The organism is Streptomyces sp. NPDC048600 (assembly GCF_055587025.1).
The window spans coordinates 56,248-113,918 of record NZ_JBVJGZ010000017.1; the positions used below are offsets into that span (position 1 = coordinate 56,248).

At 71.5% G+C, this 57,671-nt stretch carries 43 protein-coding genes, 1 tRNA gene and 1 riboswitch (2 of these 45 only partly in view); of the genes, 18 read left to right on the plus strand and 26 right to left on the minus strand.

Features of this window, described 5'->3' with window-relative positions; all coding sequences use genetic code 11:
• Together ACZ6SQ_RS22885 and ACZ6SQ_RS22890 are read right to left on the minus strand one after the other, a co-directional pair.
• Positions 1-599: the 5' portion of a Bax inhibitor-1/YccA family protein gene (locus ACZ6SQ_RS22885; RefSeq protein WP_469564954.1), read on the minus strand. It extends 280 nt beyond the left edge of the window; only the first 599 of its 879 coding nucleotides appear in the window; the start codon lies at positions 597-599; its stop codon lies beyond the left edge, outside the window.
• Between the two features lie 420 nt (positions 600-1,019).
• Positions 1,020-1,102, minus strand: a tRNA-Leu gene (locus tag ACZ6SQ_RS22890).
• 511 nt (positions 1,103-1,613) lie between these two features.
• Between ACZ6SQ_RS22890 and ACZ6SQ_RS22895 the strand changes: the two genes are divergently transcribed.
• Both ACZ6SQ_RS22895 and ACZ6SQ_RS22900 read left to right on the plus strand, forming a co-directional pair.
• Entirely contained in the window at positions 1,614-2,384 is a 771-nt protein-coding gene (locus tag ACZ6SQ_RS22895; RefSeq protein WP_469564957.1) for an ABC transporter ATP-binding protein, read from the plus strand.
• Positions 2,384-4,921 (plus strand): ABC transporter permease, encoded by a 2,538-nt coding sequence (locus ACZ6SQ_RS22900; protein ID WP_469564959.1) that lies wholly within the window; start codon positions 2,384-2,386, stop codon positions 4,919-4,921. Before ACZ6SQ_RS22895 ends, ACZ6SQ_RS22900 begins: the two co-directional genes overlap by 1 nt.
• A gap of 62 nt (positions 4,922-4,983) precedes the next feature.
• Here ACZ6SQ_RS22900 and ACZ6SQ_RS22905 read toward each other — a convergent pair whose 3' ends face one another.
• The 15 genes from ACZ6SQ_RS22905 to ACZ6SQ_RS22975 form a co-directional block, all read right to left on the minus strand.
• The gene (locus tag ACZ6SQ_RS22905) at positions 4,984-6,279 is read right to left on the minus strand and encodes a class I SAM-dependent methyltransferase (protein WP_469564961.1); all 1,296 of its coding nucleotides are present in this window, start codon (positions 6,277-6,279) and stop codon (positions 4,984-4,986) included.
• A 160-nt stretch (positions 6,280-6,439) separates the two neighbouring features.
• The gene (locus ACZ6SQ_RS22910) at positions 6,440-7,519 is read right to left on the minus strand and encodes an FG-GAP and VCBS repeat-containing protein (protein WP_469564963.1); all 1,080 of its coding nucleotides are present in this window, start codon (positions 7,517-7,519) and stop codon (positions 6,440-6,442) included.
• Between the two features lie 167 nt (positions 7,520-7,686).
• Entirely contained in the window at positions 7,687-9,075 is a 1,389-nt protein-coding gene (locus ACZ6SQ_RS22915) for an NAD(P)/FAD-dependent oxidoreductase (RefSeq protein WP_469564966.1), read from the minus strand.
• Positions 9,076-9,522: 447 nt separating this feature from the next.
• Entirely contained in the window at positions 9,523-10,464 is a 942-nt protein-coding gene (locus ACZ6SQ_RS22920) for a Ppx/GppA phosphatase family protein (RefSeq protein ID WP_389331059.1), read from the minus strand.
• On the minus strand, positions 10,461-11,063 hold the full coding sequence (locus ACZ6SQ_RS22925; RefSeq protein WP_469564969.1) for a DUF501 domain-containing protein: 603 nt from the start codon (positions 11,061-11,063) through the stop codon (positions 10,461-10,463). Before ACZ6SQ_RS22925 ends, ACZ6SQ_RS22920 begins: the two co-directional genes overlap by 4 nt.
• Positions 11,064-11,187: 124 nt before the next feature.
• Positions 11,188-11,664 carry an FtsB family cell division protein gene (locus tag ACZ6SQ_RS22930; protein ID WP_389331065.1) on the minus strand — a complete coding sequence of 159 codons (477 nt, stop codon included), beginning with the start codon at positions 11,662-11,664 and terminating at the stop codon, positions 11,188-11,190.
• Positions 11,665-11,795: 131 nt separating this feature from the next.
• Positions 11,796-13,082, minus strand: coding sequence for a phosphopyruvate hydratase (eno, locus tag ACZ6SQ_RS22935; RefSeq protein WP_386379163.1), 1,287 nt, complete (start codon positions 13,080-13,082; stop codon positions 11,796-11,798).
• A 760-nt stretch (positions 13,083-13,842) separates the two neighbouring features.
• Positions 13,843-14,556, minus strand: coding sequence for a transglycosylase family protein (locus ACZ6SQ_RS22940; RefSeq protein WP_469564971.1), 714 nt, complete (start codon positions 14,554-14,556; stop codon positions 13,843-13,845).
• 3 nt (positions 14,557-14,559) lie between these two features.
• A riboswitch (cyclic di-AMP (ydaO/yuaA leader) is annotated at positions 14,560-14,738 on the minus strand.
• 184 nt (positions 14,739-14,922) lie between these two features.
• Positions 14,923-15,945: a LysM peptidoglycan-binding domain-containing protein gene (locus ACZ6SQ_RS22945; protein ID WP_469564973.1), complete on the minus strand. Its 1,023-nt coding sequence runs from the start codon at positions 15,943-15,945 to the stop codon at positions 14,923-14,925.
• Between the two features lie 200 nt (positions 15,946-16,145).
• The gene (locus tag ACZ6SQ_RS22950; protein WP_469564975.1) at positions 16,146-17,492 is read right to left on the minus strand and encodes a cytochrome P450 family protein; all 1,347 of its coding nucleotides are present in this window, start codon (positions 17,490-17,492) and stop codon (positions 16,146-16,148) included.
• A gap of 93 nt (positions 17,493-17,585) precedes the next feature.
• Positions 17,586-18,653 carry a nucleoside triphosphate pyrophosphohydrolase gene (locus ACZ6SQ_RS22955; protein ID WP_469564977.1) on the minus strand — a complete coding sequence of 356 codons (1,068 nt, stop codon included), beginning with the start codon at positions 18,651-18,653 and terminating at the stop codon, positions 17,586-17,588.
• A gap of 216 nt (positions 18,654-18,869) precedes the next feature.
• Positions 18,870-19,514 carry a SurA N-terminal domain-containing protein gene (locus tag ACZ6SQ_RS22960; protein ID WP_469564978.1) on the minus strand — a complete coding sequence of 215 codons (645 nt, stop codon included), beginning with the start codon at positions 19,512-19,514 and terminating at the stop codon, positions 18,870-18,872.
• A gap of 206 nt (positions 19,515-19,720) precedes the next feature.
• Positions 19,721-21,205, minus strand: a complete 1,485-nt coding sequence (locus ACZ6SQ_RS22965; RefSeq protein ID WP_469565163.1) for a protein kinase domain-containing protein — start codon at positions 21,203-21,205, stop codon at positions 19,721-19,723.
• A 38-nt stretch (positions 21,206-21,243) separates the two neighbouring features.
• Entirely contained in the window at positions 21,244-21,927 is a 684-nt protein-coding gene (locus ACZ6SQ_RS22970; protein ID WP_469564980.1) for a hypothetical protein, read from the minus strand.
• A gap of 250 nt (positions 21,928-22,177) precedes the next feature.
• Positions 22,178-24,454: an HsdM family class I SAM-dependent methyltransferase gene (locus ACZ6SQ_RS22975; protein WP_469565165.1), complete on the minus strand. Its 2,277-nt coding sequence runs from the start codon at positions 24,452-24,454 to the stop codon at positions 22,178-22,180.
• Between the two features lie 220 nt (positions 24,455-24,674).
• On the opposite strand from ACZ6SQ_RS22975, the gene ACZ6SQ_RS22980 reads away from it, so the two are divergent.
• Both ACZ6SQ_RS22980 and ACZ6SQ_RS22985 read left to right on the plus strand, forming a co-directional pair.
• Positions 24,675-25,358 (plus strand): hypothetical protein, encoded by a 684-nt coding sequence (locus ACZ6SQ_RS22980; protein ID WP_469564982.1) that lies wholly within the window; start codon positions 24,675-24,677, stop codon positions 25,356-25,358.
• Positions 25,359-25,520: 162 nt separating this feature from the next.
• Positions 25,521-26,330 (plus strand): hypothetical protein, encoded by an 810-nt coding sequence (locus ACZ6SQ_RS22985; RefSeq protein ID WP_469564984.1) that lies wholly within the window; start codon positions 25,521-25,523, stop codon positions 26,328-26,330.
• 151 nt (positions 26,331-26,481) lie between these two features.
• Here the strand turns inward: ACZ6SQ_RS22985 and ACZ6SQ_RS22990 are convergent, their stop codons facing one another.
• The gene (locus ACZ6SQ_RS22990; protein ID WP_469564986.1) at positions 26,482-27,246 is read right to left on the minus strand and encodes an HNH endonuclease family protein; all 765 of its coding nucleotides are present in this window, start codon (positions 27,244-27,246) and stop codon (positions 26,482-26,484) included.
• A gap of 139 nt (positions 27,247-27,385) precedes the next feature.
• Between ACZ6SQ_RS22990 and ACZ6SQ_RS22995 the strand changes: the two genes are divergently transcribed.
• Entirely contained in the window at positions 27,386-27,583 is a 198-nt protein-coding gene (locus tag ACZ6SQ_RS22995) for an antitoxin (protein ID WP_469564989.1), read from the plus strand.
• A 332-nt stretch (positions 27,584-27,915) separates the two neighbouring features.
• Here ACZ6SQ_RS22995 and mfd read toward each other — a convergent pair whose 3' ends face one another.
• From mfd to ACZ6SQ_RS23010, 3 genes are all read right to left on the minus strand, one after another.
• The gene (gene mfd, locus ACZ6SQ_RS23000) at positions 27,916-31,449 is read right to left on the minus strand and encodes a transcription-repair coupling factor (protein WP_469564991.1); all 3,534 of its coding nucleotides are present in this window, start codon (positions 31,447-31,449) and stop codon (positions 27,916-27,918) included.
• Between the two features lie 432 nt (positions 31,450-31,881).
• Positions 31,882-34,461 (minus strand): ABC transporter permease, encoded by a 2,580-nt coding sequence (locus tag ACZ6SQ_RS23005; RefSeq protein ID WP_469564993.1) that lies wholly within the window; start codon positions 34,459-34,461, stop codon positions 31,882-31,884.
• Complete coding sequence (locus ACZ6SQ_RS23010) at positions 34,458-35,246, minus strand: ABC transporter ATP-binding protein (protein WP_469564995.1); 789 nt, start codon at positions 35,244-35,246, stop codon at positions 34,458-34,460. Before ACZ6SQ_RS23010 ends, ACZ6SQ_RS23005 begins: the two co-directional genes overlap by 4 nt.
• 439 nt (positions 35,247-35,685) lie before the next feature.
• Between ACZ6SQ_RS23010 and ACZ6SQ_RS23015 the strand changes: the two genes are divergently transcribed.
• The 3 genes from ACZ6SQ_RS23015 to ACZ6SQ_RS23025 all read left to right on the plus strand — a co-directional run bounded on the left by ACZ6SQ_RS23015 (position 35,686) and on the right by ACZ6SQ_RS23025 (position 39,656).
• Positions 35,686-37,254 (plus strand): MFS transporter, encoded by a 1,569-nt coding sequence (locus ACZ6SQ_RS23015; RefSeq protein WP_469564998.1) that lies wholly within the window; start codon positions 35,686-35,688, stop codon positions 37,252-37,254.
• Between the two features lie 159 nt (positions 37,255-37,413).
• Positions 37,414-38,052 carry a DUF485 domain-containing protein gene (locus tag ACZ6SQ_RS23020; protein ID WP_469565000.1) on the plus strand — a complete coding sequence of 213 codons (639 nt, stop codon included), beginning with the start codon at positions 37,414-37,416 and terminating at the stop codon, positions 38,050-38,052.
• Positions 38,049-39,656, plus strand: a complete 1,608-nt coding sequence (locus ACZ6SQ_RS23025) for a sodium/solute symporter (RefSeq protein WP_469565002.1) — start codon at positions 38,049-38,051, stop codon at positions 39,654-39,656. The genes ACZ6SQ_RS23020 and ACZ6SQ_RS23025 overlap by 4 nt, the downstream gene beginning before the upstream one ends.
• 35 nt (positions 39,657-39,691) lie before the next feature.
• Here the strand turns inward: ACZ6SQ_RS23025 and ACZ6SQ_RS23030 are convergent, their stop codons facing one another.
• The 3 genes from ACZ6SQ_RS23030 to ACZ6SQ_RS23040 form a co-directional block, all read right to left on the minus strand.
• On the minus strand, positions 39,692-40,582 hold the full coding sequence (locus ACZ6SQ_RS23030; RefSeq protein ID WP_469565004.1) for a cellulose-binding protein: 891 nt from the start codon (positions 40,580-40,582) through the stop codon (positions 39,692-39,694).
• A 262-nt stretch (positions 40,583-40,844) separates the two neighbouring features.
• Positions 40,845-43,703, minus strand: coding sequence for an SUKH-4 family immunity protein (locus ACZ6SQ_RS23035; protein WP_469565006.1), 2,859 nt, complete (start codon positions 43,701-43,703; stop codon positions 40,845-40,847).
• Positions 43,704-43,711: 8 nt separating this feature from the next.
• Positions 43,712-44,704, minus strand: coding sequence for an SMI1/KNR4 family protein (locus tag ACZ6SQ_RS23040; RefSeq protein WP_469565008.1), 993 nt, complete (start codon positions 44,702-44,704; stop codon positions 43,712-43,714).
• Positions 44,705-45,013: 309 nt separating this feature from the next.
• Here ACZ6SQ_RS23040 and ACZ6SQ_RS23045 point away from each other — a divergent pair, with 309 nt between their 5' ends.
• On the plus strand, positions 45,014-45,538 hold the full coding sequence (locus ACZ6SQ_RS23045) for a YwqJ-related putative deaminase (RefSeq protein WP_469565010.1): 525 nt from the start codon (positions 45,014-45,016) through the stop codon (positions 45,536-45,538).
• Between the two features lie 48 nt (positions 45,539-45,586).
• A complete protein-coding gene (locus tag ACZ6SQ_RS23050) occupies positions 45,587-46,081 on the plus strand; it encodes an SUKH-3 domain-containing protein (protein WP_469565012.1) in 495 nt (164 codons plus the stop codon).
• A gap of 17 nt (positions 46,082-46,098) precedes the next feature.
• On the opposite strand, the gene ACZ6SQ_RS23055 is transcribed toward ACZ6SQ_RS23050, so the two are convergent.
• On the minus strand, positions 46,099-47,379 hold the full coding sequence (locus ACZ6SQ_RS23055; RefSeq protein WP_469565015.1) for a sensor histidine kinase: 1,281 nt from the start codon (positions 47,377-47,379) through the stop codon (positions 46,099-46,101).
• A 167-nt stretch (positions 47,380-47,546) separates the two neighbouring features.
• Between ACZ6SQ_RS23055 and ACZ6SQ_RS23060 the strand changes: the two genes are divergently transcribed.
• From ACZ6SQ_RS23060 to ACZ6SQ_RS23085, 6 genes are all read left to right on the plus strand, one after another.
• A complete protein-coding gene (locus ACZ6SQ_RS23060) occupies positions 47,547-48,404 on the plus strand; it encodes a hypothetical protein (RefSeq protein WP_469565017.1) in 858 nt (285 codons plus the stop codon).
• A gap of 214 nt (positions 48,405-48,618) precedes the next feature.
• Entirely contained in the window at positions 48,619-50,064 is a 1,446-nt protein-coding gene (glmU, locus tag ACZ6SQ_RS23065) for a bifunctional UDP-N-acetylglucosamine diphosphorylase/glucosamine-1-phosphate N-acetyltransferase GlmU (protein ID WP_469565019.1), read from the plus strand.
• A gap of 134 nt (positions 50,065-50,198) precedes the next feature.
• Positions 50,199-51,179, plus strand: coding sequence for a ribose-phosphate diphosphokinase (locus ACZ6SQ_RS23070; protein ID WP_389331145.1), 981 nt, complete (start codon positions 50,199-50,201; stop codon positions 51,177-51,179).
• Positions 51,180-51,376: 197 nt separating this feature from the next.
• Positions 51,377-51,979 carry a 50S ribosomal protein L25/general stress protein Ctc gene (locus ACZ6SQ_RS23075; RefSeq protein ID WP_469565022.1) on the plus strand — a complete coding sequence of 201 codons (603 nt, stop codon included), beginning with the start codon at positions 51,377-51,379 and terminating at the stop codon, positions 51,977-51,979.
• Between the two features lie 87 nt (positions 51,980-52,066).
• The gene (gene pth, locus ACZ6SQ_RS23080) at positions 52,067-52,669 is read left to right on the plus strand and encodes an aminoacyl-tRNA hydrolase (protein WP_469565025.1); all 603 of its coding nucleotides are present in this window, start codon (positions 52,067-52,069) and stop codon (positions 52,667-52,669) included.
• A gap of 54 nt (positions 52,670-52,723) precedes the next feature.
• Entirely contained in the window at positions 52,724-53,230 is a 507-nt protein-coding gene (locus tag ACZ6SQ_RS23085; RefSeq protein WP_469565027.1) for a hypothetical protein, read from the plus strand.
• Between the two features lie 74 nt (positions 53,231-53,304).
• On the opposite strand, the gene ppc is transcribed toward ACZ6SQ_RS23085, so the two are convergent.
• On the minus strand, positions 53,305-56,046 hold the full coding sequence (gene ppc / locus ACZ6SQ_RS23090; protein WP_469565029.1) for a phosphoenolpyruvate carboxylase: 2,742 nt from the start codon (positions 56,044-56,046) through the stop codon (positions 53,305-53,307).
• Between the two features lie 297 nt (positions 56,047-56,343).
• Between ppc and ACZ6SQ_RS23095 the strand changes: the two genes are divergently transcribed.
• Positions 56,344-57,351: an acyl-CoA desaturase gene (locus ACZ6SQ_RS23095; protein ID WP_469565031.1), complete on the plus strand. Its 1,008-nt coding sequence runs from the start codon at positions 56,344-56,346 to the stop codon at positions 57,349-57,351.
• Positions 57,348-57,671, plus strand: the 5' end (the start) of a protein-coding gene (locus tag ACZ6SQ_RS23100; RefSeq protein ID WP_469565033.1) for a TetR family transcriptional regulator. Its footprint extends 351 nt past the window's final position; 324 of the gene's 675 nt are visible here — the first part of the coding sequence; the start codon lies at positions 57,348-57,350; its stop codon lies beyond the right edge, outside the window. The genes ACZ6SQ_RS23095 and ACZ6SQ_RS23100 overlap by 4 nt, the downstream gene beginning before the upstream one ends.

Here is a 57,671-nt window from a genome sequence, read left to right on the forward strand (position 1 = left end):
AAGGCCATGGCGATCGCCATGCCGATGCGGGCGTAGCGCGCGGTGACGCGGACCCAGCCGGCCTTGTAGACGATGAGCGTCGCGGCCGAGACGGCCATGGTGCCGAGCACCGCCTGGAAGGGCGCGCCGGACCAGCGGCTGTTGAACATCTCGCTGATCACGCCGAGGAAGACACCCTCGAAGGCGGCGTACGCCAGGATCAGCGCGGGCGAGGCCTTGCGCTTGAAGGACTGCACCATCGCCAGCACGAACGCGATGAGCGCGGCGCCGATGGCGAGGCCGTAGCTGGTCGACGACACCGGCAGCAGGACCCACGCGAGGACGGCGCCGAGCGTGACGGTGCCGAGCGTGAGTCCGGTGCGCATGACGACGTCGTCCATCGTCATACGGCCGGTGGTGGCCGGGGCCTGCGGCGGGGTGCCGTACTGAAGGTCCTGCTGCGCGTAAGGGTTCTGCGCGTAGGGGTTGCCGCCCGCCGGCTGAGCGTACGGGTTGCCCTGCGTACCGACAGCCCCGGCCTGCGGCGCGGTGTTGAAGCCCGCGTAGCCGTTGTCGCGGCTGAACCCCCGTCGCGAGAAGACCGGGTTGCTGCTCCTCATTTCACTCCTCCATGGCCGCACTGCGCGGCCTTGGCTCAAGAGTAATGGAAAGGCAAAGGGAAGACCCTAGTGCTTGGGAAGGATCTTTCCCCTGCCATGCTGCGCAACACGCTACGCGGCCCGGTGATTCCCGCCACTGCCGGGGCGTGCTCATGACGAACCCGGTACACATCCGGAACCGGCCGGAGACCGTCTCCCCGGCCGCGGGGAGGAGCACCCGCGGCGGCCCGACGACCGCCCCCGCCGCGAGGACGGGACGCCTCCCGCCGTCAGGACGGGACACCTCTCCTCCGCGCCGGCGGGACGCCCCCGGCCCGGGAGTGGATCGCACCCCCGACCCCGGAGTGGGCGCCCCCGGCCCCGGAGTGTTCGAGGCGATAGAATGAAGGTTCGTTCACGGGGGCGGATCAACATCGGAGGTGCCCGGAACCGGACTCGAACCGGTACGCCCGCGAGGGGCAGCGAGGTTTAAGCTCGCCGTGTCTGCATTCCACCATCCGGGCAGGCCATTGGGCTCCGCTTCGAGGTTCGAGCCTATCGGGACGCGTCCCCCGAACAGCGGGCGTACGGCCCGATGTTGTCTTATTTTATTGATGTCTGAGGGAGCATCAGACCACGGTACGGGCCATCCGCACTTGCCAATAGCCTTGCGTGCGGCAGGGTGCCGTGCATGCGGAATGACGGAATTTCACCGTCTCGACCGGTGGGGCCCGTGAGGTCCGGACCGTCACTCCGTCGGGACCCCGTCAGAACCCCGTCGGGACTCCCTCCGGACTCCGTTCACCCTCCGGCCGTTCTCCACCGAACCTCGAGTGGATCTCGAGCCGGTTCCGCGACCGCCTCCACGGCGGCTCTCGAGTAGGGGTCGACCGTCATCCCCAGGTATGACGGCCGGACGCCCGGTGCGACCGCAGACTGCCCCGGGAACCGGAACAGCGGCTGACTACACGCGCTCCCCGCGCCGAGACGATGGACACGTCCCTCGACATCCCGTCCCGACAGGAGCGCCTCCCCGTGACCACGACCCCTCTCGCCGACCGCGCCACCGCGGTGGCCGCACGTGCCACGGAGCTGTCGAAGATCTACGGACAGGGCGAGACCCAGGTGGTCGCCCTGGACCAGGTCTCCGTCGAGTTCCACCAGGCCCAGTTCACCGCGATCATGGGCCCCTCCGGCTCCGGCAAGTCCACGCTGATGCACTGCGTGGCCGGCCTCGACAGCTTCTCCTCCGGCTCGGTGCGCGTCGGCGACACCGAACTGGGTTCCCTGAAGGACAAGCAGCTCACCAAACTGCGCCGGGACAAGATCGGCTTCATCTTCCAGGCGTTCAACCTGCTGCCCACGCTGACCGCCCTGGAGAACATCACGCTCCCCATGGACATCGCGGGCCGCAAGCCGGACAAGCAGTGGCTGGACACCGTCATCGAGATGGTCGGCCTGTCCGGACGGCTCGGCCACCGGCCCTCGCAGCTCTCCGGCGGCCAGCAGCAGCGGGTCGCGGTCGCCCGCGCGCTCGCCTCCCGGCCCGACATCGTCTTCGGCGACGAGCCCACCGGAAACCTCGACTCCCGCTCCGGCGCCGAGGTGCTCGGCTTCCTGCGCAACTCCGTGCGCGAGCTGGGCCAGACGGTCGTGATGGTCACCCACGACCCGGTCGCCGCCGGGTACGCCGACCGCGTCGTCTTCCTCGCCGACGGCCGCATCGTGGACGAGATGTACGACCCGAGCGCCGACACGGTCCTCGACTTCATGAAGCAGTTCGACGCGAAGGGCCGTACCTCCTGATGTTCCGCACCGCCCTGCGCAACGTCCTCGCGCACAAGGCCCGGCTCCTGATGACCGTGCTCGCCGTGATGCTCGGCGTCGCCTTCGTCTCCGGGACCCTCGTCTTCACCAACACCCTCTCCAACGCCCTCCAGAACAGCTCCGCCAAGGGGTACGACCAGGTCGACGTGGCCGTCGCGCCCGAGCACCGGGCGGCCTCCGGCGACCGGGTCGGCGAGACGCCCCGGCTGACGCAGGACCTGCTGCGGGCCAGTGCCGAGGTCCCCGGCGCCGCCTCCGCCACCGGTGTGGTCACCGGCTTCACCGCCATCGCCGACAAGGACGGCAAGCTCGTCGGCGGCGGCTTCCAGTCCCAGGGCAGCAACTACTGGGACGCCTCCGGCAGGCCCGACGCGCGCTACCCGCTGACCGAGGGCCGCGCCCCGCACGGCGCCGGCGAGGTGCTGCTCGACTCCCGCACGGCCGACCGCGCCGGCTACCGGGTCGGCGACACCGTACGGCTCTCCGTCGACGGGCCCGTGCTCACGCCGAAGGTCACCGGCGTCTTCACCACCGACGACGGCAACGTCGCCGCGGGCGGCAGCCTCGCCCTGTTCGACACGGCCACCGCCCAGCGGCTGTTCGGCAAGCCCGGCACCTACGACCAGATCGAGGTGAAGGCCGCCGCCGGCACCTCCCAGGCCGCGCTGAAGTCCGCCCTCGACAAGGCCCTGCCGAAGGACCTCGTGGAGACCACGACCGCGCGGCAGCTCGCCGACGAGCAGGCGGAGATGATCTCCGCCTCGATGAGCGGGCTGAAGCAGGGCCTGCTGGTCTTCGCCGGGATCGCCCTGTTCGTCGGCACGTTCATCATCGCCAACACCTTCACCATGCTGGTCGCCCAGCGCACCAAGGAACTGGCGCTGATGCGCGCGGTCGGCGCCTCGCGGCGGCAGGTCACGCGGTCGGTGCTGATCGAGGCGTTCGTGGTCGGCGCGGTCGCCGGCGTGACCGGACTGTTCGCGGGCGTCGGGATCGGCGCCGGGCTGCGCGCGCTGATGGGCACCCTCGGCGCGACCGTCCCCGACGGCCCGCTGGTCGTCTCCTCCGGCACGGTCGCCACCGCCCTCGCGGTCGGTGTCGTGATCACCATGCTGGCCGCGTGGCTGCCCGGCCGCCGGGCCGCGAAGATCCCGCCGGTGGCGGCGATGAGCAGCGTGCACGCCAAGGCGACCGCCAAGTCGCTGGTGCTGCGCAACATCCTCGGCGCGCTGTTCTCCGCGGCCGGTGTGGCGGTCGTACTGACCGCGACGACGATGGACGGCTCCGACGGCCAGGCGCCCATGGGTCTCGGCGCGGTGCTGCTGATCATCGGCGTGTTCATCCTGACGCCGCTGCTGTCGCGCCCGCTGATCGCGGCCGCCGCCCCGCTGCTGAGGGTGTTCGGTGTCTCCGGAAAGCTGGCCCGGCAGAACTCGGTGCGCAACCCGCGCCGTACGGCCGCCACGGCGTCGGCGCTGATGATCGGCCTGACCCTGATCACCGGCATGACCGTGATGGCGGGCAGCCTGCAGAAGTCGATCGACAAGATGGCCTCGTCCTCCCTGAAGGCCGACTACGTCGTCACCATGGCCAACGGCAACGACATGGCCCCCGACGTCGAGGAGCGGCTGAGGAAGGTCGAGGGCGTCAGCGCCACCAGCCCGATGCGCAACTCCCCCTCCCGGATCGACGGGGAGACGGAGTTCCTGACCGGCGTCACCGGCTCCGCCATCGGCTCGCTCACCGACCTCCCCATCGAAAGCGGCTCCTTCACGGTCGCCGGGGCGAAGGCGGTGGTGGACGACGAGACCGCGAAGTCGCACGGCTGGCGGGCCGGTTCGGCCTTCACCGTGGCCTACGAGGACGGCGCCCGGCAGCGGCTGACGGTGGCCGGCGTCTACCGGGGCAACGACATGATCAGCGGCATCCTGGTGGACAACGCCGCGCTCGCCCCGCACCAGGACGAGCCCCGTGACATGACGGTCATGGTGAAGACGTCCCAGGGCACCTCGGATGCCGTCAAGGACCGCCTGGAGAAGGCCCTCGGCGCCAACCCGGCGATCCTCGTCCAGGACAAGCAGGACATCTCCAACGAGATCGCGAAGATGTTCACGCTGATCCTCAACATGGTCTACGGCCTGCTGGCCATGGCCGTGATCGTCGCGGTCCTCGGCGTCATCAACACCCTGGCGATGTCCGTGTTCGAGCGCTCCCAGGAGATCGGCATGCTCCGCGCGATCGGCCTGGACCGCCGCGCCGTGAAGCGGATGGTCCGGCTGGAGTCGCTGGTGATCTCCCTGTTCGGCGGCGTGCTCGGCATCGGTCTGGGCGTGTTCTTCGGCTGGGCCGCGGGTGAGCTGCTGGGCACCCGGATGGCGACGTACGAACTGGTCCTGCCCTGGAGCCGGATGGGTCTGTTCCTTTTGCTGGCCGGGGTGGTCGGGGTGCTGGCCGCGCTGTGGCCGGCCCGCCGCGCGGCCCGTCTGAACATGCTGACGGCCATCAAGTCCGAGTAGCCGCGGCGGCCGTGAGGAAGGGGACCCGTTCCGTGGAGCGGGTCCCCTTCGGTGTGCGGAGGTCAGTGCCAGGTGCGGGGGCGCAGGGGCAGGCCGGAGTCGCCGGGGGCGGCGGTGCGTACCGCGAGCACCTGGTTGACACCGATGCGGTTGTGCTCGAAGGCGAGTGCGCAGGCGGCCATGTAGAGGTGCCAGACCCGGGCGCGGCCGGGCCCTGCCAGGCGCGCCGCCCGGTCCCGGCCGGCCTCCAGGTTGGTCACCCAGCGGCGCAGGGTGAGGGCGTAGTGCTCGCGCAGCGACTCCACGTCGCGGACCTCGAACCCGGCCCGTTCCAGCTGGGTGACGGTGACGCCGACGGGCTGGAGCTCGCCGTCGGGGAAGACGTAGGCGTCGATGAAGGCGTCGACGTGGTAGGCGGTCTCGTCGCCCTGCGGGCGGCGGGCGATCTGGTGGTTGAGCAGGCGTCCGCCGGGCTTGAGGAGGGCGTGCAGCTCCTGGGCGTACTCCAGGTACTGCTGGGCGCCGACGTGCTCGGCCATGCCGATGGAGGAGATCGCGTCGTAGGGTCCGTCGGCGACGTCCCGGTAGTCCTGCACCCGGATCTCGACGCGGTCGGTGAGGCCCTCGTCGGCGACGCGTTTTCGGGCGTAGGCGGCCTGTTCCTGGGACAGGGTGATCCCGACGACGCTCACACCGTGCTCCCGGGCGGCGTGGATCGCCATCGAGCCCCAGCCGCAGCCGACGTCGAGCAGCCGCTGACCGGGGCTCAGACCGAGCTTGCGGCTGACGAGTTCGAGCTTGTCGCGCTGCGCGTCCTCCAGGGTGGCCCCTTCTTCGGCGGCCCGCCAGTACGCGCAGGAGTACACCATCGAGGGGCCGAGGACGAGCTCGTAGAAGTCGTTGCCGACGTCGTAGTGGTGGCTGATGGCGCGGCGGTCGGTGCGGCGGGTGTGCAGATGGCCGGGGCGGCGCACCTCCTCGCGCGGCGGGGCGGGCGGCAGCCCGGGCCCGCCGAGCCGGAACAGCCCGGCGACGGCCGACCGTACGCCGGGGTCGCGCAGGGCCTCCAGGGCGCCGCGGGTGTTCTCCCCGCGCTCCCAGACGAGGCCGGCCACCAGGTCGAGGACGGCGTAGAAGTCGCCCTCGACCTCCAGGTCGCCGGCCACCCAGGCGCGGGCCAGGCCGAGTTCGCCGGGCTTCCACAGCAGCCGGCGCAGCGCGCGGCGGTTGCGGACCACCAGCACCGGCGTGTCCGGCGGGCCCGCCTGCGAACCGTCCCAGGCGCGGATACGGACCGGGAGGGGGACTCCCAGCACCTGTTCGAGAAGGCTCTGAAGCCGCGGCGCGGCGTCGGCCATGGCGCACACCTCCGATCGGGGCGTCCCCGGCTCGGCGGAGGGGTGAGGCGGGGAGCGCGGTCCCGGAATGTCTGACACCACGTAAACACCTGCGCCCCCGGCCCGCAGTCCCCCACGCGCGTCACATCCGGGCAAATCCTCCGCAGGGAGGCCCCTTCCGCTACTGCGGGAACGTCGCCGCCACGGGAAGCTCCCGCGCGCCGGTGCCCGAGACGCCCTGGGCGCCCGCCTTCAGCAGCACGCTCGTCGGGGCGTCGGCCGGCGCCACGAACAGGTCGGCGTCGCCGTCACGGTCGATGTCGCGCAGGCGCACGTGGAACCCGAACCGCTCGTAGGCGGTGAGGTTGCCCGGCACACCCGCGGTGGCCCGGCTGATCCACTGCGAGCCGACGCCGGTCAGGCCCTGCCGGCCGCCGCGCAGGATGTGCAGTCCGCCGGCCTGCCTGGCCGAGCCGATCTTCTCCTCGGGCACCGACACGGCGAGGTCCGGGTAGCCGTCGCGGTTGGTGTCGCCCGCGGAGAGGTCGTTGCCGAAGCCCTCGTGCGCCGCGGCGGCCGTGGCCACGCCTGCGGTGGACTGGCCGAGGCGGTACTTGGTGCCGGGGCCGGTGGCGGTGCCGCGGACGACGATCACCGAGCCCGCGCCGTTGGCGAAGGGAGTGTCGGAGACGGCGAGATCGCCGTAGCCGTTCTTGTCGAAGTCGGCGATGACGCCGGTCGGGTCGTAGTCGGGGAGCGTGCCGTTGATCGCGGTGACCTTGCCGCGCTTGATGGTGGAGCCGCCGGCGAGGAACCAGGCGTCCTGGGTCATCTTGTCGTTGCGGTAGCCCTGGCCGAGGACGTACAGGTCGGTGGCCTTGTCCTTGTTGACCCGTCCGGCGACGAGCCCGGTGGGCTCCAGGGTCACCCTGATGTCCGGGCGGTGCTTGGTGACGGGGCCGCTGGTGCCGGTGGTGGAGAAGCCGCCGCGGTAGACGGAGATGGTGTCGACGCCGTCCGCGACGGCCAGGTCGGGCTTGCCGTCGCCGTTGAAGTCGCCGGTCTCCAGCTCGTTGCCGAACCCGTAGTGGCTGACGGCGGTGGCCTTCAGGCGGGTGGCCTTCGTGCCGAGGCCGGAGCGCGCGCCCCACATGATGGTGACCGCGCCCGCGGCGACCTTGGTGCCGACCTTCTCGGAGCGGTCGGCGACGGCCGCCACGAGGGCGGCGCGGAGCGGGCGGGGGGCGGTGCGCGTGAGCATGTGTCTCCTGCTGGCTGGGCGGCCGCAGGATGATCGACTGCGGCGCAACACCAGGAAGACACCCGGCCGGGCGCGAGGGTTGTACGCTCTCGCCGCCCTGTGCCCCGGCATGCCGAAGGGCCTCCCGCACCACGGATGGCGGGAGGCCCTTCAGGACGACCGTGAGGTCAGGAGGCCTTGGCCTTCTCCTCGGTCTTCGGAGCGACGGCGGCCGGGGCCGGAGCCGGCTTGGCGGCCTCGTAGAACTCCTCGCGGGGAGTCTCCAGGGCGCCGAGGGAGACGACCTCGCGCTTGAGGAACATGGCGAGCGTCCAGTCCGCGAAGACCCGGATCTTGCGGTTGAAGGTCGGCATGGCCATACCGTGGTAACCGCGGTGCATGTACCAGGCGAGACGGCCCTTGAGCTTGATCTTCATCTTGCCCATGACGATCATCGCGACGCCCTTGTGCAGGCCGAGACCGGCGACCGCACCCTTGTTCGCGTGCTCGTAGTCCTTCTGCGGGAAGCCCCGCATACCGGAGATCACGTTGTCGCCGAGGACCTTGGCCTGGCGCAGCGCGTGCTGGGCGTTCGGCGGGCACCAGGCGTTCTCGTTGCCGGCCTTGCGGCCGACGAGGTCCGGGACCTGGGCGTTGTCGCCGGCGGCCCAGATGTAATCGGTGCCCTGGACCTGGAGGGTCGTCCCGGTGTCGACGTGGCCGCGGGGGCCGAGCGGCAGACCGAAGCGGGCGAGGGCCGGGTTGGGCTTGACGCCGGCGGTCCACACGATGGTGTTGGAGTCGACCTCCAGCCCGTTCTTCAGCACCACGTGGCCGTCGACGCAGGAGTCCATCGAGGTGGAGAGGTAGATCTCCACACCGCGGCTCTCCAGGTGCTCCTTGCCGTACTGGCCGAGCTTGGGACCGACCTCGGGAAGGATCTTGTCGGCGGCGTCGACGAGGATGAAGCGCATGTCCTCGCGGGAGACGCTGGTGTAGTACTTGGCCGCGTCGCGGGCCATGTCCTCGACCTCACCGATGGTCTCCGCGCCGGCGAAGCCGCCGCCGACGAAGACGAAGGTGAGCGCCTTGCGGCGGATCTCCTCGTCGGTGGTGGAGTCGGCCTTGTCGAGCTGCTCCAGCACGTGGTTGCGCAGGCCGATGGCCTCCTCGATGCCCTTCATACCGATGCCCTGCTCGGCGAGGCCGGGGATCGGGAAGGTGCGGGAGACCGCGCCGAGGGCGATCACCAGGTAGTCGAAGGGCAGCTCGTACGCCTCGCCGACCAGCGGGGCGATCGAGGCGACCTTGCGGTCCTGGTCGATGCTGGTGACCCGGCCGGTGAGGACCTCCGCCTTGGGCAGCACGCGTCGCAGCGGGACGACGACGTGGCGCGGGGAGATGCTGCCGGCGGCGGTTTCGGGGAGGAAGGGCTGGTAGGTCATGTACGACCGGGGGTCGACGACCGTGACGGTCGCCTCTCCGTAGCGCATCTTCTTCAGGATGCGCCGAGCGGCGTACAGGCCTACGTACCCACCGCCTACTACGAGGATCCTGGGACGCTCCGTGGTGCTCATGCCATCGAGTATCCACCCGCCCCTGGACCGTCGCTCGTGCGCCCCTTCACAAGCTTCTCCGGGGGTTGTGTTACACTCCGCGACCCACGTGACCCAGGCCACGTTGCGGACGGGGAACGATGATCCGCTACGACCCGTTGTCAATGCCGCGTGAGCTGGCTCTCCGGGCTTCGGGAAGCGTGGTGAGGCCCCCGTGACGACCCGGTGACCATCACCCCCGAACACGACCCCGTCTCGCATTCGAAGGCCCTCCGGCCCCCCGGAACGGCCTATCGGAGGCCCTTCGGGGGCCCTCGGAGTCGAATTCCTTGTGAAGAACTTCACGAACTTTTCCGCGGAGGTGGCCCGAAGGGCCCCTTGAAGGGGCCCCGGACGCGCTCATACGGTACGCGGAATGCTCAGCCGATTACTACCGATCGGTAAGAAACGCCCTGGTGAGCGCCGTTTTCAGGCCACCGACCAGGCGATGCCGTCGAGGATGTCGTGCTCGCTGACCACGACCTCCGCGGCACCGATCCGCTCCATGACCGACAGCAGCACCAGCGCGCCCGCCGCGATCACGTCGACCCGGCCCGGGTGCAGCGACGGGATCGCCGCCCGCTCGGCGTGCGTGGAGCCCAGCAGCCGCCCGGTGATCTCGCGCACGGTGTCGTAGGAGACCCGGGAGTGGTGGATGGCCGCCGAGTCGTACTCGGGCAGCCGCTGGGCGATGGCCGACACGGTCGTCACCGACCCGGCCAGGCCCACCAGCGTGTGCGCCTCGCGCAGCGGGACGGTCTCCTCCGCCAGGTCGAGCGCGGCCTCGATGTCGGCCCGCATGGCGGTGATCTGCGCCTCGGCGGGCGGGTCGGTGACCTGGCCCTCGTGCGCCAGATGACGCTCGGTCATCCGCACACAGCCGATGTCCACCGAGCGCGCCGCGCGCACATGCTCCTCGCCCACGACGAACTCGGTCGAACCGCCACCGATGTCCACCACCAGGAACGGCCGGCGCAGGTCGGCGCGCCCGGTCAGCTCCCTGGTCGCCCCGGTGAAGGAGAACTCCGCCTCCTGGTCACCGGTGATGACCTCGGGCTCCACGCCGAGGATGTCCAGGACCCCGCGCACGAAGTCGTCGCGGTTCTCCGCGTCCCGGGAGGCGGAGGTCGCCACGAACCGGAGCCGCTCGGCCCCGTGCTCCTTGATCACGGCCGCGTACTCGCGGCAGGCGGCGAAGGTTCGCTCCAGCGCCTCGGGCGCCAGTCGCCCGGTGCGGTCGACGCCCTGGCCGAGCCGCACGATCGTCATCCGGCGGTCCAGGTCGACCAGTTCCCCGGTCGCCGGGTCCGCGTCGGCGACCAGCAGGCGGATGGAGTTAGTACCGCAGTCGATGGCGGCGACACGGGTCATTTGCCGTCCTCCTCGTCCAGGGCCCGCGCGGTGAAGTGGCCGTCCGCCGTCACGTCCGTCGGCGCGCCCTCGCCGCACGGCGGGCCGGGCAGCGTCACACAGGCGCCCTTGCTCCACCACTCCGGCAGCAGCGCGAGGGCCTCGTCGCCGAGCGGGTTCACCCCGGGGCCGGCCGCCAGCGAGTGCGCGACCAGGACGTGCAGGCACTTGACCCGGTCCGGCATGCCGCCCGCGCTGGGGAAGTTCTTCAGCTCCTCGATCTCGTCGCGGCGCCGGATGTAGTCCTCGTGCGCGGCACGGTAGGACGCGGCCAGCTCCTCGTCGGTCCGGAGCCGCTCGGTCATCTCCTTCATCAGACCGCTCGCCTCCAGCGTGCCGATGGCCGAGTTGGCCTTGGGGCACGTCAGGTAGTAGAGCGTCGGGAAGGGCGTGCCGTCGGGCAGCCGCGGGGCGGTCTCCACGACGTCCGGCTGACCGCACGGGCACCGGTGGGCGATGGCGCGCAGCCCGCGCGGCGGCCGTCCGAGCTGCTGCTTGAAGGCCTCGACGTCCGCGTCGGTGGGCTCGGTGCGGGGGGTGGTCGGCGGGGGCGTTTCCATCAGGCCTGAAGGTGTCTTTCTACTATCGGTTCATCGGTCCTGGCGCCGGACCGTCATCGGTTCGACGGCCGGGGCGGGGACTGTCATCGGTTCGACCGTCCGAGGCGGGGGACCGTCATCGGGTTCAACGGTCCGAGGCGTCGGACTTGTCGACGCCGTCCCAGACGTTGGAGTACCAGGGGCGGTCGGCCGCCCCCGTGTCGGCGCGGGACTGCCTGGCCGCGTCCGGGTCGACCACGATGTATCCGGTCTCCCCGGGCATCACGTAGTGCAGCCGCTGCCGGATCTGCTGCTCGGCGTACGCGTCGTCCTGCCAGCGCGCCTTGAGGTCGCGCAGCTGCTCGACCCGCTCCTGGGCCTGCTGCCGCTGCCGCTCCATGTCGGCGATCTCGGCGCGCTGGGCGACGTACTGCCGCATCGGATAGGCGAGCGCCACCACCAGGGTGCAGACGACCAGGGCGAGCAGCGCGGCCCGGCCGGTGAGCCGGGAGCGGCGGGCCTGGCGCCGGGTCTGGGAGCGGTAGACACGGGCCGCGGTCTGCTCGCCGAGCAGCCGCAGCCGGGTCGCGGTGGAGAACCGGTCCCGGTCCTTCACGGCCATGTTTGCCCGCCTCCCGTTCACGCGCGTACGTCCCCGCACACGGTACGGGACCGAGTACGGGGACGTACGTACGACGCCTCATACGAGGCGGTGGCTCAGCCGTGCGTCGAGCCTGCCGGCCCGGGCGGGCCTCAGCCCTTGAAGCGCGGGAAGGCGCTGCGGCCGGCGTACACCGCGGCGTCGTCGAGGATCTCCTCGATGCGCAGCAGCTGGTTGTACTTGGCGACGCGGTCCGAGCGGGCCGGGGCGCCGGTCTTGATCTGACCGCAGTTCACGGCGACGGCGAGGTCGGCGATGGTGACGTCCTCGGTCTCGCCGGAGCGGTGGGACATCATGCACTTGAAGCCGTTGCGCTGGGCCATCTCGACGGCGTCCAGGGTCTCGGTCAGCGAGCCGATCTGGTTCACCTTGACGAGCAGGGCGTTGGCGGTGCCCTCCTCGATGCCGCGGGCGAGACGCTCGGGGTTGGTGACGAAGAGGTCGTCGCCGACGATCTGGACCTTGTCGCCCAGCTTGTCGGTGATGATCTTCCAGCCGGCCCAGTCGTCCTCGAACAGCGGGTCCTCGATGGAGACGAGCGGGTACGCCTCGACGAGCTCGGCGTAGTACTCGGTCATCTCGGCGGCGGAGCGCTCCTTGCCCTCGAAGGTGTAGACGCCGTCCTTGTAGAACTCGGACGCGGCCACGTCGAGGGCGAGGGCGATCTGCTCGCCGGGGGTGTAACCGGCCTCCTTGATGGCCTCGAGGATGAGGTCCAGGGCGGCGCGGTTGGACTCCAGGTTCGGGGCGAAGCCGCCCTCGTCGCCGAGGCCGGTGGACAGGCCCTTGGTCTTCAGCACCTTCTTGAGGGTGTGGTAGACCTCGGCGCCCCAGCGCAGGGCCTCGGAGAAGGACTCCGCGCCGATGGGGGCGATCATGAACTCCTGGATGTCCACGTTGGAGTCGGCGTGCGAGCCGCCGTTCAGGATGTTCATCATCGGAACGGGCAGCAGGTGCGCGTTCGGGCCGCCCAGGTAGCGGAAGAGCGGCAGGTCGCTGGCCTCGGAGGCGGCGTGGGCGACGGCGAGGGAGACGCCGAGGATGGCGTTGGCGCCGAGCGAGCCCTTGTTGTCGGTGGCGTCCAGGTCGAACATCGCCTGGTCGATCAGGCGCTGCTCGGTGGCGTCGTAGCCGACGAGCTCCGGGCCGATCTGCTCGATCACGGCGAGGACGGCCTTCTCGACACCCTTGCCGAGGTAGCGGTTGGGGTCGCCGTCACGGAGCTCGATGGCCTCGAAGGCACCGGTGGAGGCACCGGACGGAACGGCGGCACGACCCGTGCTGCCGTCGTCGAGGCCGACCTCGACCTCGACCGTGGGGTTGCCTCGGGAGTCCAGGATTTCCCGGGCTACGACGACGTCGATGGACGGCACGAGCATCTCCTTCATGGATGTGACGCGATGGGCAGGCCGCGGGTGTGGCTCTGCGAGACGAGCCTAACCGGCTCCGGCCGATCGGCCAGCCGATGGCTCATCACGTGGACGGAACCGAGAGTAAATTGTTTCCGAACGGAACAAAAGCTTTCCCGGATACGTCTCCGAACTTGGCGGAAACGGGGCCGGAGGCGGGGGTGGGCGACCGAGGGGTGGCTCGGGGGCCGTCGCCGGTGGCGGCGGAGCGGCTCGGTGGGGTGGGTCTGCGGGGTGGGCCTGCGGGGTGGGCCTGTGGGGTGGGCCTGTGCGGGCGAGGTGTCGCGGGTGGCGCCGAGCGGCTCGGGGCGGGCGCGCCGCGGGCGGGACAGGCGTCCGGACATGACTCCGCCCCGGCGCGTACGGGGGAAGACGCGCCGGGGCGGAGATATGGGGGACGGGGGCGGCACCGTCAGGCCGGGAGGCCTGTGGGGACGGGCGACCCCGCGGGCCGGGACGGCCGGTGGGGGGAGACGGGGCGGAGGTGACCCAACGGACCCGGGGGTCCGTGGGGGCGGGGTGACCTCGTGACGCCGAGGACGTCCCGGGGGCCCGGGGGCTTGAGCGGCCCTGGGACCCGGGGCCTGAGCGGCCCTGGGGATGGGAGCGGCCCTGGGGGATCGAGAGCGGTCCGGGGCGGTCCGGGCCGTCCGGTGGGGGCCGGGACAGTCCGGGGGCCGGGTGCGGCCGGGGCCCGGTGGGGGCCGGGCCGCGGCGGCCGCGCGGCGGACTACTTCAGGTGCAGCTGCTGACCCGGGTAGATGAAGTCCGCGTCGTCGACGATGTCCTGGTTCAGCTTGAACAGCTTCTGCCAGCCACCCTTGACCTTGTGCTTCTCGGCGATCGCGCTGAGGCTGTCGCCCTTGACGACCTTGTACTCGCCGTCACCCTTCTTGACCTTCTTGCCGGTCGGGGTGGTGACGGTCTTCTTCGCGGCCGACTTCTTGACGGCGGGGCGCTCCTGCGAACGGGAGGCGCTCTGCTGCTCGGTCGAGCGGGTGTCGGTGCTGGTGCTCGGCTGCGACTCCGGCTGCGCGGGGGCGGCCGGGGCGGCGGAGCCACCGTCGTACGCGGCGCTCGACAGGCCGACGCCGCAGACCGGCCAGGCACCCTTGCCCTGGCCCGCGAGGACCTTCTCGGCGATCTGGATCTGCTGGGACTTGCTCGCCTGGTCGGCGGTGGCGGCGTACTGCGTGCCGCCGTAGGCGGCCCAGGTGGAGGCCGAGAACTGGAGACCGCCGTAGTAGCCGTTGCCGGTGTTGATGGACCAGTTGCCACCGGACTCGCACTGGGCGACGGCGTCCCACTCGGAGGACGTGGCGGCGGAGGCGCCGCCGGCCGCGATCAGCGGGGCGGCGACCGCGGCGCCGGTCACACCGGCGATGGCGATGGCGCGAGTGGCCTTGGACGGACGACGGTGCTTGCCCTTGCCGGAAAACAGCATGGAGGATCCCCTCACCGACGCCTGCGAGGTGAGCTGTCGGGTTCGGGCCGGTTGAGTTGCCCGGCCGCGCACTCCTCGGTGCGCGGCTTCACCCCAAGCCGGTTCCGGCGTCGAGTCACCTCAACTGCCGGGCCCGGCACTTACCTTGGGTCCCCCGCTCCTGCCTACGGCGCTTACGCGACGACTGTTCCCGGATGGCGCCGCTGGCAGGATTCGGCGTTGCGGCGACCGGGGCTCACGTTGGCGAGCGGTCACGACCGTAGACACGCGATCGGCGGAATTTCAAAGACGATCAGGGCGTCTGAGACTCATCCCACACTTTCACCAAAACGGACATTAGCCATCGAACCGTGACGTGAACTCCCGCTACTTTTCGCCCGGTTCGACACCTACCGCAAGCTTCTGACCGGGCACGATGAGGTTCGGATCGACACCGATCGTCTCGCGGTTACCGGCGTACAGCTCCGACCATCCGCCCTGGAGCTCAAGGGAGTCGGCGATGCCCCAGAGACTGTCGCCCTCCCGGACGGTGTACTCGCCGTCGGCGGCGTCACGCGCGGCAGCGCCGCTGCGCGAGGCGTGACGGCCCGCCGTGTCGCCGTTGCGGCCGTCCTCGGCGGCCACCTCGCCGTCGGCACCCGCACCCTCCTCGGCGCTCGCGCCCCGATGCCGACCGGTACCGTCCCCGGCCGAACTGTCCGAAGAGGCACCGTTCTCGCCGGACTTGTCCGAATCCTCGGAGTCACCCGCCCCGGAGCCGTCGGCCTCCCGGGACGGACTCGACGACGCGGAGCCGGTTCCGTCGGCCTCGGAGTCGGAGTCCGAAGTGGCGGAACTGTCCGACTTGGTCGAGTTGCTCGAATTGCCCGAACCGGTCTCCGAGGAGCCGGAGTCACCGTCCGAGTCGTCGCCCGAGCCCGAACCCGACGAACCCGACGAATCGGAAGTGTCGGTCAATCCCGAAAGTCCCGAACCATCCCCGTCGACGCCGGTGTCGGCGTCCGCCTGGCCCGAGTCGGCCGTGAGCCCCACGAGCGGACCGCACGTCGGCCACGCCGCGACACCCTGGTCCGCGAGAACGCGCTCGGCGACGGCTATCTGCTGACGCCGGCTCGCCTGGTCGGGACCCGGGGCGTACTCCAGCCCGCCGTAGCTGTCCCAGTCGAGCTGGCTCAGCCTCAGCCCGCCGTACTGTCCGTACCCGTCGTTCGCGCTCCACGCCCCTCCCGTCTCGCACTCCGCGACCCGGTCCCAGGTGGAAGCGTCCGCCGCGCTCGCGCCGGAGGCGCCCAGCAGCGGGATGGCGATGGCAGAGCCGGTCACTCCTGCCGCGACGACAAGAGCCGGAGCCTGACGGGGGCGACGGTGACGACCGTTCCCGGAGAGCATGCGGAGACCTTTCGGGCGACAGCAACGACCTGCACGGCGGGTACTGCGAGGCGCCGCGCTGATGGGTGAACGTATAGGCAGACGATCACTTGTCACAAGTTCATGCCGCGCAGATCACGTGAAGATCACAGTGTTGATGGTGTGTCACATTTGCCCGCGTCAGTTCCGTACGGCGGACGGCACGGTCGGGTTGCCCCGGTCTATAGGGATTGGCGCACCTGGTCGGCCGGTTCCGGCGGGTCCACGGGCGTGAACTCGACCGGCAGTGTGCGCAGGCCCCGCATGATGAGGCCGCCGCGCCAGCGCAACTCCTCCGGATCCGCGGCCAGTCGCAGGTCCGGCAGCCGGGTGAGCAGGGTGGCCAGCGCGGTCTGCCCCTCCAGCCGGGCGAGCGGGGCGCCGAGGCAGTAGTGGATGCCGTGCCCGTATCCCAGGTGCTGGTTGTCGCGGCGCGCGAGGTCCAGCAGATCCGGGTCGGTGAACCGCTCCGGGTCGCGGTCCGCCGCCGCCAGCACCACCAGCACCGGGTCGCCGGCCGCGATGTCCTGCCCGCCGATCGTCAGCGGCCGGGTGGCGAACCGCCAGGTCGCCAGCTCCACCGGGCCGTCGTAGCGCAGCAGTTCCTCCACTCCGGTCGCGAGCAGCCCGCTCTCCCCCGCAGCGAGGGACCGCTGCAGCCGCTCCCGCTCACCGGGGTGGGTGAGCAGCGCGTACGTCCCGTTCCCGATGAGGTTGACCGTGGTCTCGAACCCGGCGAACAGGAGGATGAACGCCATCGCCGCCGCCTCGTTCTCGGTGAGGTGCTCACCGTGGTCGGAGGCGCGGATGAGGCCGGAGATGAGGTCCTCCCCCGCCTCCGCGGTCTCCGGCAGCGCCTCCCGCTTGCGGTGGATGAGCTCGGCGAGATAACCGCGCATCTTCTTCACCGACCGTGCGACCCCGCCGCGCGGCCCGCCGCCGTGGCGGATCATCATGCCCGCCCAGTCCCGGAAGTCGTCCTGGTCCTCGCGCGGAACGCCCAGCATGTCGCAAATGGCGTAGATGGGCAGGGGGAAGGCGAACTCGTGGATGAGGTCGGCCGAGCCGCGCGCCGCGAACCGGTCGATCAGCTGGTCGGTCAGTTCCTGCACCCGCGGCGCGAACTCCGCGACCCGGCGTGGTGTGAACGCCTTGCTCACCAGCCGCCGGAGCCTGGTGTGGTCCGGCGGGTCGATGTTGAGCAGATGCGTCATCAGCTCGGCCTTGCGCTCGCCGGGGATGCCGGTCTTCCCCTTGGCGTGCGCCGGTTCGTCGTGATGCTCCGGGTTCTTCGACAGCCGCGCGTCCGCCAGCGCCTGCTTGGCATCGGCGTACCGCGTGACCAGCCAGGCCTCCACCCCGCTGGGCAGCCGCGTGCGGTGCACGGGCGCGTGCTCGCGGAGCCAGGCGTAGGCGGGGTAGGGGTTGGCCGCGAACTCCCAGCTGAAGAGTTCGGGGGCGGCGGGGGCCGTGCCGTCGGGGGTGGGGCCGGTGGGTGTGGGGCCGGTGGGGTGGGGCTGGTTGGTCACCGACCGACGGTATCGGGTCGGTCCTCCCCCTCGGACCGGCCCACCCGTCGGGTCGTCAGCCATCCCCACGACGCCCGGCCTCCCGTCAGGTAGTCAGCCCTCCCCCTCGAGCCCGTCCTCCCCTTCGGCCGGTGCGCCGGCCGCCTCCGCCTCGCGTATCGCGTCGCGGTAGGCACGGGCCGCCGCTCTCAGGGCCGCCTCCGGGTCGACTCCCTCGGACTCGGCGCGCACAGCGAGAGCCAGCAGCTCGTAACCGATGGCGTCGGTGCCGGGCAGGGGGACGTCCAGTCCGGCGGTGCGGGCCCGGGAGGACAGCTTCGCGGCGAGTGCAAGGCCCGGCTGGTGAAGCGGGATGCCCTCGGTCACGGAGGTGCGGCGCTTCTCGACGGCCTTGGTGCGCAGCCAGTGCTCCTTGACCTCCTCGGGCGTGCTGGCCGTCTCGTCGCCGAAGACGTGCGGGTGGCGGTGGATGAGCTTGGCGACGATGCCGCCGGCCACGTCGTCGATGGAGAACGGGGCCTCGGGGTGCTCCTCCGCGATCCGTGCGTGGAAGACGACCTGGAGCAGGACGTCGCCGAGCTCCTCGCGCAGTTCGTCGCGGTCGCCCTCCTCGATCGCCTCGACCAGTTCGTACGCCTCTTCTATGCCGTACTTCGTCAGGCCCTCGTGGGTCTGCCGGGACGACCAGGGGCACTCGGCGCGGATGCGGTCCATGACCTGCACGAGGTCGAGGAGCCGTGCGCCGGGCAGGTCGTAGGAGGCGGGGAGCAGTTCCAGCTCGGGCATCCGCACCCGGCCGGAGCCGGCGAGGCGGGCGAGGCCGTCGGTGAGGGCCGGTTCGCCCTCGCCGGTCGCCACGACCACCACGGTGTGCCCGCCGACGCACGCGTCCACCAGTTCCTCGGCGGTCGGGGACGCCTCGGCCACGGCTATCCCCGCCTCGCGCAGATACGGCAGCTGCGGATGGGCGCCGTCCGCGCACAGCACCTCGTCGGCGGAGTGCAGGGCCTGCCATGCGGGCCAGGACAGCAGGCCGGGGGCGACACGGTGGCTGGTGGTGAGCAGGACGATGCGGCCGGGGGTGTCGTCGGGCTTCGGGGACTCCTCGGACTCCTGCGGCTCCCGGGGGTCCGGGGTGGCTTCGATGCTGGTTGCGTTCACGATCCGAACGTAACTCAAGCCGTCGGGACGGTGTCGGGCGTTGTCCACAGGGTGGGGGTGATCATCACATCATCCGCCTGCCCGTGCGGATCGGTGATCGCGCCGGGGGTGGGCCCGAGGCCCGGCGGACGGGCAGGCGGCGGGCCCCACGCTCCGGCCCGCCACCACCGACACCCACCGGCATCGACCTCGACACCCACGCCTACACCGGCACCGTCACGCGGGCTGCTGGGCCCCGGTCGTGACGTCCCGCACCCACGGCGTCTTCGCGTCGACGCGGCCCACCTTCTGGGTGTCCCAGGTGCCGTAGCGCGGGTTCAGGTCGATGTCGAGTTCCTCGGAGGCCTCGGAGAGGGCCTTCCAGAAGGCGGGCTGGCTGGTGTCCGTACCGAGCTTCTCGGCGAGCTTCTGGGCCTCCAGCTGGAGCCGGAGGTTCTCGTCGAGGCGCTCCGGTGCGACGGAGTACTGCTGGAGCCAGGCCGTCCGCAGGGCGTCGGCGCCACCGGCCTGCTGCTCGAGGCCGGCCCGCATCTGCTGGACCTCCTTGCGGCTGATGGTGATGCCCGCGTCCTCGGCGGCGCGGTGCAGGACCTGGTCGAGGACCATGCCGTGGAGGGTGTCGCGGGTGAGCGTGCCGGTCCTGGCGACGACCTGGGCGTACTGCGCGTCGTCCGGCACCGCCGCGCGCTGGGCGTCACGGACCTCCTCGACCCGGTTCTCCAGCTGCGAGACGGTGATCCGCTGGCCTCCGACGACGGCGGCCGCGCCGGGGTGCGCATCGTTTCCGCAGGCGGTGAGCAGAGGAGCCGCGGCGGCGATCGCTGCGGTGAGGACGAGCGCGGTGCGACGGCGGCGGTGCAAGGGAACCTCCCGAGGAGATTGTGCGACGGTGCACAAAGTCTTGCGATGATCGATGGTAGGCAGCGGCACAGCTCTGGCCAACCCATTCGACCAACGATTCACCGGGACTTCGGGCACCGTCCCGCACGCGCGCGTGCGGGACGCGAGTGTTCCGAGGGACGCGAGGTGCGCCTCCGGTGCCCGTCCCGGCCTCCGGAGGGTGCGCGTCAGCCGCGCACCTGCCCCAGCCACTGGAGGGTGCGGCGGACGTCCGCGGCCAGCGGATGCCCGGGCCCGCGCAGCCGCTCCACGTCGTGCAGCAGCCGTACGAGGGTGTCGTGCGCGGCGCCCCGGTCGCCGAGGGCGAGCAGCAGATGGCCGATGCGGCGGCGGACGTCGTGGGCGAGCTCGGGGTCGCCGGAGACGTACTGGTTCTCGTAGTACGGCAGCAGCTCGCGGTAGGCGGCGAGCGCGGCGGCCGGTTCGCCGAGCTGTTCCAGGCACTGGGCGGCGTCGTAGCGGTAGCGCAGGGACTGCGGGTCGGCCTGGCCGGCCTCGGCGGCGCGTTCGTCGGCGAGCCGGCGCAGCTCGGGCAGGGCGCGCCGGTACTGGCCGTCGTCCATCAGCGTGGCGGCGTACTGCTTGCGCAGGGTGCGGACGACCGGGGAGTGCTCGCCGTGCTGCTCGGCGGCGGCCGGCAGGATCGCGCCGAGGATGTCGACGGCCTGGGTGATGCGTCCCTCGCCGAGCAGCCGCTTGACCTCGTCGACCGCGCGGGCGACGTCGGGCCGCTCCTCGACGGACGCGACCGGGGCGGGCTGGGGCGCGGGCGTGCGCGCACGGTCCGGCCAGGGGGCGTGCGGGCGCAGGAAGGGGCGCGTGGGGTCGAGGGGCGCGCCCGTGGGCATGCCGCGCGGGGGCAGCAGCGAGGAGAGCTCCTCGTACACCTCCTGCGCGGAGCCGGGGCGGTGCTGCGGGTCCTTCGCGAGCAGGCGCAGGACGAGGGACTCCAGCGCCTCCGGCACCTCCGGGCGCAGCCGCCGCACCGGCAGCGGGGGCTCGTAGAGGTGGCGGTGCAGCACGCCGAGCGCGGTGGAGCCGGCGAACGGAACGTTCCCGCTGAGCAGTTCGTGCATCAGCACACCGAGCGCGTACAGGTCCGTGTACGGGCCGACCGCTCCGCCCATCGCCTGTTCCGGCGCCATGTAGGCGGGCGATCCGATGGGCGAGCCGGTGTGCGTCAGGCGCGTGGTGTCGGTGTCCATGACGGAGGCGACGCCGAGGTCGAGGACGGTGACCGTGCCGTCCTGCTTCACCATCACGTTGCGCGGCTTGAGGTCGCGGTGGACGATCGGCACGGCGTGCACGGCGCTCAGTACGGCGCACAACTGCGCGGCGACCGCCACCGCCCACTGCCACGGATACGGGTCGTGCTCGGCGAGATGGTCGGAGAGGTCGGCCCCGTCGACGTACTGCATGACGAGGAACAGCTCCTCGCCCTCGCTGCCCGCGTCGTGCACCGTCACCAGGCCGGGGTGGTCGACCTGGGCGGTCACCCGGCACTCGCGCACGAAACGGCGGCGCAGCTCGTCGGCCTCCTGGCCGGCCACCTTGTCGGGGCGCAGCAGCTTCACCGCCACGCGCCGGTCGAGCCTCTGGTCGTACGCCGTCCACACCTGGCCCATGCCGCCCTGCCCGATGAGCGTGGCCAGCTGATAGCGGTCGGCGACGACTCGCCCTGCCGTGACGTTCACCTTCCGCCCTCGGGCCGGCCGTCCTGGCCGTCGTGGTTGCGCAGGTAGTTGCTGAGCTCGTCGAGCTCGGCGCGCACCTGGTCGATACGGGCCGGGCCGGGGCGCTGGGCCGGCGGGGTGTGCGCCGGGGGCGCGGGGGCAGCGGGCATCGGGGGCGGGGTGTGCGGGCCGCCGGGGGTGTTCGGGACCGGGCCCTGGTTCGGTACCGGCGTGTGCTGCGGGCCCGGCATCCTCGGAGCGACGGGCGGGTGCTGCACGGTGGTGGCCGTACCCGGGGCGTAACCCGTCGGCGCGGGCGGGTAGCCGTACGACGGCTGGGTGCCGTACGTGCCGTAACGCAGCTGGTGGAAGTGGCGTACGTCCGCGGCGAGGTAGTACGCGATCACCACCACGAGCGTGCCCAGCAGCAGGGCGAGTCCGGTCCAGCCGCCGGCCGTGTGGATCTCCTCGCCGGGCTCCGTGCCGAGCAGCACGACCGCCAGGACGTCGACGGCCAGCACGGCCACGAACAGGCCCCAGTCCAGCGACTTGCGCGTGACGATCGCCAGCCGCAGCAGCATCGTCCACGTGAGGAACCCGAGACTGAGGACCGAGATCGCCACGAACAGCACGCGCAGAAAGACCAGCCACCCGGTCGGGGGCGGCTGCCTCGACGGCTGCGTGTAGCCGTGGCCATGCATGACAGCTCCTTGCCTGTGCCCTGGGACGGGCCTACGGAAAGCGGCCGGCGTCGGGCAACGCCGGTCCGGTGATTGTCGCTTCGAGCGTATAGGCCGACAAGGACAACCGGTCCCGGGTTGTACCGAACCGTTGTCGTGCTGATCACGTCGTACGGCGGCGGGGTGCGGCGGGTGGTGCGCGCGGGGGCCGCCGGGGGCCGGGTGGCGGGGCCGGTCGCGGGCGTACCGAGCCCGCCGGGACGCGGCCGCCTCAGTCCGGTGTCACCGAACCGTCCGTCAGGCCGTCGTACATCCCGCGCACGAGCTGTTCCCCGAGTCGGCCGGCGAGCCGCAGCGCCCGTTCGAACTCGTCCAGGGCGCGGAACCGCGCGCCGTAACGCCGCTGTTCGTCCAGCTGGAGCCGGGGCAGCTGCAGCCGCCGTACGTCGAGCCGGGTGGCGGTGGAGGCGTAGCTGCTGGCCTGGCGGTTGTTGGCGGTGCCGCGGAGGAAGCCGGCCAGGAACCAGGGGTCCAGTGCCGTGGGGTCGGGACGCAGCAGGGCGAGGTTGCGCCCGAGGGCGGCGCCCGCGGTCGCCTCGTCGACGACGCGCGCCACCGAGCCGCCCCCGAGCACCGGCACGACCACGTCACCGGGCTCGGTCAGCACGGCCTCCTCGTCGCTCTCGGGCAGCGTGCCGGAGGGCGCGGTTCCGGCCAGCACGTCGTGGTCGGTGAGGACGGGCACGCGCGCGTGGCCGCCGTTTCCGCCCGTGCGCAGGGCGACGGCGCCGCCGCGCGCGAGTTCGCCGACGGTCGTCAGCGGCCAGCGCGCGGACTGCGCGGCACCCGACGCCGCGGGGGTGAGGTCGGCCGTCAGGCGCAGGGTCTCGTCCAGGCGCTCGCGCACGGCGGTGAGCTGCTCGGCGCCGTCGGCCGCAGCCGGGGGCGGGAGGTGGCGGGCGGGGGCCAGGTCGACGTCGTCGTCGAGGAGTTCGATGACGGGCACCGAACGGGCCACGCCGGGCCGGCCCTCGACGGTGCCGTCGCGGTCGAAGGCGCGCCAGGCGCCCAGCACGGCCTCCTGCACCGCGCGCCAGTCGGGGCCGCCCCGTCCCTCGCCGGCGAACTGTCCGGCGTCCGCGAGCAGCACCTCGGGCTGCGCGGGCGTGCGGCCGGGCCGGTGCAGCACCCACAGGTGCAGGGGGATGTTGTAGGGCGGCGCGGCGCCGACGGGCAGGGCGAGGACCGCGCGCAGCGCGCCGCGCCGCAGCAGGTCGGCCCGGATCCGGCGGCCAGAACGGCGGGAGGCGGCGGCGGGCGGCATCAGCAGCACGGCGGTGCCGCCCTCGCGCAGCCGGGCGAGGGCGTGCTGGACCCAGGCCAGCTCGGACTCGGTGCGGGCGGGGAAGCCGTACTCCCAGCGCGGGTCGTAGGCGAGTTCGTCGTGGCCCCAGTTGCGTTCGTTGAACGGCGGGTGGCACACGACGGCGTCGGCGCGCAGCCCGGCGAAGGCGTCGGCGCGCAGGGTGTCGCCCGTGGCGCCGCGCACGGCGGCGTGGGTGTGCAGGGCGAGCCGCAGGGCGGTGAGCGCCGCCAGTTCGGGTGCGCTGTCCTGGGCGTACAGCTCCTGGTCCGGGCGGTCCGCCACGGCGCGCAGCAGGGCGCCGGTGCCGCAGGCCGGGTCGAGGACGGAGCGGGCGGGGCCGGCCAGCTCGGCCATGAGGCGGGCGAGTTCGGCGGGGGTGAGGGTGTACTGGCGCGGATTGGCGTCGAGGTGGCGGCCGAGCAGGAACTCGAAGGTCTGCCGGGCGCCCAGTTCGGCGGCCAGTTCGGCCGCACCACGCAGGAGAGGGGTGGAAGGGAGGATCTCGGGGCCGGTGGGGATGTGAACGGCGCCTGCGGTGTTGACGGGTCGACCACTGTTCACAGGCCGTGAGCTGTTCACGCCGACTGCCGGGGCGTCGTTGCCGCCCGATGCGGCCGTTCCCCCGGTGTGAACACCCGTCGCGCTCCCTCGGGAGGGTGAGGTGTTCACAGCGGCGTCGCCTGCCGCTCCTCCGGGCGTGCCGCCGGGCGGGTTCGCAGCCGCGCCACCAGCACCGCCACCGGCACCGCCGCCACCAGCGCTGCCGCCTCCCGCGTTGCCCGCTCCCGCCCCGAACCGCGCCACCAGGACCTGCCGCAGCGCCTCCGGCAGCATCGCCGCCAGGCGTTCGTCGGAGCCGGCGCTCACCTCAAGCCAGACGGTGGGCCGGTCGTGGATGAGGAGCAGGACGCAGCCGGCGTGCGCGAGTGCGGCGACCGGGCCCTCGGGGTGGCCGGCGAGCTGCTGCCAGACGCGTTCCCGCAGGGGCACTTCGGCGAGTTTGCCCTGGCGGCGCAGCCAGCCCTCGACCTCGGCGAGGGCGAAGGACGGGCTGGTCTCGGTGCCGCCGACGGGCTTGGGGAAGTCGGCGTGACGGCGGCGCCAGTTGCTCACGGCCGCGCGGCCGACACCGGCGAGCCGTGCGATTCCGGCGGCGGTCACCTCGGTCGCGTTGTCCTGCACCGGCATGCGCTCTCCTCGTCCCGTGTGTGGCGTCGAGCATACCGACGTGGGCAAGACCCCCCGATTCACGAGCCATACGCAAGAGTGCTGCATTCACGCACGTGTACACACTCAACACTGTGAACCGTGTTGACTCGGTTCACAGTGCATGCTCTTATTGACCCAGCGAACGAGCGGCTGCCGATCAGAGGCAGTCACCGCTACGGGGAGGGGAACTGCCATGGGCATGAAGGGCAAGATCGCGCTGGGTGCGGTGGTCGGTGTCGTCGTCATCGGCGCGGTCTCGGCGAACGCCGGTGACAACGGGGGCGGCACCGGCGGCTCGTCCACCAAGGGCGACGACAAGGGCACCTCCGTCTCCGCCGGCGAGAAGCCGGGCGGCGCCGGGGCCGCCGAGCAGAAGAAGCCCTCCCTCGACGGCGACGGCGAGTACCAGGTCGGCGGCGACATCAAGCCCGGCACCTACCGCAGCACCGGCAACACCGACGCCATGTGCTACTGGGAGCGCGCCAAGGACGCCTCCGGCGAGGTGGACTCCCTGCTGGCGAACGACAACGTCAGCGGCACCAGCTATGTCACCGTCAAGCCGACCGACAAGCTGTTCACGTCCAGCGACTGCGGCGACTGGGAGGCCGTCGACCCGAACGCCAAGGGCGGCAGGGCGGCGACCTCGATGGCCGGCGACGGCGGCATGTTCAAGGTCGGCGTCGACATCGCTCCGGGCACCTACAAGTCCACCGGCAACACGGACGACATGTGCTACTGGGAGCGCACCAAGGACGCCGAGCACTCCATCGACTCGATCCTCGCGAACGACAACGTCTCCGGCAGCGCCGTCGTGACGATCAGCGCCTCGGACGCCTACTTCAAGACCTCCGGCTGCCAGGACTGGAAGAAGGCCTGACCCGGCCGGGCGGGTCCGGGAGCGACCCCGACCCGCCCGGCCGGGCCGTGAACACGGCCCTCACCCAGGGCACGGCGCGACCGCGCGCCACCCCGCAAGCCCACCCCCCACCCTCGCTCCGCCCCCTCCCCACACCCGCTCCACCACCCCCGAGGAACAGCCATGCGCCGCACCACACTCACCGCTCTCTGCCTCGCCGCGACGACCGCCGTCGTCCTGACCGGCTGTGCCGGCGACGACACCGACCAGGCCGGCAGGTCGGACAAGGCCGGCCGGTCGGACAAGGCCGCCGCGTCGTCCGCCACGGCCGCGCCCCGCGCGAAGGAGCCTTTCCCCGGGCTCTCCGCGGGCGAGATCGTGGACAAGGCCTTCGAGGCGACCACTGCCGCCCGGTCGGTGCGGGTGAAGGGCGACATGCAGGACGACACCACCGGCGGCCCGCTCACCATCGACCTCGCCCTGGACAAGAAGGGCGACTGCGTCGGCTCGCTCAGCGCCGACGGCGGGAAGACCGACCTGATCAAGACCGGCGGCACGGTCTACATGCGCTACGACGAGGCGTTCCTGCGCGCCCAGATGAAGGGCGAGCCGGCGGAGGACGTCGAGGCGGCCGTGGACATGCTCGCCGGGACCTGGACGACGACGGCCGAGGACTCCGAGGCCTCGGAGATCGGCGACCTCTGCGACCTCGACGCCCTGCTGGGCGACGACACCGGCACGGCCGGCGGGACCTCCTCCGCCACCCGGGGCGCCACCACCACCGTCGGCGGCAGCCCGGCCCTGACCCTCCAGGAGAAGGACGGCAAGGAGACCGCCACCCTCTACGTCGCCACCGAGGGCACGCCGTACGTCCTGCGGATCGACAACCGGTCCGCCGACGACTCCGGCAGCCTCCTCTTCAGCGACTACGACGAGCCGGTCGCGGCCGAGAAGCCCGCGGGCGAGATCCTCGACCTCGACAACCTGGGCTGAGGCCCGGCGCCGGGGTCAGAACACCCGCCGCATCCGGACGTTCGGCTCGGCGTACACCGCGTGCCCGTGCATCGGCGAGCAGCGCACCGGGGGCCGGCGCGCCCGGCACCCGGACCTCGCCCCTCCATGTCGACCTACCGGGTCCACGGGTTCAGGCCCGGCACTGCTCGAGCATCATGGTCCTGTCGGCCGCCGTCACCGCGAGGTCGTACTTGAGGGCCACCTGCGCGAAGCGGACGGCGTAGGAGCAGCGGATCGCCTTGTTCGGGGGCAGCCAGGACGCCGGGCCCGAGTCGCCCTTGGCGGAGTTCGTGCGCCCCGAGACCGGGAGCAGGTTCAGGGCGTCGTTGGCCAACTGCTCCCGCTTGCCCTCGTCCCAGCGGGCCGCGCCCATCTGCCAGGCGTACGAAAGCGGCACGACGTGGTCTATCTGCACCTCGGTGGCCCTCGCCTTCTTCCAGGCGATGTCCTTGCCGGTGTAGGGGTCGTACAGGTCCATCGAGACGACCACGCAGTCGGAGCCGGACCGGAACCGGACGTTGCGACCGTGGAGTTGCAGCAGGTCGTTGCGGGTGTCACAGCCGTTCCTCGCCAGTGGCACCCCTTCCGCGGTGTCCATCCAGGCGTAGCCGAACCTGTCGCGCTCGTATCCCGTCCTCGGTCCCCGCCCCTTGGTGTTCAGCTCCTCGATGAGCTCGCGGGCGGCGGCCTTGTCCTGCCCGGTGGTCACGGGCGCGAGTCCGGCCTTCGTGCCGTCCGGGTTCCTGAGCGGGGTGACGGCCCGTCCGTCCGGCGCTGCCGGTCCGGATCCGGCGGAGGACCCGCCCTCTCCGAGGCCCTCGCACCCCGAGACGAGCAGCACGGCGGCCGTCGCCACCACCGCCGCACCGACGACACCACCCCTTGGACGTGTCACTCCGCGCCCTCCCCTGGAACACCCTTGCCTGCACGCCACGGTAGCGGGCGAGAGGTCCAGACCAGATGCGGCCTAAGTGCACATACCAGGCAAGTCGGGCGTATCGTCGGTTCTGAGTCAACCTCGGAAGGAGCTCTGGATGGGCATCTTCGACAGGTTCAAGCACCACAAGGCGGCCCAGGACAAGGCCCAGGACATGTCCGACATGGCCGAGCGCAAGGCCAACGAGAGGACGGGCGACAAGTACGAGAGCCAGGTCGACTCCGCTCAGCAGCAGATGGAGCAGAGGCTCGGCATGGACCGCGACAACCCGCCCGACCAGCGGCAGCAGCCGTAGGGGCAGAGCCCGGCCGAGCCGCACGGATCACGTCCGGCGGCGCCCGGACGGCCCGGCCCCCGGCCGCCACGCCGCCCCTCGCGCCCCCGGCGCACACCAGGGCCTGGCAGACAGACCCCCGGGCCTGCCGACAGGCCCTCCGCCTTGCCGGTTCCCGACGTCGTCCCCGACGGCAGCAGCCCGGACGACAGCACCGCGGCCCACGGGTCGCCGAGGAGTCCGGCGAGGCGGTCGGTGCGCCGGGGGCCGAGGGACGGCACCGGCGAAGGCCGGGCGGCCCGGCCTGCAACCGCCCTCACCCGCCCGGCGCGCCGCCCCGCACGCCCCCGCGCCTACGACCCCAGCACCGCCGCCAGGAACTCCCCCACCCAGCCCAGCAACTCCCGCCCGACCAGCGGCTTCCCGCCCACCTTCGCCGTCTTCGGACGCGGCACCAGCACCTGGTGCACGGCCGGCTTGATGACGGACCCGGGGTACAGCCGCTTCAGCCGCAGCTCCTGGGACTCGCGCAACTCCACCGGCGCGAAACGGATGTTGGTGCCCTGAAGGACGATCTCGCCGACCCCGCAGGCCCGTGCGAGCATCCGCAGCGCGGCGACCAGCAGAAGGTTCTCCACCGGCTCGGGCAACTTGCCGTAGCGGTCGACGAGTTCCTCGCGGACCGCCTTGATGTCCTCCTCCGAGTTGGCGGAGGCGATGGCCCGGTAGGCCTGCAGGCGCAGCCGCTCGCCGGGCGCGTAGTCGTGGGGGACGTGCGCATCGACGGGAAGCTCGATCTTGACCTCCAGCGGCGGCTCCTCCTCGATCTCCCCCGTCTCCAGCTGCCTCCGGTAGTCCGCGACGGCCTCGCCGACCATCCGGACGTACAGGTCGAAGCCGACGCCCGCGATATGACCCGACTGTTCGCCGCCGAGGAGGTTGCCCGCGCCGCGGATCTCCAGGTCCTTCATCGCCACGTACATGCCCGCGCCCATCTCCGTGTGCTGGGCGATGGTGGCGAGCCGCTCGTGGGCGGTCTCGGTCAGCGGCTTCTCCGGCGGGTAGAGGAAGTACGAGTAGCCGCGCTCGCGGCCACGGCCGACACGGCCGCGCAGCTGGTGCAGCTGGGAGAGGCCGAAAGTGTCGCCGCGCTCCACGATCAGGGTGTTGGCGTTGGAGATGTCGATGCCTGACTCGACGATCGTCGTGGAGACGAGCACGTCGAACTTCTTCTCCCAGAAGTCGACGACGACCTGCTCCAGCGCCGACTCCGACATCTGGCCGTGCGCGGTCGCGATCCGCGCCTCGGGGACGATCTCGCGCAGTCTCGCCGCCGCCCGGTCGATGGACTCCACCCGGTTGTGGATGTAGAAGACCTGGCCCTCGCGCAGCAGTTCGCGGCGGATCGCGGCGCCGATCTGCTTCTCCTCGTACGGCCCGACGAAGGTCAGCACCGGGTGCCGTTCCTCCGGCGGCGTGGTGATCGTGGACATCTCACGGATGCCGGTCACGGCCATCTCGAGGGTGCGCGGGATGGGTGTCGCGGACATCGTCAGGACGTCGACGTTGGCGCGCAGCTTCTTCAGCTGCTCCTTGTGCTCGACGCCGAAGCGCTGCTCCTCGTCGACGATGACCAGGCCGAGGTCCTTGAACTTGGTCTCGGAGGAGAACAGCCGGTGGGTGCCGATAACGACGTCCACGGAGCCCTCGCGCAGGCCCTCCAGTACGGCCTTCGCCTCGCTGTCCGTCTGGAACCGGGACAGCGCCTTCACACTCACCGGGAACTGCGCGTACCGCTCGCTGAACGTGCCGAAGTGCTGCTGCACCAGCAGCGTGGTCGGCACCAGCACGGCGACCTGCTTGCCGTCCTGGACGGCCTTGAAGGCGGCGCGGACCGCGATCTCGGTCTTGCCGTAGCCGACGTCGCCGCAGATCAGACGGTCCATCGGGACCGACTTCTCCATGTCCTCCTTGACCTCGGCGATCGTGGTCAGCTGGTCGGGCGTCTCCGCGTAGGGGAAGGCGTCCTCCAGTTCGCGCTGCCAGGGCGAGTCGCCGGCGAAGGCGTGGCCGGGGGCGGCCATCCGGGCGCTGTAGAGCTTGATCAGGTCGGCGGCGATCTCCTTGACCGCCTTCTTGGCGCGCGCCTTGGTCTTGGTCCAGTCGGCGCCGCCGAGCCGGTGCAGGGTGGGGGCCTCGCCGCCGACGTACTTGGTGATCTGCTCCAGCTGGTCGGTCGGGATGTAGAGGCGGTCGCCGGGCTGGCCGCGCTTGGCGGGGGCGTACTCGACGACGAGGTACTCGCGGGTGGCGCCCTGCACGGTGCGCTGGACCATCTCGATGTAGCGGCCCACGCCGTGCTGCTCGTGGACGATGTAGTCGCCCGGCTCCAGGGTGAGCGGGTCGATGGTCTTGCGGCGCCGCGCGGGCATCCGGGCGCCGTCCTTGCCGGCGGCCTTCTGCCCGGACAGGTCGGTCTCGGTGAGGACGGCGATCTTCAGCGCGGGGTGGACGAAGCCGTAGTCGATGGATCCGCAGGCCACGTGCACGACCGACGGCTCGATCTCGCCGAGGTCCGTCTCGAGGCGGGCGGCGACGCCCTCGCCGCCGAGCACCTCGACGGTACGGGCGGCCGGGCCGTGGCCCTCGGTGACGAAGACGGTGCGCCAGCCGTCGGCGAGCCAGCCCTTGGTGTCGGCGAGCGCCTTGGCGGTGTCGCCGCGGTAGGTCTCGGGGGCGTGCATGCCGAGCTTGAGGGTGTCGGCCTCCAGCTCGATGTCCGCCGCGAACGGCGACACGGACCACCACATCATGTCCAGCTCGCGGGCCCTGTCGCGGACGTCCGCGATGGACCACAGGGAGGCCGCGCCGACGTCGATGGGCGCCTCTCCGCCGCCGGCCGTGGCGGCCCAGGACGCCTGGAGGAACTCCTGGCTGGTGGCGACGAGGTCCGCGGCCCGGGTGCGTACCCGCTCCGGGTCGCAGACGACGGCCATGGCGCCCTTGGGCAGGACGTCGATCAGCAGTTCCATGTCGTCGACCAGGACGGGCGCGAGGGACTCCATGCCCTCCACCGCGATGCCCTCGGCGATCCTGCCGAGCAGTTCGCCGAGCTCGGGGTGCTGTTCGGCGAGGGTCTGCGCGCGGGCGCGGACGTCGTCGGTCAGCAGCAGTTCACGGCACGGGGGCGCCCACAGGCCGTGCTCGGCGACCTCCAGGGAGCGCTGGTCGGCGACCTTGAAGTAGCGGACCTCCTCGACGTCGTCGCCCCAGAACTCGATGCGCAGGGGGTGTTCCTCGGTGGGCGGGAACACGTCGAGGATGCCGCCGCGTACGGCGAACTCGCCGCGCTTCTCCACGAGTTCCACGCGCGCGTAGGCGGCTGCGGCGAGGGCCTCGACGACCTGGTTCAGGTCGGCGCTCTGCCCGGTCCGCAGGGCGACCGGTTCCAGGTCGCCCAGCCCCTTGACCTGCGGCTGGAGCACGGATCGCACGGGGGCGACGACGACGGAGACCGGGCCGGTCTCGGGGTCGTCGGTGCTGGGGTGGGCGAGGCGGCGCAGCACGGCCAGGCGGCGGCCGACGGTGTCGCTGCGCGGGCTGAGCCGCTCGTGCGGCAGTGTCTCCCAGGAGGGGTACTCCACGACGCCGTCCGGCGGCAGCAGTGAGCGCAGGGCTGCCGCGAGGTCCTCCGCCTCCCTGCCGGTGGCGGTGACGGCGAGGACCGTGCGGCCGCTCTCGCGGGCCAGGGCGGCCACCGCGAAGGGGCGGGTGGCCGGGGGGCCGACGAGGTCGGTGTGCATGCGGTTGCCGTCCGCGGCGGCCCTGATCGCTTCCGCGAGGGCGGTGTCCTTGACGACGGCGTCGAGCAGACCGTGCAGGCTCATGGAGGGGCTTTCCGTCCGGGGTGGGCAACACGAAGGGCCCGACGCGCGGGGCGGGCCGGGGGTTCCCAGAGTACGTCCACGGGGGCGTGGCCACCTTGCGTTGAGGTCGCCGCGGGAGCCGTGAGTGGCTGGTCGTCGTCGGTGGCCGCGGGCCCGTTGTGGTTCTCGCGCAGTTCCCCGCGCCCCTGAACGGCATCTCCGCGGTGGCCGGGCGTCGTCTGCGGCTGCGGGCCGTCGTCGTTCTCGCGCAGTTCCCCGCGCCCCTTGAGGGCACCTCTGCGGCCGCGGGTCCGTCGTGGGTTTCGCGCCGTTCCCCGCGCCCCTGAAGGGTGCGGGGCGCGGCGAGGGCCCGGCCCGGAGTCGGTGTGACTCCGGGGCCGGGCCCCTTCCCCCGCAACCCCCGTGTGCGGTGGCTCGTGGCCGTGCGGGCGGCTAGTCCGTGGCGATGGCGTTCAGGACGTTCATCCGGCCCGCCCGGAAGGCCGGGATCAGTGCGGCGAACAGTCCGACGAAGGCCGAGCCGATGAAGACGGCCGTGATCGTCGGCCACGGGATCTCCAGGACCTTCAGTCCCTCCAGTTCGAGGAGCTGCTGGGCGGTGGCGCCCCAGCCCATGCCCAGGCCGAGGCCGAGCAGCGCGCCGAAGAGGGCGATGACCACCGACTCCAGGCGGATCATCCGGCGCAGCTGGCGCCGCGAGAGGCCGATGGCCCGCATCAGGCCGATCTCCCGGGTGCGCTCGACCACCGACAGGGCGAGGGTGTTCACCACACCGAGGATCGCGACGACGATCGCCAGGGCGAGCAGGCCGTAGATCATGTTCAGCAGCTGGCCGACCTGGTCCTTGAGGGCTTCCTTGTAGTCGGTCTGGTCGCGGACCTGGTACTGCGGGTAGTCCTCCAGGGAGGCCTTGAGCGCCTTGTAGGCGGCGGCCTCCTGGCCGTCCTTCGCCGCGGCGAAGACGATCTGGTCCAGCGGCATCTTCTCGGCCGGCACGTACTTGGCGGCCGTCGTGATCGCCAAGTACATGGAGCCCTTGTCGATCACGGCGTCGTAGCTGGTGATGGCGCGGACGGTGAGCTGCGCGGTGTCGCCGTCGCCGAAGGAGACGGTGATCTTCGAGCCGAGGCGGACGCCGTGGTCCTCCGCGAACTTCTCGTGGACCGACATCGAGTCGGGCCGGTAGGCGTCGGCCAGGTCGCCCTGGACGGTCTCGACGCGCAGGTCCTTGGCGTAGGTGGGGTCGGCGGCGGTGAGCTCGGTGTTCTTCAGCGTCTTGCCGTCGGGGGTCCGCAGGTCGGCTCCCAGCCCCCTGTACTCGGTGACGTGGGCGAGTCCCGGGGTGTCCTTGACGGCCTGCACGGCCTGCGGAGTGAGGAGCTGTCCCGTGTCGTTGCCGATGATGAAGTCGGTGCCGACGCTCTTGTCGAGCTCGTCGGTCGCGGAGGCGACCATCGAGGACCCGACGACGGACAGACAGGCGACCAGGGCGAGACCGATCATCAGGGCCGCGCCGGTGGCGCCGGTGCGGCGCGGGTTGCGCAGGGCGTTGCGCTCGGCCATGCGCCCGACGGGCCCGAACATCCGCAGCAGTACGGCGCTGAGGACCCGCACGACGCCGCCGGCGAGGACGGGGCCGATCACCACGAAGCCGATGAGGCTGAGGACGATGCCGAGGCCGAGGAACTGGGCGCCCTCGCTCGCCTTGTCGACGGTGGTGGTGAGGTAGAGGGCGACTCCGCCGGCGCCGGTCAGGACGAGGCCGATGAGGGCGCGGACGAGGCCGGCCTTGCCGTCGGCGGGGGTGCCCGCGTCGCGCAGGGCGGCCATCGGGGAGATCCTGCCCGCGCGGCGGGCCGGCAGGTAGGCGGCGAGGACGGTGACGACGACGCCGAGGGCGAGACCGATCGCGGGGGTGGTCCAGGCGATGGTCAGATCGTCCGTGGACAGGTTCATGCCCATGGAGCTCATGAGCTTCATCAGGCCGATGGCGAGGCCGACACCGGCGGCGGCGCCGAGGACGGAGCCGACGACGCCGAGCAGCAGCGCCTCGACGAGCACGGACCGGTTGACCTGCTTGCGGCTCGATCCGATGGCCCGCATCAGGCCGATCTCACGGGTGCGCTGGGCGACCAGCATGGAGAAGGTGTTGATGATCAGGAAGACGCCGACCAGGAACGCGATCCCGGCGAAGCCGAGCATGGCGTACTTGATGACGTTCATGAACTCGCCGACGTCCTCGGCGTTGGCGTCGGCGACCTCCTTGGCGGTCTGCACCTTGTAGTGGCCGTCGAGGGCGGCCGCGATGTTCTTCTTGACCTGCTCGTCGCTCAGGCCGGCCGCGGCGGTGACGTTGATGTTGGTAAAGACGTCCTTCGCGCCGACGAGGGCCCGCTGGGCGGTCGGGGTGTCGAGGTAGAAGATCGCGGCGCCGGGGTTGGTGACGGTGAAGTCGGCGATGCCGGAGATCTTCGCCCGGTGCGTGCCGACGGCCGTGATCACGGAGATCGGGTCGCCGAGCGCGAGGTCGTGCTTGTCGGCGGTGTCCGCGTCGACCATGACCTGGCCGGCGCCCTCCGGCGCGGTGCCGGAGGAGATCTTCATGGTGCGGGCCTCGTTGGCGTTCCAGCTGCCGACGATGGTGGGGGCGCCGCTGGACGGAGAGAGGCTGTCCTTGTCGGCGTCGATGACGGTGGCAGAGGTGGAGAAGACGGCGCCCTCGGCCGACTTCACCCCGTCGACCGTGCGGACCTTGTCGGCGACGGAGGCCGGCATGACCGGCGGCTTGCCGTTGTCGGCGGTGGTCTCGCCGGTGTCGGAGGCGTCCTTCGGGGTGACGCTGACGTCGGAGGACGTGGCGGCGAACAGCTTGTCGAACGTCGTGTTCATGGTGTCGGTGAACACGAGCGTGCCGCACACGAACGCCACCGACAGCATGACCGCCACCGCGGACAGGGCCATGCGTCCCTTGTGCGCGAAGAAGTTGCGCATCGAGGTCTTGAGCACGGTCATGACGTACGCCCCCGGGCGTCGAAGTCCTTCATGCGGTCCAGCACCTGGTCGGCGGTGGGGTTGTGCATCTCGTCGACGATCCGGCCGTCGGCGAGGTAGAGCACGCGGTCGGCGTAGGAGGCGGCGACGGGGTCGTGGGTGACCATGACGATGGTCTGGCCGAGTTCGTCGACCGAGCGGCGCAGGAAGCCGAGGACCTCGGCGCCGGCGCGCGAGTCGAGGTTTCCGGTCGGCTCGTCACCGAAGATGATCTCGGGCCGGGCGGCGAGCGCGCGGGCCACGGCGACCCGCTGCTGCTGACCGCCGGAGAGCTGGGTGGGGCGGTGCTTGAGCCGGCCGGCGAGGCCGACGGTCTCCACCACACGGTCCAGCCAAGCCCTGTCGGGCTTGCGGCCGGCGATGTCCATCGGGAGCGTGATGTTCTCGAGGGCGTTCAGGGTGGGCAGCAGGTTGAAGGCCTGGAAGATGAAGCCGATCCGGTCCCGGCGCAGCTGGGTGAGCTTCTTGTCCTTCAGGGCGGTGATCTCCGTGTCGTCCACGTAGATCTGACCGCTCGTCACGGTGTCGAGCCCGGCCAGGCAGTGCATCAGGGTGGACTTGCCGGAGCCCGAGGGGCCCATGATCGCGGTGAACTGCCCGCGTGCGATGTCCACGTCGACGTGGTCCAGGGCGACGACCCGGGTCTCGCCGGACCCGTACGCCTTGACGACCTGTCGCGCCCGCGCGGCGACGGCCGTACGCCCTCCAGTGCTCTTGTGCCCGGGAATGGTCACAGCCGAAGTCACGGTATGTCTCCTAAGTCGGTCAGTGGACGGTCGTCCGGGTCCCTCGGTGCCGAGGTGGCCGGCCGGCCGGAATCGCTCTTACGCCGATGAGTCTGGCCCGCGGGAGGGGTCCGGCGCGCTGGTGCCCGGCCCCGTCTTCACCGGGGGAAAACCCCACCCCCGAAGGTGTGGTGGGCCGCCCCTGTCGACGTAGGACCAGGTTAAGGACGGGGCCCGCGCCGTCTCGTCCTCCGGCGGGACGAACCCTCCCCGCACCGAAGTACGGAGATACCCCTAGGGGAGTCCGCCGCACGGCGGAGTTGTCCTGGGGGTCGGAGTAGTCCTCCGGTCGCCCTCGGCCTCCGCCCTGCCGCCGCGTCGGGCTCGAGTGGGAAGCTATCCGCCGACAGATGAGTGCAAGGGGCAACGACCGCCGCGAGGCGAACCGGGAGGGCGACACGTGGGCACCGAGAGACCCGCGACCACCGACACCGCACGTAAGGACGGGCCGCCGGGGCGGCGCGGGCCCGTGGTGGCCGCGCTCATGCTGGCGATGGCGCTGGCCGCCCTGGACTCCACGATCGTCTCCACCGCCGTCCCGCAGATCGTCGGGGACCTGGGCGGCTTCTCCGTCTTCTCCTGGCTGTTCTCCGGGTACCTGCTGGCCGTCACGGTCACCCTGCCCGTCTACGGCAAGCTCTCCGACACCTTCGGCCGCAAGCCCGTGCTGGTCGCCGGGGCCGTGCTGTTCCTGCTGGGCTCCCTGCTGTGCGCGCTCGCCTGGAACATGGGCGCGCTGATCGCCTTCCGCATCGTCCAGGGGCTCGGCGGCGGCGCGCTCCAGGGCACCGTGCAGACCCTCGCCGCGGACCTGTACCCGCTCAAGGAACGCCCGAAGATCCAGGCCAAGCTGTCCACCGTGTGGGCGGTGTCCGCGGTGACCGGGCCCGCGGTCGGCGGCCTGCTCGCCGGGTACGCCGACTGGCGCTGGATCTTCCTGGTCAACCTGCCTGTCGGCGGCCTCGCGCTGTGGCTGCTGGTCCGCCATCTGCACGAGCCCGAGCGTGTCACCGCGCCCCGCGCACGCGTGGACTGGGCGGGCGCGCTCGCGGTGTTCGCCTGCGGAGGGGTCCTGCTGACCGCGCTGGTGCAGGGCGGGGTGGCCTGGCCGTGGCTGTCGGCGCCCTCGCTGGCCCTGTTCACGGCGGGGCTGGCGCTGGCCGGTGTGGTCGTCGTCGTGGAGCGCCGGACGGCCGAGCCGATCATCCCGGGCTGGGTGTGGCGGCGGCGCACCATCGCCGCGGTGAACCTCGCCCTCGCGGCGCTGGGTCTGCTGATGGTGGCGCCGACGGTGTTCCTGCCGACGTACGCCCAGGCCGTGCTGGGGCTCGGCCCGGTCGCCGCGGGGTTCGTGCTGAGCGTGTGGACGCTGAGCTGGCCGGTCGCCGCCGCGCACAGCCAGCACCTGTACCGGCGCATCGGGTTCCGGGACACCGCCCTGGTGGGCATCGGCACGGCCGCGCTGGTGCTGTTCGCCTTCCCGTTCCTGCCCTACCCGGGCGAGGCCTGGCAGCCGGCGCTGCTGATGCTGCTGCTGGGCGGGGCGCTGGGCTTCTTCCAGCTGCCGCTGATCGTGGGTGTGCAGTCGACGGTGGGGTGGTCCGAGCGCGGCACCGCCACCGCCTCGATCCTGTTCTGCCGCCAGACCGGGCAGACCGCGGGCGCCGCGGTCTTCGGCGCCGTCGCCAACGGTGTGCTCGCCGCCCGCCTCGGCGGCGCGGGCGACCTCGACTCGGTGACCCACGCGCTCGGCTCCGGCGCCGCCGCCGAGGCGTCCCGCAGGGCCGTCGCGGACGCCGTCCACGCCGTGTATCTCGGCGCGGCGGTCGCCGCGGCGGTGGCGTTCGCGGTGCTGCTGTTCGTCGCCCCGCGGCGGTTCCCGGTGCTGCCCGCGGACCCGGGGAGCGGGCCCGGCGAGCTCGCGGACCGGCCGGACGGACCGGGCGGGGTCGCCAAAAGTCCGAGTTAACGGCGGTAACACCGCAGGTCAGCGAGACAAACGGTTACCGACCAATCGGTTTGCCGAAACCCTCGCACAATAAGTTCCCGGCGAGTAACGTGCGTGGACCGCGCCCCCCACTCCCTGCGGTCCGCCGCCACGGACCCGAGCCGCGCAAGGAGCCCCGGGATGTCCTACGACTCGTCCCCGTCGTACCCGAACACCGGCCCACCGCCCACCCGACCCCCGTTCACTCCCCCCACCCCCGCACGCCGCTCGTACGGCAGCCAGCCCTACGACGACCAGCCCTACGGCAGCCGGCCGTACGGCGGTCAGTCCCAGGGCGGCCGGCCGTACGGCGGTCAGCCCTACGGCGGCGACAGCGGCCAGGGCGGCCGCCCCCACCCCGCCCCCGGCGCCCCTGGCGGGCACCGGTACGGCGAACAGGGCCCCACCTACCCCTGGCAGCCCGCACCCGCCCCCGAGCCGCCGCCCGAGCGCCCCGCCCCCGTGCACGCCCCGCTCGGCCACCACAGCGACCTGCGCATCCTGCGCGGCGCCTACCGTTGGCAGCGCCGCACCGCCACGCTCACCGCGCTCGGCTACTTCGTGCTGTTCCTGCTCCTGTCCGCGTTCGCCCCCGGCTTCATGGCCGGCACCGTCACCGACGGCCTCCCCGTCGGCCTGCTCCTCGCCCTCGTCCAGGTCCCCGTCACCTGGCTGGCGATCGTCCTGTACGAACACACCGCCCACCGCTACCTCGACCCGATCGCCGCACGCATCCGGGAACAGGCCCGCCTCGACGCCAAACGGGGAGCCACCCGATGAACGGCCTCAGCGACACCAGCCAGACCCTGTCCCTGATGGCGTTCACCGCCGTCGCCACCGTCACCCTGCTGCTGTGCGTGATGACCGGCCCCGACCGCGACGACCTCGACGAGTTCTACACCGGCTACAACTCGCTGTCCCCCATGCGCAACGGCCTCGCCATCGCCGGTGACTACATCTCCGCCGCCACCGTCCTCGGGACCGGCGGAGTGATCGCCCTCTACGGCTACGACGGCGTCGTACTCGCCCTGAGCACCGCCCTGTCGCTGATGCTGCTGATGTTCCTGCTGGCCGAACCCCTGCGCAACGCGGGCCGGTTCACCATGGGCGACGCCTTCGCCCGCCGGATGCCCGGCCGCAAGGTACGCATCGCCGCCAGCCTGGTCACCCTCGCGGCACTGCTGCCGCTGATGCTGGTGCAGCTCGCGGGCACCGGACAGCTGCTCTCCTTCATCCTCGGCTTCTCCGGCGAATCGGTGCAGACCGGCTGCATCGTCGGCGTCGGCGCCCTCATGATCAGCTACGCCGCCATCGGCGGCATGAAGGGCACCGCCTTCATCCAGATGGTGAAGATGGTGATGCTGCTCGGCTCCGGCGCCGTGGTCGCCGCGCTGATGCTCAACCGCTTCGACTGGGACCCGGGCGCACTGTTCGGCGCCGCCGCAGCCCAGAGCGGCGTCGGCGACGCCTTCCTGCGGCCCGGACTCCAGTTCTCCGGCGGCCCGTTCCCCGAGCTCGACATGGTCAGCTCCCAGCTGGCCGTCGTCCTCGGCGGCGCCTGCCTGCCACACGTCACCATGCGCATGTACACCGCCTCCAGCGCCCGCCAGGTGCGCCGCTCGATGTCCTGGGCCGTGTCCACCGTCGCCCTGTTCGTCCTCGTCATCACCGTCGTCGGCTTCGGCGCGACCGCCCTGATCGGGCGCGCCGCGCTCGCCCAGGCCGACCCGCAGGGCAACTCCGCCTATCTGCTGGGCTCCCAGGCCGCGTTCGGCGCCGAGGTGTCCACCGCCGAGACCTTTCTGTTCACCGCCGTCACCACCGCGCTGTTCCTGACGCTGCTCGCCTCCGTCGCCGGAATGATCCTCGCCTGCGCCAACTCCCTCGCCCACGACCTCTACGCCACCCTCAGGCGCGAGACCTCCGGTCGCCAGGAGATGGCCCTGGCCCGGATCTCCGCCCTGGCCGTCGGCATCCCCGCCGTCCTGCTCGCCACCCTCGTCCAGCACCGCAGCCTCCAGCCGCTGGTGACCGTCTCCTTCTGCGTCGGCGCCTCCGCGCTCGCCCCCGCCCTCGTCTACAGCCTCTTCTGGCGCCGCTACACCCGCACCGGCCTGCTGTGGACCCTCGTCGGCGGCACCCTCTCCGTCTTCCTGCTGCTGCCGGGCACCAACCTCGTCTCCGGCTCCCCCCACTCCGCCTTCCCCGAGGCCGACTTCAACTTCTTCCCCTTCACCACCACCGGGATCGTCACCGTCCCGCTCGGCTTCGCCCTCGGCTGGCTCGGCACCCTGGCCTCCGGCCGCGGCAAGGCCGCCGAACAGCGACGCCAGTACGAGGCGGTCGAGGGATGGATCCTGGCGGGCGCCGTCAGGAAGAACTGACACCCGGCCGGCACCCTCGCACCCCGCCCCGCGCGCTACTCCGCCGGCAGCCTGCCGCCCGTCAGGGACGTCAGGCTGGTGCGGACATGGTCCATATGCGCGTGCACGTCGTCCCAGCGCTCGCCGTGCTCGCGCAGGACCCGCTCGGTCTCCCGGGCAATACGGTCCGCACGCAGCCGGGCCTCGGCGAGAACCTCGGCAGCACGCGCGCGTGCCTCCTCCTGCCGCCGGCGCGCGGACTCCTCCGCCTCCGCGAACGCCTGCTTCGCCTCGGACAGCGCGGCCTCCGCGCGCGCCACGAGCCGGGCCTGCCGCGCGTCGAGAGCGGCCGACCGCTCCTGCTCCTCACGCTCGGCGACGGCCCGCCGTTCGGCCTGCTCGCGTTCCTGCCCGGCGAGCACGGCGGCACTGCGATGCCGCGCGTCACGCAGAACGGCCAGCGCCTCGCCGCGCCGCTCCTTGACCTCCCGACGGGTGCCGATCCGGACCTCGTCCGCCTCGGCGCGCGCGAGCAGCAGCAGCTGACGGGCCCGCTCCTCGGCCTCCGCGCGCACCGCCTCGGCGGCCTCACCCGCCCGCTCCCGTACGCCCTCGGCGTCCGACTCGGCCCGCGCGAGCTCCTCGTGCGCCGCGCCGCGCGCCCGCTCGCGCAGCTCCGCCGCCTCCTCCACCCCGAGCTGGAAGAGACGCCGGGCCCGCTCCCCGAGCGCGTCGTACGTCTGCGGCGCGAGCCCCGCGACCGTCTCGCGCAGCCGCTCGGCCCCGGCCTCCATCTCCTTGGCCAGCACCGTCAGCCGGGCGGCCCGCTCCCAGGCGGCGTCCCGGTCCCGGCACAGCACCGCCATGAACCGCTCGACCTGCGCGGGGCGGTAACCACGCCCCCGGACGGCCACGAAGCCATGCGGCGACACCGGTGCGCTGCTCATCCTGGAACCCCTCTCCGCCGACCCGCACACGCCACCTGGGCACCACGGCGTGCGCCCGCGACACACGAACGCTTTCGATCGAGTGCTCGCGCTTTTCGATTTCGCGCACATCTTGATGGATCCGACGGAAGTGTTCATAACGCGACACTCCGCACATAAGTTACGTGCACCAAGCACAAGGGGCCGGACCGGTCGATTCAGCGACCCGGTCCGGCCCCTCCGCGCACGTGCCGAGCGCGCACCGCCCGTCAGCGGCGGGACATCACAGCAGCCCGTCCCACATCTGCTCCAGCAGCACCGACCACCAGCTCTCCGGCGACCCCAGCGCCGCCGGGTCCAGCGAGGCGAGCTGCGCCTGGAAGTCCACCGTCCAGCGGCCCGCCTGCTCCTGGTTCAGCCCGAACCGCAGCCGCCACATCCGGCCCAGCAGCGCCAGACAGCGCACGAACTCCGGCAGACCGCTGTTCACGAACTGCGGCGGCACCGGAGCCCCACCGGGCCCCGCCTCCACCGACACCGCGACGATGTGCGCCGTCCCGTACTGCACACAGACCGCCCGCCCGAAGTCCGTACCCATCACCAGGTACGACCCCGCGTCCGCGGCCGGCTGCACACCCCGCTCCGCCGCCAGCTCCGCCAGCGTCGGCACCGGCCGCCCCGGCTGCGCCTGTGCCCAGAAGAACGGACCCATGTCCAGCGGCAGCCCCGCCACGACCAGCGTGTGCGCCACCACCGGCGGCACACCCTGCCGGGACACCGCCGCCTGCTCGAAACGGAACACCCCCGGCCCGAACGCCGCCGCCAGCTCCTGCGCGACGGCCTCCGGCGCCACCGGCGGCAACGGCTGCACCACCGGCAACGGCGCCCGCACCGGAGCGGGCCGCGCCGGACCGTCCGCCACCTGGTGCAACTCGCCCTGATGCGCCAGCAGCTGCTGCATGCCCTGCTGCCGGCTCGCGTGATCCGTGCCGTACGGCGCGATGCTCGTGATCCGCGCCTGCGGCCACTGCTCCCGGATCATCCGTGCGCAGTACGCCCCCGGCAGCTCGCACGACTCCAGCTCCGTGTGCAGCTCCAGCACCTGGTCCGGCGGCACGTTCATCGCCCGCAGCTCATGGAAGATCTGCCACTCCGGGTGCGGCGTACCCGGCGCCGAACGCCGGATCAGCTGCTGCTCGGAACCGTCCTGCGCCCGGTAGCGCAGCACCGCCTGATAGCCCGGACCGACCGTCGGCAGCCCGGCCGGCGGCTGCTGCGGATAGCCGTACGCCGGAGGCGGCGTCCCCGGACCGCCCGGAGCCATCGGTTGCGGAGCGCCCGCACCCGGCGGCATACCGGGCGCACCCGGAACACCGGGAGCACCGGGCGCCGGCGGAGGCGGAGGCACACCGGGGCCGCCGACCGCGGGGCCCGCCAGCATGGTCTCCGCGTGGTGCACCGCACCCTGCGGCCCGCCCGCGGAGCCGTGCGCACCAGGCACACCCGGAGCACCCGGGACGTGACCCGCGCCGGGCGTGCCCGGCACGGCCGGAGCGCCCGGAGGCTGCGGCGTGCCCGGCGCGTTCGGCACTCCCGGAGCACCCGGGGCACCAGGGACACCCGGCGGCTGCGGAGCGCCCCCGCCCGTGCCGCCCCGGCCCGGGTCGGCCAGCATCGTCGCGGCGTGATGGGCACCGCCCGGCGGCGTACCGCCCGGCGTGCCAGGTGTGCCCGGCGGCTGCGGCGCACCGGGTCCGCCCGTGACCTGCGGGCCGTCGGGGCCCAGCGCGGACACGAGCTGCGTGGGGATGTACCCGCCCGTCCCCGCACCGGGAGCACCCGGCGCCGCGGGGGCCGGCGGAGGCGTGCTGCCCTGCGGCACGCCAGGAGCGTGCGCCCCCGGAACCCCGGGCACGCCCGGCGGAGGCGGCACCGCACCCCCGGGCCGCGCGCCCGGCGCCCCCGGAACACCCGGCGGCGGAGGCGGCGTCGCACCGCCCCGCGCCCGGCGCGGCGGCGGCGCGGCCTTGCTGGTGGCCGCGTCGGCGATGTCACCGGCGTTCGGCGCGAGCCTGCCCGGCGCACCCGGACCGCCGGGAGACTGTGGAACGGCACCCTGGGCACCGCCCGCGCTCCCCGGGCCCTGCGGATAGCCGTACGGCGGCGTACCCGGCACCGGCGGAGGCGTGCTGCCCTGCGACGCACCGGGAGCGTGCGCGCCCGGCGCGTTCGGGTTCTGCAGCGCCGGCTCGATCGTCGTCCGCGGCAGCTGACTGCCACCCGAGATCAGCGCCGTCTTGGCCTCCGGCGCCACCAGTGGCGGCGTCTCGTCGTCCATCCCGCTGAGCGGCGGAGCGAACACCGTCTCCGGCAGCGGGACCGAACGGTCCTCACCGGCATCGGCGTTGGTGTCCGTACCCGCCCACGGAGTCGCCCCCGGCACCGACGGACCGGGCACCGAAGCCCCAGCCCCGGCACCCAGACCGGCACCGGCACCGGCACCGGCACCGGGAACAGCGGCACCACCCGCGGGCGCACCGCCCAACGGCACCCCCGCCTGCGTCCGGGCCAACGGCACCCCGGCCTGCGTCTCCGGCAACGCCGAACCCCCGGCCGAACCGGCACCCGCGAAACCCGCACCGGAACCGGCAGAACCGGCACCGGCACCGGCGCCACCCGGACCGGCCGAACCCGAACCCGAACCCGAACCCGCGCCCGCACCCGAAGCACCGGCGGCCCCCGGCGTACCGCCCTCACGACGATCCGGAATCCCCATCCGGTCCGCCGCCTCCTGCAACCACTCCGGCGGAGTCAGCAGGAACGACGTCTGATTCAGATCCACCCGCGCGGCAGCCGGCGGCGGCGCGTCCGCCGCCTCCGCACTCACCCCGTACTCCTCCTCGTACCGACGGATCACCTCACCCACCGGCAGCCCCGGCCACAGCGTCGCCTCGCCGCTGTCACGAGCGATCACCAGCCGCTGGGCACCACCGTCCGAACGCGGACCGTCCGCACGGTCCTCCGCCCACACCACGAAACCGAGCCCGAACTCCCGCACCCGCACCTCACGATGCTGATACGAGGGAACATCCCCGTTGACCCACTCCTCGGCGCGCTCCTGCGCCTGCGCAAACGTCACCATCGCGAAGCTCACTCCCCCGCAGTGCCCGAGACCGGCACGGACCGCGCGAAACCGCCGTCCACCATCAGATTCGCCACCGTCTCCAACTCCGGCGGCGAACCCGCCAGCCGGGACAGGAACACGTCGAAGTCCTCACCACACGGCATCAACAACCGTTCGACCCGCTCCGCCGGCGGCCACGACGGATCCACGTCACGAGCGTCGTCGAACGCGCAGAACCACACCGAACCGACCCGCTCGCCCTTCGCCTTCACCGCCAGCAGACCACCCTGCACGAAAGAGACACCCAGATAGTCCTTCGTCAGATGATCACGCAGACACTTGTTCACATACACCAGGTCATTGACCGCCGCCTCGTCCCGCACCGTGAAGAACGGCTGGTCCAGCAGCAGCCCCAACTCCGGATCCAGAGCCGTCCCCACCGGCGCGCAACCACCCGCCGCCTTCAGGAACGACCGGTACGCACCCGGCAACCGGTACCCCAGGTCCTCCTCGACCTGCAGCACCTGCTGCTCCGTCACCGACACACCCGACCTCGGCAGCCCGAAATGCGCCGGCCGCGTCTCCTGCAACGGCCGCGTCCCCCGCTTGCCCTGGTCCACCGCCGCCGTCGCCACACCACCGTGATGCCGCAGCAACGCCTTCACCTCGACCGGAACCAGCTCCAGCCGCCGCGAACCCGCCACGTGATGCCACGTCCACCCGTGCGGCGTCGCCACCGCCGGCAGCGTGTCCCACAACACATGACCCGACGCCGACAACGCCGCGTTCGCCGACACATAGTCCGTCAGCCGCAGCTCGTCGACACCGAAACCCTCCGGCGGATCGGCGATCTCCGCCGCCGCACGCGCATAAGGAGAGAAGTCGGGATAGCCGCGCTCGTCCACCCGCACCCCCGCCGGATGACGGGACGCCCGCACCGGATCCGGGAAATGCACGACCTGCCCGGCGTAGGCCGCGTTCGGCGGCGCGGCCTGCTGCCCAAGCCGACCTGTCGTCATGACGGTTGCCCCCTGCGGCACTCTGTACGACCCCGCGGCCGCCGGCCCGACGCCGACCCTGCCCACCACGGTCCGTATCCGACTGTCTCCGACACGCTGACCGCTGTCACCAACGCGTCGACCGCACCTGTCGCGGCACCGACAGCCTATGCGGTACACCTCCGCCGGTCACCGGGCCTCCACTTCCGTGACCAGCCGTCACCCCGCCGTGACAGCCCGCCCAAACCCCCGCGTGTCGCACCGCCCCAGCTTCCGCACCAGGCACGCCATTTGGCAGTCTGGACCTTTCGGGGGGATGCTCGGGAGGGGATGACGATCATGAACGCGACACAGACGGGACCACACACAGCCACCAAAGGCGACCCCCGCGTCGGCTGGAGCCACACAGAAACTCCACACACCCCGACCCTCCTCCAACGCCGCGACGGCATCCTCCCCACCGTCGCCGCCGCCCTCTCCGTCCGCGGCGCCACCCTCACCGGCACCGCCGCCCGCGGCGACACCCCGCCCCCGCTCCACCCCCTCGTCCAGGACTTCCTCGACACCCTCACCAGCGACCGACGCGACCGCTTCACCGGCCGCTGCGCCGAGACCATCCTCATCTCGCGCCACATCACCGCGGCCGACACCGAACGCAGCAAACGCGCCGCCCGCAAACCCATGACCAACGGCGAAGCCCGCAAAGCCCTCCGGCAGGCCAAACTCACCACCCGCCGCATCCGCGAGGACGGCGACCCCCTCCACGGCGGCTTCGCCACCCCCTGCCAGGCCTGCACCGCGCTCAGCGCCCACTTCGGCGTCCGCATCGTCGACCCCGCCGTCCCGGCCGACTAGCGCACCCGGAAAACCCGCACCCGCCCCCACACACCGAACAGTGGACAGATGCACCCCGACCGCACCTCCACCACACGCTTCCCCGTCCCCGTCGACGCCGCCCTGCGCACCGCCGGCTGGCACCCCGGACGCTGGGACATCAAACAGGCCGAGACCTGGGCCGACACCCTCCGCGACCACACCTCACCCGCGGGCCACCGCCACGCCGTCTTCCCCGCCGCCGTCGAAGCATGGGCCGAATTCGGCGGCCTCCACCTCACCCCCAGCGGCCCCGGCCGCCAGATAGCCCCCACCGCACTCCACATCGACCCCCTGCACGGACTCCACCTCGCCCGCACCCTCGGCGACCTCGGCCGCGCCCTCGACACCGACGTCAGCCCCCTCGGCGCCGAACCCGGCACCGACACCCTCATCGCCATCGACACCCAGGGCCGCGTCTACGCCCTCGACCACACCGGCGACTGGTACCTCGGCCCCGACATCGACCAGGCCCTCAACACCCTCGTCACCGGAATCCAGCCCACCCGCCTCACCACCGGCTGACCGGCCACACCCCGGCCCTACGACGCCGGAATCACCGCCGACACCCGGAAACCACCCGCGTCCGTCGGCCCCGACACGAACACCCCGCCGAGCGCCACCACCCGCTCCCGCATCCCCACCAGGCCGTTCCCGCCCGACGGCAGCAGCGCCGACGACGCCACCGCCGGCGGCGGCTCGTTCTCCACCTGCATCGCGATCTCCGACACCCGATGCGCCAGCCGCACATACGTCTTCGCGCCGCCCGCGTGCTTGTGCACGTTCGTCAGCGCCTCCTGCACCACCCGATACGCCGTCTGCTCGATCTCCGGCGCATACCCCCGCACCTCGCCCTCCACCGACAGCGCGACCACCATCCCCGCGGCCGCCGACTGCCCCACCAGCTCCTCCAGCTCCTCCAGACAAGGCCCCTCGACCGCCTCGTCCGCCGCCCTCGACGCGGCCACCGCCACCGCCACCAACGGCACCTCACGCGCCCGCGTGCCCTCACCACTGCGCAGCACGCCCAGCATCTCCCGCAGCTCCGTCAACGCCTGCCGGCCCATGTCCCCCACCAGCGCCGCGTTCTTCACGGCCTTCTCCGGGTCCTTACGGGCCACCGCCTGCAACGCCGCCGCGTGCACCACCATCAAGCTCACCCGGTGCGCGACCACGTCATGCATCTCCCGCGCGATCCGCGTCCGCTCCTCGCCCCGCGCCCACTCCGCCCGCTCCTCGGCCCGCTCGGCCAGCAGCTGCAACTCCCGCTCAAGACTGTCCGCCCGCTCCCGCAGGCTCTCCATCAGCCGCCGCCGCGCACCCACGTACAGCCCCAGCAGCAACGGCGGCGCCGTCATCCCCACCGACATCGTCACCGCGATGAACGGCACCGCCCACTCGCCCAGCCGCACCTCGGAGTCCGACAGCCGCCGCGCCTGCACGAACGTCACCACGAACATCCCCAGCAACGACATTCCCGCCAGCGAGGCGATGATCCGCCGCGGCAGCTCGGACGCGGCGAGGGTGTATAGACCCACCACGCCCATGAGGTAGCCCATCTCCGCCGGCGCCACCGCGATCGACACCAGCACCACGGCGATCGGCCACCGGCGCCGCACCAGCAGGACCGACCCGGCGAGCACGCCGAACACGACCCCCACCGCCACCGGAATCCCGGCGTCCGCCGCGAACCCGACGCCCCTGACCCCGCACTCCACCGCCGACGCCAACGCCAGCGCCCCGTCCAGCAGGGCACTGCGCCACCTGACCCACCACCACGGCCCCTGCCGGGCCGCGGCATGCTCTTCCCCCGTCGTGGTCATGCGACCAGCCTACGGTCGCGACCCCTCCCTTTTCCGGCGAGTTTCGACGACTGGCCTACACCACACCCCGTAATCGAATAACCACGAAACCAACAGGTATCCCTCGAACTGTTGAATCACCCCCCGTTCGACCCCGGAGCCCCTCATTCCGCCCGGACGGTACGCCCATGGCACATTCCCCAGGCAAATACGCCGACTTCGAGTCCCTCCGGGACCAGGCAGTAGCCCTACGCCGATCAGGCCACAGCCTCCGCCAGATCCGCGACGAGCTGAAGGTCTACAACAACGACCTCCTCAACCAGCTGGTGAAGGGAGAGCCGCCGCCGGAATGGACGAAACGCCCGCGAGCGAAGGACGGCCTCCGCGCGAAGGCCCGAGAGCTACGCCTCCAGGGCTGGACCTACGACCAGATCGAGATGGAGCTGGGCTGCTCCAGGAGTTCGGTGTCGCTGTGGGTGCGGGATCTGCCGAAGCCTGAGCGCAAGCGCACCCCCGAGGAGTCGGCGGCCATCTCAAGGCGCGGCTGGGAAGCGAAGCTGCGCATCCGCGACGAGGAGCGCCGACGCGTGAAGGAGGAGGCCAAGCAGGCCGTGGGAAAGCTCTCGGCCCGCGAGCTGTTCCTGGTGGGCGTGGGGCTCTACTGGGCCGAGGGCGGCAAGGACAAGCCGTACGACCGCCGCGAGAACGTCTGCTTCGTCAACAGCGACCCGGGCATGATCAGGGTCTTCCTTTCCTGGCTCGACCTGCTGGGCGTCGAGCGGGGGCGACTGCGGTTCACCGTCATGATCCACGAGACCGCCGACGTCTCCGGAGCCGAGCGCTACTGGGCCGACCTCGTCGGCGCCGACCCCTCGGCGTTCAACAAGACGACCCTCAAGAAGCACAACCCCAAAACGGTCCGGAAGAACACCGGGGACTCATACCGCGGCTGCCTGGTCATCAAAGTCCTGCAGGGCGCCGATCTGTACCGTCGCATCGAAGGGTCCTGGTACGGCATAGTGTTGGGTGCCGACTCGGCGACCTGACCAAATGTCCGGTTTAGTCGAGTTTCATCCCCCATGGTGTAATCAGGCAGCACTGAGGGTTTTGGTCCCTTAAGTTCAGGTTCAAATCCTGATGGGGGAGCCGCCTGCGCAGCGGGCCCGGACAGCACTGTCAGGGCCCGCGCTCATTTCTCCCCACCCCCGCCCCGGTATCCTGCGGAGGTCACCCCTCCCCCCAACAGCCGAAGGGCATCCCGTGAGCGCCATTCGCCCGGCAGCCGTCGTCGTTCTCGCAGCGGGTGAGGGCACCCGTATGAAGTCGGCCATACCGAAGGTTCTGCATGACATCTGTGGCCGCAGTCTGGTCGGCCATGTGCTGGCGGCGGCCGGTGAGCTGAACCCCGAGAACCTGGTCGTGGTCGTCGGTCACGCCCGGGAGAAGGTGACCGCGCATCTGGCCGAGGTCGCGCCCGACGTGCGTACGGCCGTGCAGGCGGAGCAGAACGGCACCGGGCACGCGGTGCGGATGGGCCTGGAGGAGCTGGGCGGCCCCCTGGAGGGGACCGTGGTCGTCGTGTGCGGCGACACCCCGCTGCTGACCGGTGAGACGCTGCGCGCCCTGGCCGGTACGCACTCGGCCGACGGCAACGCCGTCACCGTGCTGACCGCCGAGGTGCCGGACGCGACCGGCTACGGCCGGATCGTGCGGGACGCCGACGGCGCCGTGACGGCGATCGTGGAGCACAAGGACGCGGACGACGCGATCCGGGAGATCCGGGAGATCAACTCGGGTGTGTTCGCGTTCGACGGCCGGCTGCTGGCGGAGGCGCTGAAGCAGGTGCGCACGGACAACAGCCAGGGTGAGGAGTACCTCACGGACGTGCTGGGGATTCTGCGTGAGGCCGGGCACCGGGTGGGTGCGTCGGTGGCCGGGGACCACCGGGAGATCGCGGGGATCAACAACCGCGTGCAGCTTTCGGAGGCCCGTCGCATCCTGAACGAGCGGCTGCTGACGGGGGCCATGCTGGCCGGTGTGACCGTCGTCGACCCGGCCACCACCTGGGTGGATGTGACCGTCACGTTCGAGCAGGACGCCGTGGTGCATCCGGGTACGCAGCTCCAGGGGGCCACGCATGTGGCCGAGGGTGCCGAGGTGGGTCCGAACTGCCGGCTGCGGGACACGCGGGTGGGTGCGGGTGCCCGGGTGGACAACACGGTGGCCGACAGGTCGGTCGTGGGTGCCGGGGCGTCGGTGGGGCCGTTCGCGTATCTGCGCCCGGGGACGCGGCTGGGCGCGAAGGGCAAGATCGGCACGTTCGTGGAGACGAAGAACTCCTCGATCGGCGAGGGGACGAAGATTCCTCATCTGTCGTACGTGGGTGACGCGACGATCGGTGAGTACTCGAACATCGGTGCCGCGAGTGTGTTCGTGAACTACGACGGGCAGGACAAGCATCACACGACCATCGGGTCGCACTGCCGCACCGGTTCGGACAACATGTTTGTGGCACCGGTCACGGTCGGGGACGGCGCCTACACGGCCGCAGGGTCCGTCATCACGAAGGACGTGCCGCCCGGTTCGCTGGCCGTGGCCCGTGGTCAGCAGCGGAATATCGAGGGCTGGGTGGCTCGTAAGCGTCCGGGGAGCGCGGCGGCGAAGGCGGCCGAGGCGGCTTCCCGGGAGCCCGGCGGCGAGGGCTGACCGGAAACAGGCACGCCAAACACGGCGTACCGTGATAAGTGCATACCCGCACACCCCCAGCTGAGACGGCCTCTCACGCCCAGTGGCGAGGTCTGCTCGACACCCAGCTGCGACACCTCTGAGGAGACAGTGCTGTGACCGGGATCAAGACGACCGGCGAGAAGAAGTTGATGTTCTTCTCCGGCCGCGCCCACCCCGAGCTTGCCGAGGAGGTCGCCCACCAGCTGGGTGTCGGGGTCGTCCCGACGAAGGCCTTCGACTTCGCCAATGGTGAGATCTACGTTCGCTACCAGGAGTCGGCGCGTGGTGCGGACTGCTTCCTGATCCAGAGCCACACGGCTCCGATCAACAAGTGGGTCATGGAGCAGTTGATCATGATCGACGCTCTGAAGCGTGCGTCGGCGCGGTCGATCACGGTCATCGTGCCGTTCTACGGTTACGCGCGGCAGGACAAGAAGCACCGAGGTCGTGAACCGATCTCTGCGCGTCTGATCGCGGATCTGATGAAGACGGCGGGTGCGGACCGCATTCTGGCGATCGATCTGCACACGGATCAGATCCAGGGGTTCTTCGACGGTCCGGTGGATCACCTGTTCGCGCTGCCGCTGCTGGCGGACTACGTGGGCGAGAAGGTGGACCGGGAGAAGCTGACGGTGGTGTCGCCGGACGCGGGTCGTGTGCGGGTGGCGGACCGTTGGTGCGACCGGCTGGGTGCGCCGCTGGCGATCGTGCACAAGCGGCGTGACAAGGACGTGGCGAACCAGGTGACCGTCCATGAGGTGGTCGGTGAGGTTCGTGGCCGGGTGTGTGTGCTGGTGGACGACATGATCGACACGGGTGGCACGATCTGTGCGGCGGCGGACGCGTTGTTCGCGCACGGTGCGGAGGATGTCATCGTGACGGCGACGCACGGTGTGCTGTCGGGTCCGGCGGCGGACCGGTTGAAGAACTCTCGGGTGAGTGAGTTCGTGTTCACGAACACGCTGCCGACGCCGGGTGAGCTGAGCCGTGATCTGGACAAGCTGACGGTGCTGTCGATCGCTCCGACGATCGCGAGTGCGGTGCGTGAGGTGTTCGAGGACGGTTCGGTGACGAGCCTGTTCGACGAGCAGTAAGGGTTTTTCGGGGCTCCTGGTGACGGGGGCCCGATGATCCTTTTGGGTGCGGCCTTTCTGCCGAGTAGACTGCTGAAGTTGCTCGGCGAGGGAGGCCGCACTTTCTGTGTGGCTGTCCGTTATCGACGCGCTCTTCGTAGCAGGCCGTTCGTGGCCGGGTGACCACGTCCGCTTTCTACCTTCTGCGAGGAGTGAACATGTCCGAGGTCAAGCTCGCCGCCGAGTCCCGTACCGAGTTCGGCAAGGGTGCCGCGCGCCGCATCCGCCGTGAGAGCAAGGTGCCCGTCGTTCTGTACGGTCACGGCACGGACCCGAAGCACCTGACCCTGCCGGGTCACGAGCTGCTGCTGGCGCTGCGTACGCCGAACGTCCTGATCTCGCTGGACATCGACGGCAAGACCCAGGAGCTGGCGATCCCGAAGGCCGTGCAGCGTGACCCGCTGAAGGGCTTCCTGGAGCACGTCGACCTGCTGCTGGTCAAGCGTGGCGAGAAGGTCACGGTCGAGGTTCCGGTCGTGGCCGAGGGCGAGCTGGCGGCGGGTGGCAACCTGCTGGAGCACGTGCTGAACGCGCTGCCGGTCGAGGCCGAGGCCACGCACATCCCGGAGTCGGTGTCGGTGTCGGTGGAGGGTCTTGAGGCCGGTGCCTCGGTCCTGGCCAAGGACATCACGCTGCCGAAGGGCACCACGCTGGCCGTCGAGGAGGACGCGGTGGTCCTTCAGGTGCTGGCCGCGCAGGCGGAGGAGGCCCCGGAGGGCGAGGCCGCCGAGGGTGCCGAGGCTGTGGCCGAGGAGGCCTGAGCCTGACGCCCGGCGTCGTTCTGTCAGCCGCTGCTTCCTGTCGGGGAGCGGCGGCTGGCGTGTGTTCGAGGCGTGATCGAAGGAGACGTGGACGTGACGACCGACCCGAGTGCCCCCTGGCTGATCGCCGGGCTGGGCAATCCCGGACCCGAGTACGCGATGAACCGGCACAACGTGGGGTTCATGGTGGTGGATCTGCTGGCCGAGCGGTTGGGGGGGAAGTTCAAGCGGGCCGGCAAGGCGCAGGCGCAGGTGGTGGAGGGACGGATCGGTCCGCCGGGGCCGTCGAGCCGCCGGGTGGTGCTGGTGAAGCCGATGTCGTTCATGAACCTGTCGGGTGGTCCGGTGAACGCGTTGCGGGACTTCTACAAGGTGCCGTCGGGGAATGTCGTGGCGGTGCATGACGAGCTGGACATCGATTACGGCACGTTGCGGCTGAAGCTGGGTGGCGGGGACAACGGGCACAACGGGCTGAAGTCGATGACGAAGGCGTTCGGGGCGGATTATCACCGGGTGCGGTTCGGGATCGGGCGTCCGCCGGGGCGGATGCAGGTGGCGGATTTCGTGTTGAAGGATTTCGCGTCGGCGGAGCGCAAGGAGCTGGGCTACTTCGTGGATCGTGCGGCGGATGCGGTGGAGTGTCTGGTGATCGATGGGCTGGAGAGGGCGCAGGGGTCGTACAACTCCTGACAAGTGCCTCGGCGCGGTTGACTGTGTGTGTGGGCATGGCCAAGGATCGCGGCCATGCCTTCTGCTTCCGTCTCCGCTCGGCACAGGGCCGGGACGGCGCCGGGTACCGTCGCCCTCCGGTTCGGCCGGGTGGCCGCCATGGGTGTCGTCACGGTGCTGATCCTGGTCGCGGGTGTGTGGGCGTCCTGGGGTTCGGCCCAGTACGTGATGCTGACCAAGGGCCGTGAGCGTGGCACGGTCGAGGTGACGAGTTGTGGTGAGCGGGCCTGTTCGGGGCCGTACGCGCCGTTGTCGCCGGGGTCGCGGGCGCGGGCGAGTGTCGAGGTCGAGGACACGGTCGCGGTGGAGAAGGGGCGCACGTACACGGTGGTGGTGAAGCCGGGCGGGGAGAGCGCGGTGCGTTCGGGTCCGGCGGGGGTGCTGTACGCGTGGGTTCCGCTGGGGGGTGCCCTGCTGCTGGCGTCGGTGGTGGTGGCGGGCGGGTTGCGGCGGACGCGGGCGGCGTGGGTGCTGGCGGGTTCGGGGTTCGTGCTGCTGACGGCGGCTTTTCTGGCCGTGTGACGGACGTGGGGGACGTAGGGGAAGACGAGAAGGGCGGCACCCTGGTGGGTGCCGCCCTTTCGGGTTGTGCGGGGTCAGCCGGTGTTGCGCAGGCCGGCGGCGACGCCGTTGACGGTCAGCAGCAGGGCGCGGGAGAGCAGCGGGTCGGGCTGCTCGTCGGCCTCGGCGGCGTCGCGCTGACGCTTGAGGAGGGCGACCTGGAGGTAGCTGATGGGGTCGAGGTAGGCGTCGCGGATGGCGAAGGTCTGGCGCAGGGCGGGCTGGGCGTCGAGGAGTTCGGCCTCGCCGGTGACCTTCAGGACCTCGGCGACGGTCAGCTCGTGTTCGGCGCGGATGGTGTCGAAGACGTGGCGGAGCTCGTCGGGGACGAGGGTGTCGACGTAGTGCCCGGCGATCCGCAGGTCCGTCTTCGCGAGGGTCATCTCCACGTTGGAGACGAAGTTGCGGAAGAAGTGCCACTGTCCGTACATCTCTTCGAGCACGGTGTCGAGACCGGCCTCGCGCAGGGCCTTCAGACCCGAGCCGACGCCGAACCAGCCGGGGACGATCTGGCGGGACTGGGTCCAGCCGAACACCCAGGGGATGGCGCGCAGGCCGTCGAGGGAGACGCCCGAGCCGGGGCGGCGGGCGGGCCGGGAGCCCAGGTGCAGGTCGGCGAGCTGGTCGACCGGCGTGGAGGCGAGGAAGTACGTCGGGAGGTCGGGGTCCTCGACGAGTTCGCGGTAGGCGGCGTGGGCGGCGTCGGAGACGACGTCCATCGCGGCGTCCCAGCGGGCGAGGGCCTCGTCGGACTGGCGGGGCGCGGTGTGCAGGGCGGAGGCCTGGAGGGTGGCGGCGACCGTCAGTTCCAGGTTCTCCCTGGCGAGCGAGGGGATGAGGTACTTGTCGGAGATGACCTCGCCCTGCTCGGTCACCTTGATCTCGCCCTCCAGGGTGCCCCAGGGCTGGGCGAGGATGGCGTCGTGGGAGGGGCCGCCGCCGCGGCCGACGGTGCCGCCGCGGCCGTGGAAGAGGCGCAGGCGGACGCCGTAGCGGTGGGCGACGTCGCGCAGGCGGCGCTGGGCGCGGTGGATCTCCCACTGGCTGGTGGTGATGCCGCCGAACTTGGAGGAGTCGGAGTAGCCGAGCATGACCTCCTGGACGTCGCCCCGCAGGGCCACGAGCCTGCGGTACGACGGGTCGGAGAGCATGTCCTCCAGGATGGTGTCGGCTGCCTTGAGCTCGTCGGTGGTCTCCAGCAGCGGCACGATGCCGATCTTGGCCCAGCCGGCGTGGAGGTCGAGGAGGCCGGCCTCGCGGGCGAGGACGGCGGCGGCGAAGACGTCGTCGGCGCCCTGGCACATGGAGATGATGTAGGACTCGATGACCTCGGGTCCGAAGACCTCCAGGGCCTTCTTGACGGTCTGGAAGACGCCGAGGGTCTTCTCGCCGGCCGCGTCGACGGGTGCGGGGGTGGGGGCGAGGGGGCGGCGGGAGCGCAGTTCCTTGGCGAGGAGCTTGGTGCGGTAGTCCCGGGGCATGTCGGTGTAGCGCCAGGATTCCTCGCCGAGCCGGTCGAAGAGCTGGCCGAGGGCGTGGTGGTGGGCGTCGGCGTGTTCGCGGACGTCCATGGTGGCGAGCTGGAGGCCGAAGGCGGCGAGGGTGCGGATGGTGCGGTTCATGCGGCCGTCGGCGAAGAGTCCGCCGCGGTGGGCGCGCAGTGAGGTCTGGATGAGGGTGAGGTCGGCGAGGAGTTCGCCGGTGCCGAGGTAGTCGCGGCCGTCCTGGTGGGGGGTGCCCTTGGCGAGGCGCTGCTTGGTGTTCTCGAGCTTCTGGCGGATGCAGGTGGCCTTGAGCCGGTAGGGCTCCTCGGCGTTGAGGCGCTTGTAGCGGGGGCTGATCTCGGGGAGGTTCTCGAGGTCGGCCTTGAGGGAGGTGGTGAGTTCCTCGGTGGCGCCGCTGTAGCGGATGGAGTTCGACAGGAAGCCGCGGAGTTCGTCGATCATCTCCAGGGCGTCGTTGATGCCGTGTTCGTGCTGGAGGATGAGGACGTCCCAGGTCACCTGGGGGGTGACGTTGGGGTTGCCGTCGCGGTCGCCGCCGATCCAGGTGCCGAAGGTGAGGGGGCGGGTGGTGTCGGGGAGGGTGACGCCGACGCGTTCGAGTTCGGCGGTGAGGTCCTCGAGGACGTCGCCCACGGCGTTGGCGTGGAGTTCGTCGAGGTAGTAGATGGCGTTGCGGGCCTCGTCGGCGGGTTCGGGGCGGACGACGCGGAGTTCGTCGGTCTGCCAGACGAGGTCGATGTTCTCGGCCAGGCGGGTGTCGTGGCGGCGGCGGTCGGAGTCGATGACGGGGGTCTCGAGGAGCGCGGCGATGCGCCGGAGCTTGTTGAGGACCGACCGGCGTGCGGCTTCGGTGGGGTGCGCCGTGAAGACGGGGCGGACGTTGAGGTGCTCGACGGTCTGCCGCAGGTGCTCGGGGTCGGCGTCCTTGAGGCGGTCGGCGGTGCGGGAGAGCAGTCCGCCTTCGGCGGCTCGGCGGGCGCGCAGCTCACGGCCTCGGTGCACCTGTTCGGTGACGTTGGCGAGGTGGAAGTAGGTGGAGAAGGCGCGTACCAGCTTGGCGGCGGTCTCCAGTTCGGTGCCGCGCAGCAGCTCGGCGGCGGCTTCTCCGTCCTCGCGGGTGAGGCGGCGGACCTTCTCGACGAGTTCTAGGAGCTCGGGGCCTTCCTGGCGGACGAGTGTCTCGCCGAGGAGGTCGCCCAGGCGGCGGATGTCGGCGCGCAGCTCGGTGCTGGTGTTCGCCTGGGACTCAGTCTGGTCGTCGGCACTGCTCACAGGTGCGGCTCCTTGCAGTGTTGAAGCTCGTCTGGGAGGGAACCCGGGTGACCGGCGCGCGGCGGGGTGCCGCATACGGGTGGTGCTTCCGGGAAGAGTTTCAGAGCGGACCGCGCTGTCCGACCGGTTCCAAGGATAGGTGTCGGGGCGGACGCGCAGGTTCAGGGGCTCTTGCCGCCGGGCCGGGCGCTGCCATACTTACGACGCCGTAGGTTACGGAACCGTAGGGAACACCTGCCCGGTTCCGGTCGTGCGGTATCCGCTCTCACGACCCTCGACCCCACAGGGGACGCCCCAATGACCACGAGTTCCGATGTGATCGAAGAGGCCCCGGAGGCTTCCGGCGGTGCTATGCCCTCCGCGACGCTCGGCGGGGAGCAGAAGCGTTCGATCGAGCAGATCGCGCTGCTGCTGTTCATCGCCGTTCCGTTCGTCGCGCTGGTGGCGGCCGTGCCGCTGGCGTGGGGATGGGGGGTGAGCTGGCTGGATCTGGGTCTGATGGTGTTTTTCTACTATCTGGGCTGTCATGGCATCACGATCGGTTTCCACCGGCATTTCACGCATGGTTCGTTCAAGGCGAAGCGGCCTTTGAAGATCGCGCTGGCGATCGCGGGGTCGATGGCGGTGGAGGGCCCGCTGGTGCGGTGGGTGGCCGATCATCGCAAGCATCACAAGTTCTCCGACGCCGAGGGTGATCCGCATTCGCCGTGGCGGTACGGCGAGTCGCTGCCCGCGTTGATGAAGGGCCTGTGGTGGGCGCACATCGGCTGGTTGTTCGACGAGGAGCAGACGTCGCAGGAGAAGTACGCGCCGGATCTGATCAAGGATCCGGCGCTGCGTGCGATCTCGCGGCAGTTCGTGCTGTGGACGATGCTGTCGCTGGCGTTGCCGCCGGTGATCGGTGGTCTGGTGACGATGTCGTGGTGGGGGGCGTTCACGGCGTTCTTCTGGGGTTCGCTGGTGCGGGTGGCGTTGCTGCATCACGTGACGTGGTCGATCAACTCGATCTGTCACGCGGTGGGCAAGCGGCCGTTCAAGTCGCGGGACCGGTCGGGCAATGTGTGGTGGCTGGCGGTGCTGTCGTGCGGTGAGTCGTGGCACAACCTGCATCACGCGGACCCGACGTCGGCGCGGCACGGTGTGATGCGCGGGCAGGTGGATTCGAGTGCGCGGCTGATCCGGTGGTTCGAGCTGGCGGGGTGGGCGTACGACGTGCGCTGGCCGTCACGCTCGCGTATCGATTCGCGGCGCAACACCGACGAGGGTGGTTCCCGGCGCCGGAAGGCGCCCGTCGAGGCGGCATGATTGACGCTGTGGCGACCGACTCCAGCAGCATCAGCAACGACAAGCCGCGGCGGACGCGCCGTACCCGGATGACCGGTGCGGAGCGCCGCCAGCAGCTGCTGGAGATCGGGCGCACCCTGTTCGCGGCGAAGGGGTTCGAGGGCACGTCGGTGGAGGAGATCGCGGCGAAGGCCGGGGTGTCCAAGCCGGTGGTGTACGAGCACTTCGGCGGGAAGGAGGGCTTGTACGCGGTGGTGGTCGACCGTGAGATGCGGCGGCTGCTGGACATGGTGACGGGTTCGTTGACGGCCGGCCATCCGCGTGAGCTGCTGGAGCAGGCG

Coding starts and splice junctions, on each gene's coding strand:
- ACZ6SQ_RS22940 (WP_469564971.1), bottom strand. CDS start 14,556: ATGCTGTTTTCCGGCAAGGGCAAGCACCGTCGTCCGTCCAAGGCCACT.
- ACZ6SQ_RS22930 (WP_389331065.1), bottom strand. CDS start 11,664: ATGGCCGTGAAGGACCGGGACCGGTTCTCCACCGCGACCCGGCTGCGG.
- ACZ6SQ_RS23035 (WP_469565006.1), bottom strand. CDS start 43,703: ATGGTGACGTTTGCGCAGGCGCAGGAGCGCGCCGAGGAGTGGGTCAAC.
- ACZ6SQ_RS22925 (WP_469564969.1), bottom strand. CDS start 11,063: ATGGAAACGCCCCCGCCGACCACCCCCCGCACCGAGCCCACCGACGCG.
- ACZ6SQ_RS22980 (WP_469564982.1), top strand. CDS start 24,675: ATGGGCATGAAGGGCAAGATCGCGCTGGGTGCGGTGGTCGGTGTCGTC.
- ACZ6SQ_RS23095 (WP_469565031.1), top strand. CDS start 56,344: ATGACCACGAGTTCCGATGTGATCGAAGAGGCCCCGGAGGCTTCCGGC.
- ACZ6SQ_RS23045 (WP_469565010.1), top strand. CDS start 45,014: ATGACGATCATGAACGCGACACAGACGGGACCACACACAGCCACCAAA.
- mfd (WP_469564991.1), bottom strand. CDS start 31,449: ATGAGCCTGCACGGTCTGCTCGACGCCGTCGTCAAGGACACCGCCCTC.
- ACZ6SQ_RS23005 (WP_469564993.1), bottom strand. CDS start 34,461: ATGACCGTGCTCAAGACCTCGATGCGCAACTTCTTCGCGCACAAGGGA.
- ACZ6SQ_RS23030 (WP_469565004.1), bottom strand. CDS start 40,582: ATGAGCAGCGCACCGGTGTCGCCGCATGGCTTCGTGGCCGTCCGGGGG.
- ACZ6SQ_RS23050 (WP_469565012.1), top strand. CDS start 45,587: ATGCACCCCGACCGCACCTCCACCACACGCTTCCCCGTCCCCGTCGAC.
- ACZ6SQ_RS22985 (WP_469564984.1), top strand. CDS start 25,521: ATGCGCCGCACCACACTCACCGCTCTCTGCCTCGCCGCGACGACCGCC.
- ACZ6SQ_RS23020 (WP_469565000.1), top strand. CDS start 37,414: ATGTCCTACGACTCGTCCCCGTCGTACCCGAACACCGGCCCACCGCCC.
- ACZ6SQ_RS23085 (WP_469565027.1), top strand. CDS start 52,724: ATGCCTTCTGCTTCCGTCTCCGCTCGGCACAGGGCCGGGACGGCGCCG.
- ACZ6SQ_RS23055 (WP_469565015.1), bottom strand. CDS start 47,379: ATGACCACGACGGGGGAAGAGCATGCCGCGGCCCGGCAGGGGCCGTGG.
- ACZ6SQ_RS22905 (WP_469564961.1), bottom strand. CDS start 6,279: ATGGCCGACGCCGCGCCGCGGCTTCAGAGCCTTCTCGAACAGGTGCTG.
- ACZ6SQ_RS23040 (WP_469565008.1), bottom strand. CDS start 44,704: ATGACGACAGGTCGGCTTGGGCAGCAGGCCGCGCCGCCGAACGCGGCC.
- ACZ6SQ_RS22910 (WP_469564963.1), bottom strand. CDS start 7,519: ATGCTCACGCGCACCGCCCCCCGCCCGCTCCGCGCCGCCCTCGTGGCG.
- ACZ6SQ_RS23025 (WP_469565002.1), top strand. CDS start 38,049: ATGAACGGCCTCAGCGACACCAGCCAGACCCTGTCCCTGATGGCGTTC.
- ACZ6SQ_RS22945 (WP_469564973.1), bottom strand. CDS start 15,945: ATGCTCTCCGGGAACGGTCGTCACCGTCGCCCCCGTCAGGCTCCGGCT.
- ACZ6SQ_RS22900 (WP_469564959.1), top strand. CDS start 2,384: ATGTTCCGCACCGCCCTGCGCAACGTCCTCGCGCACAAGGCCCGGCTC.
- ACZ6SQ_RS22920 (WP_389331059.1), bottom strand. CDS start 10,464: ATGACCCGTGTCGCCGCCATCGACTGCGGTACTAACTCCATCCGCCTG.
- ACZ6SQ_RS23075 (WP_469565022.1), top strand. CDS start 51,377: ATGTCCGAGGTCAAGCTCGCCGCCGAGTCCCGTACCGAGTTCGGCAAG.
- ACZ6SQ_RS22995 (WP_469564989.1), top strand. CDS start 27,386: ATGGGCATCTTCGACAGGTTCAAGCACCACAAGGCGGCCCAGGACAAG.
- ACZ6SQ_RS23060 (WP_469565017.1), top strand. CDS start 47,547: ATGGCACATTCCCCAGGCAAATACGCCGACTTCGAGTCCCTCCGGGAC.
- ACZ6SQ_RS22915 (WP_469564966.1), bottom strand. CDS start 9,075: ATGAGCACCACGGAGCGTCCCAGGATCCTCGTAGTAGGCGGTGGGTAC.
- eno (WP_386379163.1), bottom strand. CDS start 13,082: ATGCTCGTGCCGTCCATCGACGTCGTCGTAGCCCGGGAAATCCTGGAC.
- ACZ6SQ_RS22970 (WP_469564980.1), bottom strand. CDS start 21,927: ATGCATGGCCACGGCTACACGCAGCCGTCGAGGCAGCCGCCCCCGACC.